The 42,250-nt window shown below is 60.1% G+C and carries 31 protein-coding genes (1 of these 31 running past the window's edge); 6 read left to right on the top strand and 25 right to left on the bottom strand.

The annotated features are described in order from the left end of the window. The 7 genes from AACQ43_RS10135 to AACQ43_RS10105 all read right to left on the bottom strand — a co-directional run. Positions 1–2,370 (bottom strand): retention module-containing protein (locus AACQ43_RS10135; protein WP_248280981.1); only part of this gene is annotated, 2,370 nt, incomplete at its 3' end. 264 nt (positions 2,371–2,634) lie between these two features. Beyond that, positions 2,635–4,560 carry an EAL domain-containing protein gene (locus AACQ43_RS10130; RefSeq protein ID WP_168967149.1) on the bottom strand — a complete coding sequence of 642 codons (1,926 nt, stop codon included), beginning with the start codon at positions 4,558–4,560 and terminating at the stop codon, positions 2,635–2,637. A gap of 3 nt (positions 4,561–4,563) precedes the next feature. Next, the gene (locus tag AACQ43_RS10125; RefSeq protein ID WP_139329108.1) at positions 4,564–5,286 is read right to left on the bottom strand and encodes a transglutaminase-like cysteine peptidase; all 723 of its coding nucleotides are present in this window, start codon (positions 5,284–5,286) and stop codon (positions 4,564–4,566) included. A 158-nt stretch (positions 5,287–5,444) separates the two neighbouring features. After that, positions 5,445–6,773, bottom strand: coding sequence for a TolC family outer membrane protein (locus AACQ43_RS10120; RefSeq protein WP_146061230.1), 1,329 nt, complete (start codon positions 6,771–6,773; stop codon positions 5,445–5,447). A 35-nt stretch (positions 6,774–6,808) separates the two neighbouring features. Then, positions 6,809–8,227 carry an HlyD family type I secretion periplasmic adaptor subunit gene (locus AACQ43_RS10115; RefSeq protein ID WP_168967148.1) on the bottom strand — a complete coding sequence of 473 codons (1,419 nt, stop codon included), beginning with the start codon at positions 8,225–8,227 and terminating at the stop codon, positions 6,809–6,811. After that, a complete protein-coding gene (locus AACQ43_RS10110) occupies positions 8,220–10,364 on the bottom strand; it encodes a type I secretion system permease/ATPase (protein WP_049045522.1) in 2,145 nt (714 codons plus the stop codon). Before AACQ43_RS10110 ends, AACQ43_RS10115 begins: the two co-directional genes overlap by 8 nt. A gap of 403 nt (positions 10,365–10,767) precedes the next feature. Then, entirely contained in the window at positions 10,768–11,703 is a 936-nt protein-coding gene (locus tag AACQ43_RS10105) for a TIGR01212 family radical SAM protein (RefSeq protein WP_168967147.1), read from the bottom strand. Positions 11,704–12,316: 613 nt separating this feature from the next. Here AACQ43_RS10105 and gltB point away from each other — a divergent pair. Together gltB and AACQ43_RS10095 are read left to right on the top strand one after the other, a co-directional pair. Beyond that, positions 12,317–16,774, top strand: coding sequence for a glutamate synthase large subunit (gene gltB, locus AACQ43_RS10100; RefSeq protein ID WP_168967146.1), 4,458 nt, complete (start codon positions 12,317–12,319; stop codon positions 16,772–16,774). Between the two features lie 12 nt (positions 16,775–16,786). After that, positions 16,787–18,202 (top strand): FAD-dependent oxidoreductase, encoded by a 1,416-nt coding sequence (locus AACQ43_RS10095; protein WP_168967145.1) that lies wholly within the window; start codon positions 16,787–16,789, stop codon positions 18,200–18,202. Between the two features lie 85 nt (positions 18,203–18,287). On the opposite strand, the gene AACQ43_RS10090 is transcribed toward AACQ43_RS10095, so the two are convergent. From AACQ43_RS10090 to soxR, 6 genes are all read right to left on the bottom strand, one after another. After that, on the bottom strand, positions 18,288–19,049 hold the full coding sequence (locus tag AACQ43_RS10090) for an amino acid ABC transporter ATP-binding protein (protein WP_168967144.1): 762 nt from the start codon (positions 19,047–19,049) through the stop codon (positions 18,288–18,290). Next, a complete protein-coding gene (locus tag AACQ43_RS10085) occupies positions 19,046–19,702 on the bottom strand; it encodes an amino acid ABC transporter permease (protein WP_194758739.1) in 657 nt (218 codons plus the stop codon). The genes AACQ43_RS10090 and AACQ43_RS10085 overlap by 4 nt, the downstream gene beginning before the upstream one ends. Before the next feature lie 57 nt (positions 19,703–19,759). Beyond that, positions 19,760–20,533, bottom strand: coding sequence for an amino acid ABC transporter substrate-binding protein (locus tag AACQ43_RS10080; RefSeq protein WP_016351172.1), 774 nt, complete (start codon positions 20,531–20,533; stop codon positions 19,760–19,762). A 267-nt stretch (positions 20,534–20,800) separates the two neighbouring features. Beyond that, a complete protein-coding gene (locus AACQ43_RS10075) occupies positions 20,801–21,211 on the bottom strand; it encodes a nuclear transport factor 2 family protein (RefSeq protein ID WP_029300073.1) in 411 nt (136 codons plus the stop codon). Positions 21,212–21,220: 9 nt separating this feature from the next. Then, positions 21,221–21,799 carry an O-methyltransferase gene (locus AACQ43_RS10070; protein ID WP_168967143.1) on the bottom strand — a complete coding sequence of 193 codons (579 nt, stop codon included), beginning with the start codon at positions 21,797–21,799 and terminating at the stop codon, positions 21,221–21,223. 68 nt (positions 21,800–21,867) lie between these two features. Continuing rightward, positions 21,868–22,335: a redox-sensitive transcriptional activator SoxR gene (gene soxR / locus AACQ43_RS10065; RefSeq protein WP_168967142.1), complete on the bottom strand. Its 468-nt coding sequence runs from the start codon at positions 22,333–22,335 to the stop codon at positions 21,868–21,870. A gap of 66 nt (positions 22,336–22,401) precedes the next feature. Between soxR and AACQ43_RS10060 the strand changes: the two genes are divergently transcribed. Next, positions 22,402–23,397 carry a questin oxidase family protein gene (locus tag AACQ43_RS10060; RefSeq protein ID WP_168967141.1) on the top strand — a complete coding sequence of 332 codons (996 nt, stop codon included), beginning with the start codon at positions 22,402–22,404 and terminating at the stop codon, positions 23,395–23,397. Positions 23,398–23,416: 19 nt separating this feature from the next. On the opposite strand, the gene AACQ43_RS10055 is transcribed toward AACQ43_RS10060, so the two are convergent. The 7 genes from AACQ43_RS10055 to AACQ43_RS10025 all read right to left on the bottom strand — a co-directional run bounded on the left by AACQ43_RS10055 (position 23,417) and on the right by AACQ43_RS10025 (position 29,577). Beyond that, the gene (locus AACQ43_RS10055) at positions 23,417–23,851 is read right to left on the bottom strand and encodes a protease (RefSeq protein ID WP_168967140.1); all 435 of its coding nucleotides are present in this window, start codon (positions 23,849–23,851) and stop codon (positions 23,417–23,419) included. Positions 23,852–23,915: 64 nt separating this feature from the next. Next, entirely contained in the window at positions 23,916–24,959 is a 1,044-nt protein-coding gene (locus tag AACQ43_RS10050; RefSeq protein ID WP_168967139.1) for a M35 family metallo-endopeptidase, read from the bottom strand. 269 nt (positions 24,960–25,228) lie between these two features. Further along, positions 25,229–25,867, bottom strand: coding sequence for a DUF2913 family protein (locus AACQ43_RS10045; RefSeq protein WP_168967138.1), 639 nt, complete (start codon positions 25,865–25,867; stop codon positions 25,229–25,231). A gap of 99 nt (positions 25,868–25,966) precedes the next feature. Next, positions 25,967–27,262: a DEAD/DEAH box helicase gene (locus AACQ43_RS10040; RefSeq protein ID WP_016351179.1), complete on the bottom strand. Its 1,296-nt coding sequence runs from the start codon at positions 27,260–27,262 to the stop codon at positions 25,967–25,969. Positions 27,263–27,513: 251 nt separating this feature from the next. Beyond that, entirely contained in the window at positions 27,514–28,047 is a 534-nt protein-coding gene (gene speG, locus AACQ43_RS10035) for a spermidine N1-acetyltransferase (RefSeq protein ID WP_168967137.1), read from the bottom strand. Between the two features lie 98 nt (positions 28,048–28,145). Next, positions 28,146–28,796 (bottom strand): DedA family protein, encoded by a 651-nt coding sequence (locus tag AACQ43_RS10030; protein WP_168967136.1) that lies wholly within the window; start codon positions 28,794–28,796, stop codon positions 28,146–28,148. 400 nt (positions 28,797–29,196) lie between these two features. After that, entirely contained in the window at positions 29,197–29,577 is a 381-nt protein-coding gene (locus AACQ43_RS10025; protein ID WP_339354052.1) for a CHASE4 domain-containing protein, read from the bottom strand. 208 nt (positions 29,578–29,785) lie between these two features. Between AACQ43_RS10025 and AACQ43_RS10020 the strand changes: the two genes are divergently transcribed. Continuing rightward, positions 29,786–30,742 (top strand): hypothetical protein, encoded by a 957-nt coding sequence (locus AACQ43_RS10020; protein WP_168967135.1) that lies wholly within the window; start codon positions 29,786–29,788, stop codon positions 30,740–30,742. Between the two features lie 111 nt (positions 30,743–30,853). Next, positions 30,854–31,852 carry a DUF1176 domain-containing protein gene (locus tag AACQ43_RS10015; RefSeq protein WP_168967134.1) on the top strand — a complete coding sequence of 333 codons (999 nt, stop codon included), beginning with the start codon at positions 30,854–30,856 and terminating at the stop codon, positions 31,850–31,852. A gap of 36 nt (positions 31,853–31,888) precedes the next feature. On the opposite strand, the gene AACQ43_RS10010 is transcribed toward AACQ43_RS10015, so the two are convergent. The 5 genes from AACQ43_RS10010 to dapB all read right to left on the bottom strand — a co-directional run bounded on the left by AACQ43_RS10010 (position 31,889) and on the right by dapB (position 41,267). Next, entirely contained in the window at positions 31,889–33,073 is a 1,185-nt protein-coding gene (locus AACQ43_RS10010; RefSeq protein WP_168967133.1) for a DUF1615 domain-containing protein, read from the bottom strand. A gap of 160 nt (positions 33,074–33,233) precedes the next feature. Further along, positions 33,234–34,892 (bottom strand): 2-isopropylmalate synthase, encoded by a 1,659-nt coding sequence (leuA, locus tag AACQ43_RS10005; protein WP_168967132.1) that lies wholly within the window; start codon positions 34,890–34,892, stop codon positions 33,234–33,236. A 485-nt stretch (positions 34,893–35,377) separates the two neighbouring features. Then, positions 35,378–38,614, bottom strand: coding sequence for a carbamoyl-phosphate synthase large subunit (gene carB / locus AACQ43_RS10000; RefSeq protein WP_076361403.1), 3,237 nt, complete (start codon positions 38,612–38,614; stop codon positions 35,378–35,380). A 16-nt stretch (positions 38,615–38,630) separates the two neighbouring features. Beyond that, positions 38,631–39,767, bottom strand: coding sequence for a glutamine-hydrolyzing carbamoyl-phosphate synthase small subunit (gene carA, locus AACQ43_RS09995; protein WP_043165479.1), 1,137 nt, complete (start codon positions 39,765–39,767; stop codon positions 38,631–38,633). 687 nt (positions 39,768–40,454) lie between these two features. Continuing rightward, a complete protein-coding gene (gene dapB, locus AACQ43_RS09990) occupies positions 40,455–41,267 on the bottom strand; it encodes a 4-hydroxy-tetrahydrodipicolinate reductase (protein WP_168967131.1) in 813 nt (270 codons plus the stop codon). Between the two features lie 310 nt (positions 41,268–41,577). On the opposite strand from dapB, the gene AACQ43_RS09985 reads away from it, so the two are divergent. Next, positions 41,578–42,250 carry the 5' portion of a Na+/H+ antiporter NhaC family protein gene (locus tag AACQ43_RS09985; RefSeq protein ID WP_168967130.1) on the top strand. It continues 662 nt past the right edge of the window, so the window shows 673 of its 1,335 coding nt (coding positions 1–673); it begins with the start codon at positions 41,578–41,580; the stop codon falls past the right edge of the window.

The raw sequence follows: 42,250 nt of genomic DNA, 5'->3' as shown, positions 1-42,250 counted from the left end.
CGCAGCCGGATCGACCGCATACAGGCCGCTCGCCACATTGGTACCGGTCAGCGCCAGGCTGTAGCCTATGCTGCCCGCCCCATCGGCCCCGAAGGCCGGCGCGAACTGGGCCTGTACATTGGCCGCGCTCAGGCTGGCACTGGCCACCCCGTCACCGCCAACACCGCCCAGGCTGACCAGGCTTTCATCCACGGTCGCACCCAGACGCGGGGCTTCTTCTGCCAGCCCGGCCCGCGGGCCGTCATCCTCGAAGCGGAACACGCCGTTGGCGCCCAAGTCCACAGACGCGCTGGCGCTATCGCCGTCGGCATCGGTCACGGTCTGCACCAGGGTCAGCACACCCTGACCCAGCGTCAGTGCCACGCTGTCATCCGCATTGGTGGTGTCGCCGTGCCAGACGTTGTCCAGCAGGGCCAGGGTCACTTCGCCGGTGCTCGGGTTGATGGTCAGGGTGAAGTAGTCCACCCCACCGGCGCTGCCGGTGATAACGTTGCCCACCTGATTGAGCACGATGGCGGCACCCTGCCCGTTGGCCGCAGCCGGATCGACCGCATACAGGCCGCTCGCCACATTGGTACCGGTCAGCGCCAGGCTGTAGCCTATGCTGCCCGCCCCATCGGCCCCGAAGGCCGGGTTGAACTGGGCCTGCACATTGGCCGCACTCAGGGTGGCACTGGCCACCCCGTCACCGCCAACACCGCCCAGGCTGACCAGGCTTTCATCCACGGACACAGAGCCCAATCCTTCAGAATTGGTAGTAAGGGTAACGCTGGGAACATCATCCAGAATGACCACATCCAGGCTGCCGCTGGTATTGTCACCATCGGTATCAACCAGTACGACGCTGAAACTCTCGCTAAGCGAATTGTCATTGGCAGGCTGGGTGTGGGTTTCACTCCCCCCCAAGGTGTAGCTGTAGTTCACGCTACCCGTGCCGGTAACGGGATTGTAATTAATGCCGGTAACGATCAATTGGTTACCAAATGGACTGATAATGGTTTGCGGGAAGGCTGTAACAGCTTGCCCATTGGTGACCAAGGCGACGCCTCCCAGCGTCAGACTCTGCACACCATCGGCTGCACTGAAGGTAAAAATACCGCTCTGAGTCACAGCAGCTGCATTTGGATTACTTCCTCCTGCCAATGAGGCTTCATTTAATGTCAGTTCTCCGCCCTCCAGCTGCAGACCGGCAAGCTCAACCGGCTCATCAACAGGAGTGATCGTGATAGTCAGTATGGACTGTACTGAATCTGTACCATCTGTGACGGTATAACTGACCGCTGGGACAGGGCCGTCATAATTGGTAGCTGGCGTAAACTGATAGCTGCCATCTGCATTGACCAGCAGGGTACCAACCCCGGCCAGAGTGACGGGGGTGCCCAAAGTCGTGTTGGCAAGCCCACCCCAGCTAAACCCGGTGACAGTAGCAGCCTGAGGCCCATCATTATCGACTGTGTTGTCAAGCAAATTGCCCGATACCGCAGCATCCTCCGTCACCACGACGTTCTCGCCCTGATCAGCAAGATCATTGACTGGCGTGATAGTGAGTTCCAAGGTGGATTGGACCGTATCGGTGCCATCGGTAACCGTGTATACGACTGGGGGAACAGCACCGTCGTAGTTGGGAGCCGGGGTGAATGTGAAGCTACCATCGCCATTCACGACAAGCGTACCGATCCCGTCGATTGTCACACTGGTTCCGACAGCCACATTGGCGTTGCCTCCCCAGCTGAAGAGCAGAACCGACGCAGCTGACGGCCCATCGGTATTGACCGTGTTATCCAGCAAATTGCCATTCAATACACCGTCTTCCGCAACAACCAGCTGCTCGCCCTGATCCGTCAGTTCATTGACCAGCAAGGGCTCTACTACTTGTTGTGTATCTACAACCGGCTCTGTCTGATATGTGGTGTCAAAGCCTGCGGCAGCAATGGTTGCATCACCAATACGGTCAATGGTGACAAAGCCACCATTGCCACTGGCACCGGCTACACCACCGATCCCACCACCACCACCGGCAGCAGGTGCCCCACCGGCAGCAGAAGCTTCAAAGTTTTGTGTCGGGTCTACCCCTTGCAGAATTGATTTTTGCAATGCAGCGATATCAGGAGAAGCTGCGGTACCCGCATCAGGGGCTTGAGGTTGACCAGGGGCTGGTGCGTCATGAGCGGGAGCATCTGGAGTAGCGGCTGGAGATTCGTCATAGGGAGCCAAAATCAGTTTGGCGTCATCTGCAATATTAAGCTTGGCCCCCGGCTGGAGGATCTCGCCTTTTTGCAATGGGCGACTGCTTCCATCAGCCAGCACAATTTGAACACTGCCTTCAATGGAAGAAACCACAACCGTTTTGTCGATGATTTGAGTGCGCATATCCTTTGCTCCAACGTGACAGATCTCGATGTCTACACCATAGATGTCTGTACGCTTCGCATCCGTTGCAAAAATGTATTGAATTTGTTCCATCCTGGGGGGATGCAATGTATTAAATCGAAGGGTCTTTTTTATAATGTCAAATCAATCACTTGGTGGCGTCTCAAACGAATCTAAAACAGAGCGGTGCCCTAAAAATACCTATTCATATTCATCTTTAGAATAAAAAAGGGCCCTTATGGGCCCCTTTTGATTTGATAACGTTCAAGCCAGTGGGAATGCGGGATGAACAAAACCCTGATAACCATCGATATGCAATTTGGCAAGCAGCTCAACCTGATGTTGATCTTCAACCCGGGTCGCAATGGTTGTGACTCCGGCATTGTGAGCGGCGCGGCACACAGCTGCCAGGAAGGAGGTATCCGCCCCCGGCTCCATCACCTGACTGGTATAGCCATGATCAACCTTGACATAGGCTGGAGCCAGCTCTTCCAGATATCCCAGTGACTGGAAGTGACGTCCATAATGATCCACCCCCCACTGGAATCCATGTTCTTGCAAGGCCTTCACCAAGGCGGTGACATGATCTTTATGTTTCATGATGGCAGCTTCCGGGATTTCAAACAGCAGCCGCTCTTGCAGCTCGACATGATCCGTCAGATAGCCCGTCAACCACGCTCTGAACTCATCGGAACACAGCGAGCCAGCTGTAATATTGACCGCCAAGACCAGATCCGCCTGTTGTTGGAGCAATGGAATAGAAGCTTCAAGTATCGCCTGATCGAATTCGCCGCCCAATTTGAACTGTTCGATGGCCGGCAAGAATTGACCGGCAAAATAATCTGTGCCATCACGAGAAATAGAGGCAAACAATTCGGCATGCAAACGCTCACCGTTATCAAATCTGCAGGCAGGTTGCGCCTTGAAGCGCCACAAATGCCGAACGATGGCATCTTGTACCAGATCGCGCCAAGCCAGACGTCCCATCAGTCCTTGATCAACACCACCCTCCATGACTACTGCGCCACGACGTTCATTACGCGCTTTGCCCAAGGCGTTGTCGGCCTTGGTCAGCAACGCTGACAAATCGTCATTACCATCGCGCCCTGCAATACCGATAACGGAGAGTGCACCACCCTCACCCATGGGGTTCACAACCAGGTCGGCAATGCGACTATTGATCACTTCCGCCAAATCTTTCAGCTGGGCCAGATCATCGGTAGGACACAGTAAGGCATATTCCGTGGCCGAAATCCGCGCCAGTGCCGACCCATCCCAGCCTTTCAGCTGCTCCTTCAGAGCCTGTGCTATCGACTTGACCATGTTGTCGCGAGCGGCAAACCCCTCCTCACGGTACAGGTCATCCAGCATATCGACAGCGACCAGCATGACGCCGCCTTGTCCTGCCTCGGCAATCCATGCGTTTACCTGACCCACGAAATAAGCCCGGTTGCCCAAGCCTGATACGGCGTCCACATAAACCCGCTCCCGCAATTTTTCAGCCTCATCAGCCTGTTCCTTGAACTGCAGGGCCAGCTTGCTGGAAAGCGTATTGATGGCTTGTACCACCTGTTTCAATTCATGGGTTTTGGGTTCAGGAATGGCGTGGCCAAAGTGGTGGAGCTCGATCTCCACCGCCTGTTCGCAGATCTGCTTGAGCGGCTTGAGCAAATAGTTGAGCGCACGCATCAACAAAATGGTGGTGATGAGAAAGCCTATCAGAAACCAGCTCGCCAGTTCGCTCATACCACGCCACAGCTCGTAGTAGGCTTGCCCGGGGTGACCAACAACCTTCAATTTGCCCAGTTGCAGCCAGCCAGAGGTCAGTATCGATTCGTTGGAGACTTCCGGAAACAGGCCCAAATTAATGAACCACTGCGGCACTCCCTGAATATTGTTGGTATTTTCCTGCTCAATGACATCTTTGGAAGCCAACAAGTCCAGACGGACCAAGCGATAATATCCCCCATCAAATATCGCCTGAATGACGGATTCAGCCCCCACCTTATCGCCATTTTCCAAATAAGGCGTCAACGCCAATCCAAGGGATGTGGCGGTGTTGATAACAGTGGTTTCCTGTTGCTGCGCCAGATAGGTACGAGTCGAGTTGAATTGCACCCAATAGGTGGCTGCAAACAACAAGCCGAACAGGATCAACATGGTTGCCAGTAATTGTCTGTAGAGCGTCATAGGTTAATCATCCAAATTCAACACAGGCTGAGCCAATCGCCCCGAAGTCATGCGATTGCGTAAATCATTCCATAATCCCAGGCGTGAGGACTGTCCAGCCAGTTCCCCTTGACCACGCGCCTTCATCAACCACAAGTGACTACCGTTAAAGCTGTATATCGGCATCAGATCCCGGCGCTGGCTGGCTGGCCGGATTGACCCAATCAAGTTATCCAAAATCACGGGAACTGAGGATGGTGTTTCATAGTAAGCAACTACCATATGAAACTGGTTGTAATCCAATGCCTTGACATAGACCATCCGCATTTTTTCATCCGGCACCCCCAATTCCAACAGAGTAAAGTACTTTGAAATGCTGAAATCTTCACAATCACCACCAGCCGCGCCCAAAAATTCCAACGGGGTCGCCCAATAGTCTTTTTTACGCCACAACTTGATGTCGTCGATAAAACGCATCTGGTTGAAAAACTGGTTTACCTTCTCCAGTTTCTGGCGGTCAGTCAGACCGGCGGCACGATTTTGCATAACCAGCGTACGCCAAGTCGTGACCCGTTTACCGGCCCTGACACCGTACGTATCTTGTGCACGCTGTACCAGCTTGAGATCTTCGGGGGTAAGAGGCTGGCTGGCAGAAAGCAACAAAGGCAGAGAAACCAGCAGCAGCCAGAGTGACCAGCGCAACCAGCGTGCGCGCAAAAACGGAGCCAAGACGAAACTTGACGCCATGCCGACACTGCCTGCTCGATACTGCTCAGTCACATGCATCTTCAAAAGATCCACTGGCTGTTACAACGCTGGCCAGAAGTGGCCGTCAGAGACAAGGGATGGCAGCAGCCCGGCTGCAGCCATCCCTTTTACTCGCATCAAACCTGATGCGCACTTCATTACTGTTTAGCTTGCCAATCTGCTGGCTGCTTCACATTAAATGCATTGAGCAAACTGCCAGTGGCATTGAGGATCCGATAATCCGCCAGCAAGGAGTCATACTCGGCCGTGATGTAGCTGCGACGGGCCTCAAACAGTTCGTTCTCGGTGTTCAGTACGTCAAGCAAGGTTCGCTGGCCCAACCCGAACTGCTTCTTGTACGCCTGTACGGTGTCATAGCTGGCATCCACGTGCTCTTTCAGGAAGGTCTTCTGCTTGGTCAAAGACTCTTTGGCGTTCCAAGCCAGGCGAGTTCCCTCTTCAACCTGACGGAAAGCATTCATATGAATATCTTTCGCCTGGGAATAGAGAGCGGACGTCGCCTTGCTCTGCGCCAGATCGGAACCACCACGGAACAGGTTGTAACGCATGCGCACCATGGCGGTCAGATCGTCATTGCGTCCCTTGACTGCATCAATGTCCTCGTTCCAGTTCTGATCCACTTCAAACGTGACATTGGGATAAAAACCGGACTTGGAGCCTTCATGCTGATATTTGGCGGCTTCGATATCCTGCAAGGATGACAGCAAGGTCGGATGCACCTCGGTCGCCGTCTTCAATGCGGCATCCAGGCTGCTCGGAATGAGCTGAGCATCCGGCACCGGCTGTACCAAATCTTTTGGCATCTCGTTGACTACCCGGATGAACTCGCTCTCGGCATCCCGGTAGTTATTTTCGGCAGCCGCCTGATTGGCGTAGGCTCTGGCAACACGACCATCAATTTGAGTCTGGTCTGCCGTGGATCCCAAACCAGAATCGGTCCGCTTGCTGATGTCGCTGCGGATCTGCTCGTGCGTTTCCAGGTTCTGTTTGGACAGCTCCAGGATTTCCTGCTGACGCAGCATGTTGAGGTAAACCTCAGCCACGCGCAGGGCGGTATTTTCCGCCTCAGAGATCATGGCCAGACGCTGAGCATTGGCTTCGGCATCGGTACGAGCCACGTTGCTGCTGACGTTGAAACCATCAAATAGCATCTGGCGCAGGCTGATACCGGCCTCTTTACGGGTCATGGAGTCATCGATGGTGGTCGAATTAGCGCCGGCCGCACGAGTTGACGGGCTGTCAGTCTTCTCATAGCCGACACCACCACGCAGATCGATGGTGGGATAGTAACCACCTTTGGCTCCATCATGCTGATACAGTCGCGCCTGATAGAGATCAAAAGCTTCCTTGATTTTGGGATGGGTAGCCAGTGACTGTGCCACTGACTGTTCCAGTGTTTGGGCCTGGGTAAAGCCCGGGAACAGCACGGCGCCACTTACTAACATGGCAACAATCGTCTTCTTCATGGTATCTCCAGTCATGTTGTTTTTAGATTGTTGGCTTATCGTTCTCTCAGTGCCGACTGCTTTGCCCGTAAAATCGGCTTAAGCAAATAGTCTAGGACACTTTTTTTACCAGTAATAATATCTGCACTGGCTAACATACCGGGGATGATGGGAAGTGCGTTAAGCTCATCGCCCAAGTAACTTTTCTCGGTGCGTACTCGTACCAGGTAAAAGGAGTTGCCATCTTCATCCTGGATCGAGTCAGCACTTATCTGTTCAACCTTGCCATGTAATCCTCCATAAATTGTGAAGTCATAGGCAGTAATCTTGACCACGGCTTCCAGCCCTGGCCGCAAGAACGCGATATCTTTGGGAGACACTTTGGCCTCGACCAGCAGAGTGTCTTCCAGTGGCACGATTTCCATCAGATCCATGCCGGGTTGTACCACACCACCCAGCGTATTGATCTTGAGCTTCTTGATGGTGCCCTTGAGCGGCGCGATCACGCTGGTGCGATCCACCCGATCCCGCAGCCCAACCTGACCTTCGGACAGCTGGCTCAATTTTCCTTGCCGTTCATTGAGCTCGGTCTGCGAATCGGCCCGGAATTTCAAGGCAATGTCGTTGCGCTTGGAGATGGTCTCCCGCAACACGGAGTTCAGTTTAGGAATAAGCAGCCGGTTGCTCTCCAATTCGCCCTGCATTTCGTTGACCTGTCGCTCCAGCTTGATCAACTCGACCTGTGGCACGATCCCCTCCTTGGCCAAGGGGCGACTGATATTGAGTTCCTGCCGCGCCAGATCCACGCTGCGCGCCACCGTCCTGATCTTGGCGTTGAGCTCTATGGTCTCCTGCTCTTTCTGTTCAATCTGTTGCCCCAGAATATAGAGCTGGTTGTTCAAATTGTTGAGACGCTCATCCTGAACTGATTTTTCTCGAGCCGCATACTCGGCAAAGACGTTTTCGAAACCGTCCGGAAAATCGATGGGTTGCTTGTCGACCACGACCTGCTCGCGCCACCCCAGATTGGGGCCGGTCTTGACCACCACGCTCTGGATTTCGGAGCGCAGCCTGGCAATATCCCCCTTGAGGGTCACCAGCTCCTGCTCCCGTTCACGAAAATCGGAACGGAAACGGGTGTCATCGATGCGCAGGAGCGGCTGCCCTTTTTCAACGATGTCACCCTCTCTGACGAAGATCTCCTTGACGATCCCCCCCTCCAGATTCTGGATCACCTGCAATTGACGGGAAGGGATGACCTTGCCCTGTCCAACGGTGACCTCATCGAGCTCGGCCCAGGCGGCCCAGACGATGGCGCTCATGAAAAACAGGAAGCAGGCCCACAGCAATGCCCTGGCTCGAGTCGGGGTACTCAACAGTACCGCAGCCGCACCGTCATCGACGAATTCAAGGTGCTCCGGTGCCGGCAGTACGGCATCGGATGGCGCCTTCTTGAACAGGCCAAATTTAGCCATTGGACGCCTCCTGCACACGCACCTTGCCCTCTTTCAACTGTTGCAGCACAACCTCTTTGGGCCCATCGGCCACCACCTGTCCCTGTTCAACCACGATGACCCGTGAAGCGACATCGAGCATGGAGGTCTTGTGCGTGATCAGGATCAGGGTCGTTTCCGGCCCCAACCGTGCCAACTCATGCTTGACCTGCATCTCGGACTGGTTATCCATGTTGGAGGTGGGCTCGTCCATCACCAGAATGGGGGGGTCGTTGAGCAAGGCTCGCGCCAGCAGGATGGCCTGACGCTGACCACCCGAGAGCTGGCGGCCCCCTTCACCGATCTGCCGATCCAGCCCGTTGGGATCCCGATTGGTAAAATTGGTAACGCCAGCCCGTTTGGCAGCCCGCATGACCCGCACATCGTCCACCAGCGGATTGCCCAGCATGATATTGTCGCGTACCGAGCCAAAAAACAGGGTCACATCCTGCGGGACACAACCTATGTTGCGCCGGATAACCGAGGCCGGCAGCTGATCCAGCTCGAACCCATCGAGTCGCACCGAGCCATCGGTGGGCCGATACAAGCCCATCAAGATCTTCTCGAGCGTGGTTTTGCCCGCCCCGATCCGGCCTATGATGGCCACCTTCTCGCCCGGCTCGATACGCAGATTGATGTTGTGCAGGGTACTGGTTTCCATCCCCGGGTACTTGAACGATACATTGTCAAACTCGATCCGACCGGAGATCACGGGATGGTGGATATACTGTTTACCCTCTTCCTGCTCACCCGGTGTCACCATGATTTTTTCCAGGATTTCCAGTGCGGACTTGGCCTGGTTGTAGCGGGTGGAGAGCACCGACAACTGCACCATGGGCGCAATGGCACGGCTTGACAGCATGACGGCGGCAATCATGCCCCCCATGGTGACCAGCCCTTCCGAAATCTGATAAACACCGACAATCACCAGCGCCACCGTCACCACCTGCTGGATGTAACTGGCCAGCGAAGACATGGAGTTGGTGATGCGGCGAGTCTGTACACCCCATGTCGAGATATGGGAGACAGCCTGCTCCCAGCGATGCTGAAACATGCTCTCAGCCCCGAAAATCTTGACGGTCTCAAGACCTGAAATACTCTCGATCAGGTTGGCGTTCTTCTGGGAAGCAAGCCGCGATCCCTCTTCGATGGACTGCTTGAGCGGCGCCTGAATATAGAAGCTGTAAATGATGAGGATCAGCATGGCGACGATCGGCACCACCACCATGACACCGGCAAAAATCCAGATGATGAACAGGAAGAAGACCGCGAACGGCAGGTCGATGAGGGTAGAGACAGTGGCGGAGGTAAAAAACTCCCGTACCGATTCAAACTCCTGCAGATGTTTGGCAAACGCACCGGTCGAGGCCGGCCGCGACTCCATCCGCATGCCCATCACCTTGGCGAAGATCTTGGCCGACAACAGCACATCCGATTTTTTACCGGCGATGTCGATGAAGTAGCTGCGCAGCTGGCGCATCACGAAATCGAAGGTGAACACCACCATGGCCCCGACGGCAAGCACCCAAAGAGAATCAAATGCCAGATTGGGCACAATCTTGTCGTAAACGTTCATGGTGAACAGCGGGCTGGCGATGGCAAACAGGTTGATGAGGATGGACGCGATCAGTACGTCCCGATAGATGCCACGGGATTCAAACAGAGTGCTCCAGAACCAGTGCCCGTCACGGGTCTCCAGCACCTTGGGAGAGCGCTCATCAAACTTGAACTGTTTTTTGACAAAAAACAGTCGACCCAGATACTCATCCCCAAGCTGGGCCGCACTGAGCCACTGGGCCGCATCTCCCGCCTGAGGAAAGATGACCTTGCCCTGACTCCTGTCTTCATTCCACTCCAGCAGAATGCAGGCACCACCATTGCGCATCTGCAGCACGCAAGGCAGCAACAAGGGGGAGATTTCGGCAAGCGGCTGGATCACTTCCCGGGCCGACAATCCGCCCCGCTCGGCGGCACGGCCAAACAGGTTGGGCGTCAGCAGGCCGGACACCAGTGGCAAACCGGTCGTCAGGGCATCCTTGCTGTTGGGTACCCCATAAAAGCGGGTCAGAAAGACCAGGCACTCCAACAACTCGTCAATACGGTTAGTTTCTGCTTGCATAGCATCCTGTCACTGCATGATTGGGCCGGCTCTATCGCCACACCGATATTCAAGCTTCACGGGCGCAGTTTGGCGCAGACGATCCCGTGACATAAAGAACAGAGCTCCCCGGGAAGGGATCAACAGCCTGATACACATTAAGCACAGGTACATGACATTGGATGTCATTGGCAGACCTGATAGGCATTACACCCAAAGACGAGACGGGCAGTTTGGCTGCGGATCGCGACACAAGATGGCGCAATATCCGATATATCCCGTCCAAATTGGAAATAATACAAGCTTATTGATAATGATATCTTTTTCAAGCCAAGTACTATATCAAGACAATTTTACCGAAACTATACCGCAAAGACTGAATTTCATCTAATAACTCACTGTTTTTTTGATGAAATTTGATTACCTAGTCGATATTGCCAGAAAGCAAAAAAGGGCGCCCCAGCGCATGGCCCTGGGCGCCGGAGCGGGCCAGTTCACTAGCAATGTCAGCCATGGCTGTCCAGCGATTCTCGCACCAAGCCGGCGCCAACAGCGTCGGACGGCGTGCCGACGCCGAGATGCGGTGGTACACCACCTCGGGCGGCGTGTGCTGGATCATGGCGACCGCCGCTTCCACATACTGATCCAGGCTCGGCACCTCCAGCCGACCCGCCTGCCACGCCTTGCCAAGGGTGCTGCCCTCAACCACATGAAGCGGATGTAGCTTGATCCCTTCAACACCCGTCTCCACTATGCGCTGCAGCGTATTCAGGCTGTCCATGGCGACTTCACCGGGCAGACCGACGATCAGGTGGGCGCACACCTTGATGCCGCGCTGATGGGCCCTGGCCACAGCGTCAACATAGGCGGCATAACCATGGCCCCGGTTGATGCGCTGCAGCGTCTTGTCATTGGCGCTCTGCAGCCCCAGCTCCAGCCAGACCTCGTAACCCCGGGCCTGATAACCGGCCAGCAGATCCAGTACCGCATCCGGCACGCAATCTGGGCGCGTCCCCACGCACAAGCCCACCATGTCGCTCACCGACAGCGCCTCTTCATACATGCGCTGCAGGTACTCCACCTCCGCATAGGTGCTGGTATAGGCCTGAAAGTAGGCGAGATAACGTTTGGCCCGGGTCACTTCGTCCCGGCGAGCCAGCAGTTGCTGCACCACCGAAAGCTGCTGGGCCGACTCGTCGGCAAAGGAGGAAACATTGCAGAAGGTGCAGCCGCCACGGCCCAGCGTACCGTCCCGGTTCGGGCAGGTGAAGGCACCGTGAATGGAGAGCTTGTGGATCTTCTGGCCATGACGCTGCTTGAGATCCTGGCCGAATGTATTGACGAGTTCGTGTAACTGCATGACACCTCCAGTAAAGGGGCGTCATTGTACGAGCTTGGCCGCGCGCAGCGCTGCGCTGGATCAAGGGAGGAGAGAGTCGGGAAAACATATAAATATTCACCAATAACTGGATAAATATCAGCAAATGGGTAGTTATCGACGCTTTCGAGACTCATCCCCAATTTGACGAAGGCTCAACACCACCACAAAACTACCTCCTAACAGTTTGTTGAATAATGAAAAATTTCTCATAGACGGTGGTTTTTCAAATGCAAGTCACCAGCTTTGTTATTGTGATCTCGGCCATTCACTTGTCGAATGGATTGGTAAAATTACTACAAATCCTTGCCCCTATTGAGTCAACCAGCAAAGCCCAATATGACAATACAAAATTCTACAAAAACAAAAATAACCAGAGCAATTGCCAGTTAATACCTCATATAGACCCGTACTCCGACATTTTGTTATGAGGTTGTGATAATGAAAACAGCCGGGATGTCCAATTGACCTTGCCGAAAAATCCCATTAGTTTGGAGATTCGCCACCTCAGGCGGACGGAACCACAAGAGCCAATCGCAATTTATGCAGTCTGTTGATGACAGTGCGATGCAAGGCCGAGCAAGGGAGAAATGCAATGTCACTATATGATCCAAAGCTGGAGAGGGATAACTGTGGCTTCGGCCTGTTGGCCCACATGGAAGGTGAAGCCAGCCACAAGCTTGTCCGTCTCGCGATGTCAGCATTGGCTCGCATGCAGCACCGTGGCGGCATCTCCGCCGACGGCAAGACCGGCGACGGCTGCGGTCTGTTGCTGCAAAAACCCGACAGCTTCTTCAGAGCTGTCGCCGAAGAGAAGGGATGGCATCTGGGCCGCAACTACGCGGTCGGCATGCTGTTTCTCAACCCCGATCCCGTCTTGGCGCAAGCCACTCGCGACATCATCGACGAAGAGCTGGAAAAGGAGACCCTGAGTCTGGTCGGTTGGCGCAAGGTGCCTATCGATACCAATGTACTCGGCTCCATCGCCAAGGCCTCCCTGCCCAGCATCGAACAGGTCTTTGTCAACGCCCCGCCCGGCTGGGTCGACAAGGATCTCGAGCGCCGTCTCTATATCGTGCGCCGCCGCATCGAGAAGCGCATCAGCGACGATTACTTCTACGTGGTCAGCCTCTCCAACCTGGTCACCGTCTACAAAGGGCTGTGCATGCCGGTGGACTTGCCGCGCTTCTATCTGGATTTGGCCGACATCCGCATGCAGGCGGCCATCTGCGTGTTCCACCAGCGTTTCTCCACCAACACCAGCCCGCGCTGGCCGCTGGCGCAGCCGTTCCGCTACCTCGCCCACAACGGCGAGATCAACACCATCGCCGGCAACCGCCAGTGGGCCAAGGCGCGCAGCTACAAGTTCGCCACCCCGCTGATCCCCGATCTGCAAGAGGCCGCTCCCTTCGTCAACACCACGGGGTCGGACTCCTCCAGCCTCGACAACATGCTGGATCTGTTCCTGGCCGGCGGCATGGATCTGTTCCGTGCCATGCGCCTGTTGATCCCGCCTGCGTGGCAGAAGCACCCGAACATGGATGACGACCTGCGCGCCTTCTACGACTTCAACTCCATGCACATGGAGCCCTGGGATGGCCCGGCCGGCATCGTCATGACCGACGGTCGCTACGCCACCTGCGCGCTCGACAGAAACGGCCTGCGTCCGGCCCGCTACGTCATCACCAAGGACAAGTTCATCACCCTCGCGTCCGAGGTCGGCACCTGGGACTACACCCCGGACGAGGTGCTGGAGAAGGGCCGGGTCGGCCCGGGCGAGCTGTTCGTGGTGGATACCAGCAACGGCAAGATCTGGACCAGCTTCGAGATCGATGACGATCTCAAGAGCCGTCACACCTACAAGCAGTGGATGGACAAGCACTGCAAGCGACTGGTGCCGTTCGAGCAGATGGATGACGCCAGCACCGGCGCCCGCGAGTTCTCCAACGATCAGCTGAAAACCTATCAGAAGCTGTTCGGCTACTCCTATGAGGAGCTGGATCAGATCATCCGGGTACTGGGTGAAAACGGCCAGGAAGCGGTGGGTTCCATGGGGGATGACACCCCGATGGCGGTGCTCTCCTCCAGCCAGCGCACCCTGTACGACTACTTCCGCCAGATGTTCGCCCAGGTCACCAACCCGCCCATCGATCCGCTGCGGGAAAACCACGTGATGTCGCTGGCCACCTGTATCGGCCGCGAGCAGAACGTGTTCAACGAGACCTTCGGCCACGCCCACCGGGTGCTGTTCCAGTCGCCGATCCTGCTCTACTCCGACTTCCACCAGCTGCTGGCACTGGAAGGGGAGCACTATCGCCATCAGGTGATCAGCCTCAACTTCAAACCCGAAGAGGGCCTGGAAGCGGCCATCCTGCGCATCTGTGAAGAGGCCAAGGCTGCCGCCAAGGCCGGTACCGTGCTGTTGATCCTCTCGGATCGGGATGTCAGTGCCGACACCCTGCCCATCCCGGCCGCCATGGCGGTGGGGGCGGTGCAGCGTACCCTGGTGGACAACAACCTGCGCTGCGACGCCAATATACTGGTGGAGACCGCCAGCGTGCGCGACCCGCACCACTTCTCGGTGTTGCTGGGCTTTGGCGCCACCGCCATCTACCCTTACCTCGCTTACGAGACGCTCGCCAAGCAGGTAGAAGAGGGCGTGCTCAAGATGAGCCTGCGCCAGGCCATGCTCAACTACCGCAACGGCATCAACAAGGGCCTCTACAAGGTGATGTCCAAGATGGGCATCAGCACGGTGGCCAGCTACCGCTGCTCCCAGCTGTTTGAGGCGGTGGGCCTCTCCAAAGCCGTGGTCGAGATGTGTTTTCGCGGTGTATCGAGCCGCATCCAGGGCGCCGATTTTGCCGACATCCAGCAGGATCAATTCAATCTGGCCCGTCAGGCCTGGCTGGCCCGCAAGGCCCTCACTCAGGGCGGCCTGCTCAAATTCGTCCACGGCGGCGAGTACCACACTTACAACCCGGACGTGGTGCAGACCCTGCAGACCGCGGTGCGCTCCGGCAACTATGCCGATTACAAGGAGTACGCCCGTCTGGTGAACGAGCGGCCGGTCGCCACTCTGCGCGATCTGCTTACCCTCAAAAAGGTCGACAATCCGGTGGCGCTGGAGCAGGTGGAGCCGGCGGCCAAGCTGTTTCCCCGCTTCGACTCCGCCGCCATGTCCATCGGCGCGCTGGGCCCGGAAGCCCACGAGGCGCTGGCGGTGGCCATGAACCGGCTCGGCGGCCAGAGCAACTCCGGCGAAGGCGGCGAGGATCCCAAGCGCTTCGGTACCGAGAAGAATTCGCGCATCAAACAGGTGGCCTCGGGGCGCTTTGGCGTCACCCCCCACTACCTGATGAACGCCGACGTGGTGCAGATCAAGGTGGCCCAGGGCGCCAAGCCCGGCGAAGGGGGCCAGCTGCCCGGTGACAAGGTGACGGCCCAGATCGCCAAGCTACGTTACTCCGTGCCCGGCGTGACCCTGATCTCGCCGCCGCCCCACCACGACATCTACTCAATCGAGGATCTGGCCCAGCTCATCTTCGACATCAAGCAGATCAACCCAAACTGTCTGGTGTCGGTGAAACTGGTGTCCGAACCCGGCGTTGGCACCATCGCCTGCGGCGTGGCCAAGGCCTATGCGGACTTCATCACCGTCTCCGGTTACGACGGCGGCACCGGCGCGAGCCCGCTCACCTCGGTCAAATACGCCGGCTCCCCCTGGGAGCTGGGGCTGGCCGAGACCCAGCAGGCGCTGGTCGCCAACGGCCTGCGCCACAAGGTGCGGCTGCAGGTGGATGGCGGTCTCAAAACGGGTCTGGACATCATCAAGGCGGCCATTCTCGGCGCCGAGAGCTTCGGTTTTGGTACCGGCCCCATGGTGGCGCTTGGCTGCAAATACCTGCGGATCTGCCACCTGAACAACTGCGCCACCGGCGTCGCCACCCAGGATGAGAAGCTGCGTCGCGAGCACTTCACCGGCCTGCCGGAGATGGTGATGAACTACTTCAAGTTCATCGCCGAGGAGACGCGCGAGCTGATGGCCCAACTTGGCGTCACCCAGCTCACCGACCTCATCGGTCGTACCGACCTGCTGGAAGCGCTGCCCGGCCTCACCGCCCGTCAGGCCAAGCTGGACTTGTCCGGCATCCTGGCGGCCCCAGTTGCACCGGCAGGCTCCAGTCTGTTCAGCCAGCAGCACAACCCCACCTTCGACAAGGGGCCCTTGAACCTCAAGATGGTGGAAGACCTGCTGGACGCGGTGGAAAACATGAGTGGCGGCGAGTTCCGCTACGACATCCGCAACACCGACCGCTCGGTGGGTGCGCGTCTGTCCGGCGAAATCGTCAAGCGCCACGGCAACCAGGGCATGGCGGCCGATCCGGTGCGGGTTCACTTCAACGGTACCGCCGGTCAGAGCTTCGGTGTCTGGAACGCCGGCGGCCTCGAGATGATCCTCACGGGGGACGCCAACGACTACGTGGGCAAGGGGATGACCGGCGGCAAGCTGGTGATCAAACCTCACGTCGGCGTGGCATTCAAATCCCACGAGGCGGCCATCATCGGAAACACCTGCCTCTATGGCGCCACCGGCGGCAAACTTTACGCTGCGGGTACCGCTGGCGAGCGCTTCGCGGTGCGCAACTCCGGGGCGCTGGCAGTAGTCGAGGGAATTGGCGACAACGGCTGTGAATACATGACCGGCGGCATCGTCACCGTGCTCGGCATCACCGGCGTCAACTTCGCCGCGGGCATGACCGGCGGCTTCGCCTACGTGCTCGACGAGTGCGGCAACTTCGCCAAGCGCACCAACCCCGAGCTGGTAGAACTGCTGGACGTGGCGGATCTCGCCATCCATCAGGAGCACCTGCGCGGCATCATCACGGCGCACCTCAATGAAACCGGCAGCTCGCGCGCCGAGGAGATCCTGGCCAACTTCGACTCCTATGTGCCCAAGTTCAGGCTGATCAAACCCAAGTCCAGCGACGTCAAATCGCTGCTTGGCCACACCAGCCGTTCCAGTGCAGAACTCAGAATCCAGGCGCAATAAGGAGGGAACCCTATGAGCCAGAACGTATTTCAGTTTATCGACGTGCAGCGGGTCGACCCGCCCAAGAAGCCGCTCAAGATCCGCAAGATCCAGTTCGTGGAGATCTACGAGTCCTTCAACCAGGCCCAGGTCGGCATGCAGGCGGATCGCTGCCTCGACTGCGGCAACCCTTACTGCGAGTGGAAGTGCCCGGTGCACAACTACATCCCCAACTGGCTGAAGCTGGCCAACGAGGGACGCATTCTGGAGGCGGTGGAGCTCTCCCACCAGACCAACAGCCTGCCGGAGGTGTGTGGCCGAGTCTGTCCGCAAGACAGACTGTGTGAGGGTGCCTGCACCCTCAACGATCGCTTCGGCGCCGTCACCATCGGCAACATCGAAAAATACATCACCGACAAGGCGTTCGAGATGGGCTGGAAGCCCGATCTCTCCAAGGTGGTCAAGACCGGCAAGCGGGTCGCCGTCATCGGCGCCGGCCCGGCCGGCCTTGCCTGTGCCGACGTGCTGGCACGGGGCGGCGTCACCCCGGTAGTGTTCGACAAGTATCCGGAGATCGGCGGCCTGCTCACCTTTGGCATCCCCTCCTTCAAGCTGGAAAAAGAGGTGATGCAGCGTCGCCGCGAGATCTTTGAGGGCATGGGTGTGGAGTTTCGCCTCGAGACCGAGGTGGGCCGCGATGTCACCTTCGCCGATCTGCTCGGCGAGTTCGATGCGGTCTTCCTCGGGGTCGGCACCTACAAGTACATGAAGGGTGGCTTTGCCAACGAGGAGGCACCGGGAGTATATGACGCCCTGCCCTACCTCATCGCCAACGCCAACCGGCTGCTGGGCTTCGAGAAGGCGCAAGCTGACTACATCGACTTTGCCGGCAAGCAGGTGGTGGTGCTCGGCGGTGGTGATACCGCCATGGACTGCGTGCGTACCGCCATCCGTCAGGGGGCCGACAAGGTGATCTGCGCCTATCGCCGCGACGAGGAGAACATGCCGGGCTCCAAGCGGGAGGTCAAAAATGCCCGCGAAGAGGGGGTTGAATTCATGTTCAACCTGCAGCCGGTCGGCGTGGAGCTGGACGCCCAGGGCCGCACCTGCGGCATCAAGGTGGTGAGCACCGAGCTCGGCGCCCCCGATGCCAATGGCCGCCGCAATCCGGTGGTGCTCGCTGGCTCCGAGCAGGTGCTGGCTGCCGATGCAGTGGTGATGGCGTTCGGCTTCCAGCCCAACCCCCAGCCCTGGATGGCGGAACACGGCATCGAGCTTGACGGCCGGGATCGCATCAGGGCCTCGGAGCAGGCCGAACATGCCTTCCAGACCAGCAACCCCAAGGTGTTCGCCGGTGGCGACGCGGTGCGCGGCTCCGATCTGGTGGTGACCGCCATCTATGAGGGGCGCAAGGCGGCCGAAGGGATCATGGACTACCTGGCCGTGTGATCTGCCGTCGCAACCAAGCAGCCATGCAAACAGCCCCGCTCGTGCGGGGCTGTTTTTTATCTCGCTCTCAATCCGCCAGAACCAGCTAGATGCTCCAGCTCTCCGGCAGCCGCTCGGTGAGGGTGGAGATGTATTCGAAGGTACGCGCTCGCTTGGGGGTGGTGAACATCTGGCGCGCACTGCCCGCCTCCACCACCTCACCCGCCTCCAGGAAGATCACCTGCTGCGCAATCTGGGCCGCCAGACGCAAGTCATGGGTGGCGATCAGCATGGTGGTGCCCTCACTGGCCAGCTGGCGCAGCACGGCCACCACCTCCTGAGCAAGCTCGGGATCCAGCGCCGAGGTGGGCTCGTCACAGAGCAGCACCTTGGGGGCTGGCGCCAGTGCCCGGGCAATGGCCACCCGTTGCTGCTGACCGCCGGAGAGAGTGGCAGGCACCGCCTGGGCCTTGTGCCTGAGCCCCACCTTGTCGAGCAGTTGCAGGCCGCGCTCCGCCGCCCTCTCCCTGGGCCACTTCAACACGGTCACCAACCCTTCCATCACGTTCTCCAGCACCGTCATGTGCGGGAACAGCTGGAAATTCTGGAACACCATGCCGGTCTGCTGGCGCAGGGCCAGCACGCTTTGCCGTGACAGATGCCGGGTAAAGTCGAGCTCGCTGCCCCCCAGCACCAGCTGGCCTGCATCGGGTCGCTCCAGCAGGTTCACGCAGCGCAGCAAGGTACTCTTGCCGCTGCCGGAGGGACCGATCAGGGCGGTGACACTGCCCGCGGCCATCGCCAGCCCAACCCCTTTCAACACCCGCTGTCCCGCAAACTGTTTCTCGATACCACTCAAGCGGATCATAGGGCGACCTCCCGGGTCTCTTTGTAAGCCAGTCGCAGCTCCAGCTTGTCTTGCAGGGTGGAGAGCACCGAGCTGAACATCAGGTAAATGAGGGCCGTCTCGACATAAAGGATGAGCGGCTCATAGGTGACGGAGGCGAGCCGCTGAGCCGCCTGAAACAGCTCGGGCACGGTCACCGCCGCCGCCAGCGAAGTATCCTTGACCAGGGAGATGAAGGTGTTGGAGAGCGGCGGCACAGCGATGCGCGCCGCCTGCGGCAGGATCACCCGCCACATCACCTGGGGCCAGTTCATGCCGATGGAATAGGCCGCCTCCCACTGCCCCTTGGGGATGGCCGTCAAGGTGGCACGGATGATCTCCGAGCTGTAGGCACCGATGTTGAGGGTAAAACCGATGACGGCGGCGGTGAAGGCATCCAGCACGATGCCGGCGCTCGGCAGACCGTAAAAAATCAGAAACAGCTGCACCAGCAGCGGGGTACCCCGAATAAGCCAGACATAGAAACGGACCAGCATCACCAGCGGGGCCGGACCATATAATCTGGCCAGCGCCACCGACAAGCCGAGCACAATTCCCAGCACGAAGGTGATCAGGGTGAGTGGCACGGTAAAAATAAGCCCCGCACTGAGCAGGGGCCAAAAAGAGTCGATCATTAACTGCAACCAGGCCGGCACGTTAATATCCTCAGTTGTTATTATGTTGCCGCGATATTATTGCGAGACGTCGGTGCCGAAATATTTCTGCGATATTTTCTGATATTCGCCATCCTGCTTGGCATTGCGCAGCGCCTGATTGATGGCAGCCAGCAACTCGGGTTGTCCCTTGGCGAGCAGGGCAGCAGATTGATCCCCCTTGGCCTCGGTGGCCGCCACCTTCAACTTGGCGTCAGGCTTCTGTTTCTTGAAGTCGAGGAACGAGAGACTGTCGTTGATGGTGGCATCCACCCGCCCGGTCAGCACCAGTTCAAGGGACTGGTTGAATCCCTCGGTGGCCACCACCTCGGCGCCCGATGACTTCGCCAGCTGGGCAAAGTTGCTGGTCAGCGACTGGGAGGATTTCTTGCCCTTCAGATCGGCAAAACTCTTGATGCTGTGGTTGTCGCTGTGCACCACGATCACCGCCTTGGAGGTGATGTAGGGATCTGAAAAGTCATATTTTTTCAGCCGCTCAGGGGTGATGGCCACTTCGTTGAGCACCAGGTCGTAGCGCTTGGCGTCCACCCCGGCGATGAGCCCGTCCCATTTGCCCTCGACGAACTGCGGCTTCACGCCGAGACCGCTTGCAATCAGCTCGCCTATCTCCACGTCAAAGCCCACCAGCTTGCCGCTCTTGTCATGATAGGTGAAGGGAGGATAGGCCCCTTCGGTACCGATCTTGATCACCCCGGCCCGCTGGATCTCGGCAAGGCTGGACTGTGCCTGTACCGATGTCATCAGTGCCAGCGGAAGTGCCGCCATTAAAAACAGGGAGTGCCGTTTTTTCATTATTCACCTCGTTATATTTATGAACATCCAGAATGCTTGCCAACCACCACAAAATAAAACCAACCGGTTATCATGTTTAATTTAATTATCGGCAGGGATAACCTTCATAGTGCTTGCTGGCGGTATGGATGAAACATAACGTGGCTCATGGCATGACCCAACCATGAAATACGAGGATATTTAGCGAAATAATGGATAACGAAAATATAATGGCCAGGCTGGCCGAGAAATAGCCCCGCTGGCGGTACTCCGCCAGCGGAAACCATGTCAGGCGGGTTGCGGCTCCCGCGGGATGCTGGTGACCCAGTGACGACGCCAGTGCGGCGCCTCGTAGAGATCGGGCCAGAATTCGGTCTGATGGCAGATGGTATTGCCACGCACCGTGTGGAAGGTGATGGCGCGCGCCTCGACTTCACCGTCGGTGATCACCACTTCGGTCACCACCTCCCGCCCCTGCTCCAGCAGGCGGACGATGTCAAAATTCCAGGGCCCGGCCGCCGGGTAGCGCCGATTGATCTCGACGAAGTTGGCCCGCCCCTCGATCCGCTCCCCCGACTGGGGCCAGTCACAGAGGAAGTCCTCGCTCAGCCACCTGGAGGCCTTGACGAAATCGTTGCTTTGCATGGCCTGCCAGTAGGCCTCCACCACTGCTTTTGGTTCCATGGTCTTGTTTTCCATGCCTTTCCCCTACAACCGCACCACCAGCCACTCCCCCTTGCCCACCGGCACCAGCGAGGTCGCGAAGGCCGGATCCTGCTCCACCAGTGCCATCCACTCGGCCAGCTCCTCGCGATGGGAGATGGCATTGTCCACCACCAGCAGACCGCGGGGGGCCAGCAGGCGCTGGATCTCTGGCCACCAGGCCTGGTAGTGCTGGCGATCGGAGTCGAGGAAGATGAGCGGGTAAGCGGCCGTCGGCAGGGTGGGCAGCAGCGTGCCTGCTTCGCCCGCCAACTGCTCAATCCAGGGAGCGAGCCCGGCCCGCTCAAAGTTGGCGGCCGCCATGGTCCGTTTGCCCTCGTCCAGCTCGATGGTGGTGACCCGGCCCCCCAGCCGTTTTACTGCCTCGGCCAGCCAGAGGGTGGAGTAACCATTGGAGGTGCCGATCTCCAGCACAGCATCGGCCCCCCTCGTCTGCACCAGCACCGCCAGCAGCTCGCCGGTATCGCGGGTAATGTTGAGCATCTTGCTGCCACGGGACTGTTGCACGTCGTCATTCTGCTCGCCAAACAGCTCCAACTCCCGTTTCAGTTGTTCCAGTGCCATGTCTCCTCCTTGACGGTGTAAACGAGTCGGCCCGGTGCATGGCATGGCTGGACCGCCCCTCATGTTCATCATTTTGCTGTCGGCCCGCTCGGTGGCGTATCCCCCAGCAGGTAGCGGGGACCCTCGCCCTGCCCGGCGGCCTGATCATCCGGATTGTAAAGTGCGCAGTGCTCCAGCGAGAGGCAACCGCAACCAATGCAGGCGCCAAGCTTCTCCTTGAGCTGCTGCAGAGCAGTGATGCGCCGATCGAGCAGGCTCTGCCACTGGCCGGCAATGCCGTCCCAGTCGCGGCGATCCGGGGTGCGCCCCTGGGGCAGGCCGGCCAGGACCTCCCCTATCTCGCCCAGGCTCAGCCCCATGCCCTGCGCCACCCGGATGAAGGCGATGCGGCGCAGCACATCCTGCGGATAGAGCCGCTGGCCCCCCTCGCTTCGCACGCTGCCAATCAGCCCCTTCTGCTCGTAGAAGCGCAGGGCGCTGGCCTTGACGCCCGAGCGTTTGGCTATCTGGCCGATGGCCAGCCATTTGCGTTCCATCGCCACGCTTGACCTCAAGTTAGCTTTAACTTGCACAATCCTGTCTCCCCTTATGAAAGGAGTCAAATGATTATGCATCATCTTCATCATCTGCTCGATGCCAATCGAGCCTTTGCCCTCAACGGACGCGGCACCACCAACCACTGCCCGATGGCATTGCACGCCCTGCACGAGATGGGCGCCAATCCCCGCCAGCTGCAGCAGTTCTTCGCACACTGGCAGACCAACCATGCCCTGCCGGGGGGTGAACAACAGCAGGGGGATGAGGAGGAGTTGCAGTTTGTCCGGCTGCGTCAGCAGTTGGCAACACGGCTGGCCGACGAGGGGTGGCTGCCCACCTTTGCCAGCCTGCTGGAGCAGGGTCTCTCGCCAGCCGGCGGCGCCTTCCATCCACTGATCCGCTTCGCCTGCGCGCTGGAAAATGGCCATCAGGAAGAGCAGGCCGCCGCACTGGCCGCCTGGCAGTGCAGCCCCCTGCGGGTGCCGGCCGGGCAGCGGGCGCCGGTGCCGGATATCGACGCTCTGCTGAGCGCGATGGCCCGGCAATGGAAAGGCGCACGCTGGCAAGGCGAGTGGATCACCGAGCGATTGCGGCAGGTGACGGATGCGCCGACCTGGGCGAGCGGGTTGCCGAGCGGGGTATCATCGTCGGATCTGCTGGTGCAGCTGGCCGACGCGGCCCTCGCCCTCTACTGGCAGACCGGCAATTTTACCGTGCTGCACATGGTGACCGGCAGTCGCGCCGCCGCCATCGTCGCCAGCCACCTGCCCGCGCCATGGCAAGCGCGCTGGCAGACTTTGATGTGGCAGGCGGTGGCGGCCGCCTATGTCACGGTCGGCGCGCCATCACTGCAGACGCCGGTCTGGCCCGATACCGGCAAGCTGTCGTGGCAAAACGTGCTGGCCCGGGCAGTGGTGAGCCTCGACGATCATGTGATCAAGCTGGTGCATTGCTGCTGGCGAGAGGGGCTCGCCAGGCCTTTGCTGGCAGACCGTTATCTGGCGGTGGCCGCCCGCGCGGCAGGGCTGCTGGCGCCGCTCACCGGGCCGGATGCCATCTAGGTAGTACGGAGGGGCCGCCCTAGGAGGCGGGCAGCCGGGTGAAGTGAATGACGGGGCAGCGGGGGGCCACGCCCCGGGTCAGGGTCAGCGGCTGGGCGCGGTAGCTCAGTTGGTAGCGGCCAGGGCGGGAGAGATCATAGACCAGGGTCAGATCCGCGTCGGCCTGACTCTGCTGACCGGCCCCCAGCAAAAAGAAATCCTCGGCGCCCGGGTTGCCCCGCTTGGCCAACGGGCCCTTGTAGGGTATCGGCCGATCATCGAGGGTGAGATCGATGGCATCGGCAAACCAGCCTTCAAACGGCGTGAACCAGCTCAGCACCTCGAGCGGCCCCTCCCCCCGGTTGGTCAGGGTCATCACCAGCGGCAGCGGCTCGTTGACCCGGCTTTGTGCCTTGACCGACAGATCGCACTGCAGGGGGGCCAGCGCCAGGGTGGTGAGCAAGAGTGTCATCATGGTCGCTCCTTCCTGTGACAAACGACATGGACAAGAAGGGGCCTTGCGGCCCCCGGTCGGCAAATCAGTTTTCGCTCGGCGTATTCTCAGCGAAGTACTCGTGGTTGTCGGCGTTGTTGAGCGCCTTGACCGGATCCGTCTTCGCCAGGTTGCGGGCATTGGCCTGACCGTAACCCAGATCGTCGGTGCCCGCCACCACGTTGAAGTGGCTCAGCTCGTGGACGATGGTGCCGGCACGGGAGTCGGTCCCGCTGACCGGTGCAGTCCAGAAGCTCTTGCAGAGGTAGACCTTGTAGGGCTGATCCGGATAGACATAGGCAAAGTAGCTCTGCTTGCAACCGCAGTCGAAGGTGAGCGGCTTGTTGTCGATGGCATCCTTGATCTTGCTGAAGTGGGTCTCGGCCTGATCCCAGCGCGACGCATCATAGGCACCAAACCAGCTGCGATAACGCTGGCCTTCCGGCTTGTCCACCGCCAGGTAGCTGCTGGAGTTGTTGGTGATGCCGCTGGCCGCATCGAGCGCCGCCAGGATGTCGCTCTTCTGGGTGTTGGTGCAGCGGCCGCTGAAGCTGACCGAGGCGGTCACCGCCTGCGGCTCGGCCAGGGGGGCCGCCTTGGCCAGCACCCGCTCGTCACTCACCCCGTCCACCCACAGGGTCACCGCATTGGATTCGCTCGCCTGGGCCTGCTTGGCCTTGGCGGCTTTCGCCTCTTGCGGCAACGTCGGCAGCAGGTAGCGGATGCTGTACTGGCCCTGGGCACTCATGTCGTAGAGACCGGAGACCTCGGCCTGCACCGTCAGGCTCTGGCCGGCCTTGAGCAGCTGGAAGTCCTTGTCGGTCGGGGCTGCCCGCTTGATCAGGGCCCCCTCGTAATTGACCGGCTGGCCGTCCCGCTCCACCAGAAACAGGGGGGCATCTTCGCTGCCCGGCAGTTGCCATTTGAGCAGGCGAACCGGCTTGTCCCCGCTGTTGGTCAGGGTCAGGTTGACGCGCACGTCGTCACTGTTGCCATCCACCAGGGTGAGCTGGGCGTCGAGCCCTGCGGCGCAGAGCGGGGAGGCCAGCACGCCGGCCAGCAACAGGGCAATGGGAGTCGCTTTCATCATGTTTCCTCATTCATTGAGTGTCGCCTTGTCAGGCGGTTTGCTTCCTTCAAGGCCCTCTTTGGGGCCCACTCACCCTAGAGCAGTTTTTTTCCACGACCATCCCACCATATGGGGGACGCCCCCCAGGATAGGGGGAATGCCCAATGTCCCCGCTTGCTGCGACAAGAGTCGCGCCGCCCTCCCCCTTTCCCCTGCCTGCCACCCCGCTCCGCGTTCATAAAAAACCCCGGCACCGGGCCGGGGTATCAGACAGATGGAGCACTCCCTGTTCAGGGGCCCATCAGCAGCGCCAGCGCTGGCTGCGCGTTGCCCGGCACCAGCCGGTAAGCCTTGTGGTGCTTGACCAGAGTGGTTTTCTTGTTGCCCTGGCTCAGCAGCAGGCGGTGGGCAAAGGCCGCCCGTGCCAGCCGGGCCTCGTCGCCGCGCACATAGAGGGTGAGCGGCTTGATAAGCTCGCCCGCCTCGATGTGGCCCTGATACTCGCTGGCGCTGATGATGAGGCTCGGCTGACCGCCCGATTGCAGGCGCAGCTTGGCGCTCACCTCGCTGTCGGTAATCACTAACCAACCTGCGGCCGCGAGCTCGGCCAGCAAGGCGGCCAGCCGGCTGCCGAGCCCGGTCGGCTCGGCCATGGCCCGCTCATACTGGCCCATGATCCGCTCAAGCAGCCCCTTGAGATCGGCGCCGGCCCCCAGGGTTCGGCCAAGCTGCACCCAATCCTTCAAATCCTCCATCACCAGCCGGGAGAAGCGCTTCTCCTTGAGGGAGTCGGCCATCCAGGTGCAGAGAAAATGGCTCTCTTGCGCCGGGGTACGCTTGCCAGCCTTCTGCTCGGCGGTGCGGGCCAGTTCGGCCAGACTCTGGCTGGCCATTTCGAACAGGGCCTGATTGTAGGTAGGAGCGGTCATAAGCAATCCTTGAGTTGACCACCAGGGGTCAACACCGATGACAGAGATGGCAAAGGCGCCAGTGGCGCCTTTGCGGTTCAATAGAGCGGCCTGCGCGCCTTATTTCGGCTGGCGCGGCTTCTTGGCGGCAGCCAGGCGCTTGAGGCGCTGGCCCTGCAGCTTGGCCTCGGCCATGGCCTGGGCGGCGGCGTTGTCTTCCCGCTGCGGGCGCTTGCCGAAGCGGCGGCGCTCCTGCAGCTGCTTGATCAGCTCGTCGCGGCTGCTCACCTCGTAGCCCGGCACCATGATGCGGCGGATCTTCTGGCCGATCAGCGCCTCGATCTCCAGCAGGGTGCGCTCTTCCTCGCGGCTGACGAAGGAGATGGCCATGCCGCTCTTGCCGGCGCGGCCGGTACGGCCGATGCGGTGCACGTAGTCTTCCGCCAGGAACGGCAGATCATAGTTGACCACGTACTCGAGATCCGGGATATCCAGGCCACGGGCGGCCACTTCGGTGGCCACCAGCACCCGCAGCTTGCCCTCGGTGAACTCGCGCAGGGCGCGGCGACGGCTGCCCTGAGCCTTGTCGCCGTGCACCACGGCCGACTTGATGCCGTCGAGGTTCAGCTCGGCCACCAGCTCGTCGCAGCTCTCGCGGGTACTGGCAAACACCAGCACCTGCGGCCAGTTCTGCTTGCCGATGAGCTCGGAGAGCAGCTCGCGCTTGCGCTTCTGCTCCACCGGATAGACGGTGTGGCTGACGGTATCGGCGGTGGAGTTCTGCTTGTTGACGCTCACTATCTGAGGCTTGTCCAGCATCAGGTTGGCCAGCTTCTTCACCGCCTCGGAGAAGGTGGCGGAGAACAGCAGGTTCTGACGGGTCTTGTTGACCGCCTGCAGGATCTGCTGCACATCAGCACTGAAGCCCATGTCGAGGATGCGGTCCGCTTCGTCCAGCACCAGGCACTCAACACCGGAGAGACTCAGGTTGCAGGCGGTGAGGTGCTCCAGCAGCCGGCCCGGGGTCGCCACTATGATGTGAGCGCCCGCTTTCAGTTTTCTGGCCTGCACATCCTGCTTGCCACCGCCGTAGATGGTGAGGGTGGTGATGTCCAGATGCTTGGCGAAGTCATTGATGTTGCTCGCCACCTGGGCCGCCAGCTCGCGGGTCGGGGTCAGGATCAGCACCCGGGCGTTGGAAGGCTGCACCGGTGCAGGGTTGTCCACCAGCCGCTGCAGGATGGGCAGGGCAAAGGCGGCGGTCTTGCCGGTACCGGTCTGGGCGCTGGCCAGCACGTCGCGACCACGGCGAATGGCCGGGATCGCCTGCTGCTGCACAGGGGTCATCTCCTGATAACCGCACTCTGAGATGGCGCGCAAAATCTCGGGGGCAAAATCGAACGATTCAAATCTCATAATGGGTTCCTGTGTTCCAGCTGGACTGTGGCTGGCTTGGTTAGCTCGGCATGAGCGAAAAGTCGGTGCAGACCACCGACGGCTGTGCCTGACATCAAGTCAGAAAGTGGCCGGAAAATGGCGGGCGCGAAGTGTAACAGATAGATGGCGCAAATTCTGCCTCAAATACGCGCCCATTTCATGGAGCCAGGGCTGCCTGGCTGGCAAGGCGAACACGCCCCGCCAGCAGCCCTTCACGTCCGTACGGGAGTTCAGCCACCTCGACCATTCTGGGCCAGGAAGTCTCTTTGGAACAGGCACATGCGAATGGCGGTGCGATATTGACCATCGATGAAGAACTCCTCTTTGAGCTCCCCCTCCGGCTCAAATCCCAGCTCCTGATAGATGTGGATTGCCCGGGCGTTGTCCCGATCGACGATGAGATAGAGCTTGTGCAGGTTGAGTACGTTGAAGCCGTACTTCATCGCCTTCAAGGTGGCGGTCTTGGCATAGCCCTTCCCCTGATGGGCGGGAGCGATGATGATCTGGAATTCGGCGCGGCGATGGATGCTGCGGATGTCCACCAGCTCCACCAGCCCCACGTTCTCGCCCGCCACCTCGAGGATGAAGCGGCGCTCGTGCTGATCGTGGATGTGCTTGTCATAGAGCTGGGCCAGTTCCATGTACGCCTCGTAAGGCTCCTCGAACCAGTAGCGCATGATGCTGGCGTTGTTGTTGAGTTGATGGACGAACTTGAGATCCTCGCGCTCGAGGGGGCGAAGGGTCAAGGTGTCGTGGGATGACATAAGGTACCTGCTTGCAGAGTGAAGGGGCGCCGGCCAGCCAGGGGCGCCAGCGCCATGAAGAGTGAGAGCAACAGATGGCGGGGCCCTGCCCCGGCCGATCAGCGAATGCGGTTGGTCGGGCGTTTGAGCAGCCGGATGGCGATGGCGGCCATGGCGATGACGAACAGACCGAGGGAAGTCACCAGCAGGCACTTGGTCAGCAGCTCGTGATACTGGGCGAACACCGGGGCTGCCATCACGGCCTTGCCTACCAGGCTCAGCACCAGGGCCCAGAGGAAGGCGCTGGCAAAACTGGCGATCATCACCCGCGGCAGGTGCAGCCGCGAGACCCCCATCAGCATGGGCGTCAGCACCCGCACGAAGGGCACGAAACGGGAGGAGAACATGGCCCAGAAGCCGTAGTTGTGCAGCAGACGGGAGGCCCGCGGCAGGCTGCCGTCCGGGATCATACGCTCCACGTGGCCCATGAAGGCGGTGCCGTGCAGCGCCTGCCCCTGCACATAGGCGATCAGGCTGCCAAGCCCCGCCGCCAGCGGCATGTAGAGCAGCGTCACCTCGGGGCCGAACACCCCCATTCCCACCAGCCCGCCGGCCAGCAGCACCAGGCTGTCGCCGGGCAGAGGCAGAAACACGAAACTCGATTCAAGAAAAAGGATCACCACCAGGCAGGTGACGAGCAGGCCCACCGCCTGCATCTGGATCAATTGGTCAAAGTCCTGTTGCCATATGGCAAGCAGCATGTCCTGCATCTGGTGACTCCCATCAACTTCGTGAGCATCCATCCTGGGTGGCCTGACGGCCTCCGGTGCGGCAGACCCTCCCTGTCGCCAACCCCCTTTTCTCCCTGAGGGTGGCCCGTTATACACCCGGCCAAGTGAACAAGAAATTAATACAGGTCATGGATAGGGGAGATAATCGGCCAAGGCCATCAAAAAAATCGGGCCCGCTCCGGCTGGAGGGGCCCAGACAGCAAAACGGCGTCAACTGCGCTTGAGGCGTTTCAGTTTGGTGAGGGTGAGCAGGGTCTGGGCCGAGAGATCGCACACCGACAGCACGAAGGAGAGTTCGTCGGGATGCCATACCTCGCTCAGTCTGGCACGCCCGGCGATGATGAAGCCGAGCAGCTCATCCCCCTGCTTGAGGGGGCCATCAGGATGACACCGGAGAGCACCTCCAGCCCGAGCTAGTCAGGATCTGGGTGGCGGCCAGCAGGTAGTAACGCTCGCCGTCAAACCAGATGCCGGCGTTGGGCTTGAGGCTGCCGTTGCGCACCAGATAATCGGTCAGAGGCGCCAGCTGGGCTGGGGTCTGCGTCATCAGCTGGCCGCCATGATAGGCAAACGCCGCCTGCGGCTGCTTGTCGGCATTATAAAGTGCCACCAGATCCACTCCCAGGGTCTCGAAGGTGCGCACGTTGAGATTGGCCGCCAGATAGACGGGATCGCGGCTCACCGTGTAGGCGTAGGTCTCGTCCCATTCGGACCAGTCCTGCCCCAGCATGGTGAGCGGGCCAAGCTCGGCCTGCACCACGGCCCGAGGTGACCCATTGAGTTTAATGGATTTTGCCTCTGCGTCTGTCCCTTGCGCGAACAAGCTCGCCAGAGCGTTCAGCCTGCTGCGCCAGGAAGTGAGTGGGCACAAATGGCGTCATCCGGCTCATGGTTGAGGCGGCCAAGCGAACAAAAAATCGCTACAGTGTAACCGTGCCTCATCGGAAGAGGCTTCACGGGATCCCGGTATGTTCACACCTCTCACCCTTCCGCTTCGCCCCGCCCTGCTGTTCGGTCTGCTGTGCAGCTGTCAGGCCATGGCTGACGACGACTCACTGGTGCAACAGCGCGCCAACGCCGTGGTGTCGCTGATGACCTTTACCGTGGTGCCCGACATCACCGCCAGCAACATCAACATCGGTAGCGGCACCAACCAGTCGGCGGCGCTCAACATGACCCAGGTCGGCGGCGGCGCCACCATGAGCGAGAGCGTCCCGATTTATCTGGAAGGAACCTTGGGATTCAGCCGCTACGATCCCCAGTTCGTAGTCAGCAACGGCAGCGAGAGCCGCACCGTTCCCACCAAGTGGAACAGCCTGACGGCCACCGGCGGTATTGGCTGGGACATAGGGCTGCACCGGGACAAACACGGCGGCAACTGGGTGCTGCGCCCCATCGGCAACGTCACCCTCGGCACGGTGGCGAGCGATCTGCGCATCGGCAACTGGCTACTGGGCCAGTACACCGGCAAGAACCTCGATTTTCTCGATGGCGGCAGGCTCGACGTCTACGGCCTCGGCGGCGCCATGATGCTCGATTACGAGCTGTTTTCCCCCGCCCAGGACATCGATGCCGAGCTGCGTTACTCCTATCAGCACCTGCAGAGCTTTGGCGGCACCGCCGCCAGCGTGGCCGGCCAGGCCAACGCCGAAAACCTCGGCCTCTATCTGCGCCGGCGCGCCCCCATCGGCGATTTGACGCTGCTGGGCAAACCCGTGCGCTACGTGATGGAGGGGGCCCGCACCGAATACCTGGGCGAGCAGCGCGGCCTGCTTGGCTTCAACTCCCTCAACTCCCTTGGCCTTGGGGTGGAGCTCGACAGCAGCAAGTACGATATCTTCGTCACCCGAACCCGGCTGGTGGCCCGCTATATGTTCAGCCACAACACCAGCGGCTACGGCGTCGGGCTGGCGATGAGCTTCTAATCGGCTCGAAGGGCTATATCCCTTTGCACTGTTCCACCAGCCCACAACAAGATTCAATTTGAACCGTCCAGAATGTTATCCTGACCGGCCCAATGCTTCTGGAACCATCCCATGCTCATTACAACACTGTTGGTATCAGCTCTCGGCTCGTCTATTGAAGGACTCTCTTTTCAACACAAGGACTGGGAACTGGCCTGTGACAACACACGCACATGCCGAGCCGCAGGTTATAGCGCAGAATCAGGGGGACTCTCGGTTTTGCTCACCCGAGAGGCTGGCGCCAAAGGTACATTGCATGCAGAGCTTGCCATCGCAGAAGTTGATGAACAGGCACCGGGAGCCCCCGCTGATGGTTTGATCACACTGCGCGTCAATGGTGAAGTACTTGGCACCGTAAAAGAGCGGACTCCGTTCAGCCAGCCCCAAATCGCGGCACTCGTCCGCGCGCTCAAGGGGACTGGCAAGGTGGTATTTGAATGGAGCAAGCATCAGGAACCGCTATCCGGCGCTGGAGCCTATGCCATTTTTCTCAAAATGGATGAGTTCCAAGGCCGCCTCAATACCAATACTGCCCTGACCAAACAGGGCCCATTACCCACCACATCCATTCCTCCTGCCTTGGCGGCTCCCGTGATCCACGCTGGCGCCGTAGCCGCAGACAACCTCTCCCGCCCACTCACCAAGCCGGAGCAACAGAGCATAGGCAAGTGGCTGAAGCGGCAAGTCGATAAAGACACCTGTCCCATGGTCGATGAAAATTCAGAGGGTGGCATGCTCTATCCCCTGAACCAAGAACGAGCCTTGGTCCAGCTACCCTGCTGGCTCGCTGCTTACAACGACGGTTCGGCCTTCATTGTGATTGACACAAACCTTGATACCGCCAGTGCGACCCTCATCAGCACTGATGCAAACGGTTATGGAATGGGTGAACTGAGTGCCTCACACAAAGGAAGAGGGATAGGAGATTGTTTTTCTTTCGAAAGCTGGGTGTGGGATGGCAAAACCTTCGTGCTGAGTGAGCAAAGCACTACCGGAAGCTGCCGCATGATTGCACTGGGGGGAACCTGGCATCTGCCGACCCTGACCAGCAAGGTAGTCAAAACACAGTAAACAAAGGCGGCCTATTGGCCGCCTTTGTTATTGCAGTTACAGCGACCCCAGCCGCTTGAGGCAGGTTTGCTGGCGCCACTGCACTCGCTTGGCAAACCAGGCGGTGGTGAGATTGCGGGTGATCTTGGGGCTTTTCAGGGAGATGCCCGGCAGCACGGCGCGGGGCAGCCGGCTGCCCGCCTTGCGATCGGCCAGCACGAAGACCCTGTGGTAGAGATCGCTTTGGGCAAACTCGCTGGTGTCGCCGAGCTTCAGGCTCTGGTGGATGGCCTGCGTGCTCATGTTGAGCTGACTGGCGATGGTATGAACCGCCAGCTCAGTCTTGCCCGGCAGCTCGGAGTCGTAGCGAATGAGATCCCCATCCAGCGCCAGCGGCTTGCCGCTCAACCGGCTCACCGCCGCCTGGAAGGCGGCGTTGCGACTGGCGTACCAGCCGGCATTGAAGTCGGCATAGCGGTAGAGGTGATCCGGGTACTGGGCAGGGTAGTTGAGCAGGTGGCGAGTACCGAACCAGATGCCACCTCGGCGACTGAACACCTCGTGGCGAATGGACTCCTTGATCGGATAGGGATAGCCATCGCTGTTGGCCTCGGCAAAGGCGATGCTCACCTGCATGGGGCCGCCGGTACGGACCGGGTTCATGTTGCCGAACAGGGTCTTGCCCATGGGCACCTCCCCTATCATGTCCTCGAAGATCTCGCTCATCTCCCGCTCGGTGCGCAACTTGTCGATACGCTCGGCGTAAGTTTTGCCGGTAGGCGAGTTGATGGAGAGCGCGGTGCGCACCACGAACTCGGGGATCAGCAGCTTGCCGGCGCGGGCGTTGATCTCCTTCCAGGCGATCTTGCCAAGGCCCGGCACCACGGGGTCGGCCTGAAAGGTGGACTCCTGCTCCGCCACTGCCAGCACGGAGCAGACGTTCTCGTCGGTCACCGCCAGATCCTGTTTAGCGAGGGCGGTGACGATATCCTGGGCCCAGCCGTTGCGATCCACAGTGCGGGCCGGCAGCAGCCGCACAATGCGTGACTGCATGCTGGCGGGCGCCCGGGGGACCTGGGCCTTGGGCAGCGGGGCGGGCTTGGCGATGGCCGGCCCGGTGACGGCGGAGCTGCCAGGCTTGCTGGCATCGCCCTGACTGACGGGTTCGCTGGCACAGGCGGCCAGCAGCAAGGTGGCCAGCAGCGGGGCCAGATAATGACGACAGACGATGAGATGAGACATGAATGCTTCCCGGTGGATGAGGCGTCCCGGCACCCGCGAGGGTATCCGGACGCAGACAGGCAGGGCATTGTAGAGGATTGGGACGGGGAGCAGAAGCCATCAATGACAAGGGCCCCCGCCGGCATGGCGAGGGCCCCCAAGGGTCGATACGGCGCCGGGATCAGGCGCTCTGGCGCAGCGCCTCTATCTGGGCGGCGCCATTGATCACCGCCTGCAGGGAGGCGCTGACCACATCGCGGCCGATGGCCACCCCGCAGGTGCGAGTCCCGTCCACGCTCAGCAGCACGTAGGCGGCGGCGCGGGACTCGGTGCCGGCGCTCAAGGCATGCTCGGAGTAATCCAGCACGTCGATGTGCATCCCTGTCTGGCGCTGCCAGCCGTTGACCAGCGCCGTGATGGCCCCCTCCCCTTCACCACTCAATTGCAGCGAGCCGGTCGGAGTCTGCAGCTCGAGGCGCAAACTCTCCTGGCTGTCGCGACCAAGCTGGAAGCGACCGATGCGATAGCCGTGGGCGGGCTCAAGATAGTGGCGCTCGAACAGGGTGCGGATCTGCTCCGGACTTATCTCGCTGCTGCTTGCCTCAGCCTCGGCCTGGACCCGGCGGCTGAAGTCAATTTGCAGCCAGCGCGGCAGTTGCAGGCCAAGGTCGCGCTCCAGCAGGTAGGTGACCCCACCCTTGCCGGACTGGCTGTTGATGCGGATCACCGCCTCGTAGCTGCGACCGAGATCGGCAGGGTCGATGGGCAGGTAAGCCACGTCCCAGTAGTGATCCGGCTTTTCCGCCGCCAGAGACTTGCGGATGGCGTCCTGGTGGCTGCCGGAAAACGCCGTGTAGACCAGCTCGCCGGCATAGGGGTGGCGCGGGTGCAGGGCAATCTGGGTACAGGCCCCCACGGTCGCAACGATGGCATCCATGTCCGCCAGGTTGAGCTCGGGATCGATCCCCTGGCTGTAGAGGTTCATGGCCATGGTGACGATGTCCATGTTGCCGGTGCGCTCGCCGTTGCCGAGCAGGGTGCCCTCGATGCGATCCGCCCCCGCCAGCACCGCCAGCTCGGCGGCGGCCACCCCGCAGCCCCGATCGTTGTGGGTATGGATGGAGATGCTCACCTCGGGGCGCGCCTTGAGGTGGCGGCAGAACCACTCCACCTGATCCGCAAACACGTTGGGGGTGCTCACCTCCACGGTGGCGGGGAGGTTCAGGATCATCGGGCGGGCAGCGGCGCGCCACTCGTCGATGACGGCGTCACACACCTCGACGGCGAACTCCACCTCGGTGCTGCTGAAGCTCTCCGGCGAGTACTGAAAACTCCACTCGGTGCCCGGATTGCGGGCCGCATACTCCCGTACCCAGCGCGCCCCCTGCACGGCGATGGCCTTGACCCCTTCACGCCCTGAGTTGAACACATAGTTGCGCTGGGTCGGGTTGACCGAGTTGTAGACGTGGACGATGGCCCGCTTCGCCCCCTTGAGGGCCTCGAAGGTGCGGGCTATCAGATCTTCGCGCGCCTGCACCAGCACCTGGATGGTGACGTCGTCCGGAATGAGATTGCGGTCGATAAGCTCGCGCACGAAGTCGAAATCGGGCTGAGAGGCGGCCGGAAAGCCTACCTCGATGTGCTTGAAGCCGATGTGCACCATCAGCGCCCACATCTGCAGCTTCTGGGCCACCGTCATCGGCTCGACCAGCGCCTGGTTGCCGTCGCGCAGATCCACCGCGCACCAGAGCGGGGCCCGCTCCAGCACCCGGTTGGGCCACTGGCGATCCGCCAGATTGATGACGGGGGCACGGCGGTATTTGCGATGATCGAAGCTCATATTCTGATTCCCTTGGCAGATGTCCTGGCGGTACGGCTGGGCTGATTGACGGGGACAAGGAGGAGAAGCGGGTTGGCGTGGTAACGCTGGCCCTGGCCGGTCGTGTGGCAGTAGCCCCACGCCCGGTTTCCTGTGGCCCCTTCCGGTAAGAGGGGGCCGGCCGCACAACCCGATAAGGCTGCGGGCCCGATCTGCTCGCCCCTGCGTTGGCAGGCGCAGACGACCTGGGTCGATAAATCCTGTGACGAGAAACCAGTATAGAGAGGCGACGCGGGCGAGAGATTGCAAAGAACGCTGTCAAATACATCTATTGCGCAATCATTGTCACTTTTTCCTGCTCATAGAGAGTGAATATCACCCATAGCATGTTGCTCGGTGACGCCGGTTGCCATGGCACCCAATCTCTTTGCCAATAAAAAACCCCGCCATCGCTGGCGGGGTTTTATCGGGTCACGAAGGAGGCGTCCCTCCTTCATCACGCGGTCTTAGCGGCTTTTCAGCTGGTTCTCGACCTTCTGGTGCAGCTCCTGCACCGAGTTGACGTTGGCGGTGGCATCCACGCTGATGGCCATGCAGGTGGCAAACGCCTCATTCATGGTGGTGGTATACGCCACCTTGTTCTGCAAGGCGGCGCGACGCAGCTGCTTGGAGTCCTGGATCGCCACCCGCCCTTCGGCGGTGTTGACGATGTAGGTGTACTCGCCATTCTTGATGCGATCCAGAATATGCGGGCGACCTTCGTGCACCTTGTTGACCAGGCGCGGGTTGATGCTCGCTTCACCCAGTGCGACTGCGGTACCGTGGGTGGCATCCAGCTCGTAGCCCAGCTCCAGCAGCTTGGCAGCCAAATCGACCACCTGCGCCTTGTCGCTGTGACGCACCGACAAGAGGGCGCGCCCCTCTTTCGGTACAGCGTGGTTGGCCCCCAGCTGCGCCTTGGCATAGGCCTCGGCGAAGCTGCTGCCTACCCCCATCACCTCACCGGTAGAGCGCATCTCCGGCCCCAGCAGCGGGTCAACCCCCGGGAACTTGGCGAACGGCAGCACCACCTCTTTCACCGAGTAGTAGGGCGGGATGATCTCTTTGGTAAAGCCCTGTTCTTGCAGCGACTGGCCGGCCATTACACGAGCGGCAATCTTGGCCAGCGGGGCACCGGTCGCCTTGGAGACGAACGGCACGGTACGGGCGGCACGCGGGTTCACCTCGATGAGGTAGATGTCATCGCCCTTGACCGCGAACTGCACGTTCATCAGGCCGATAACGCCGAGCTCCAGCGCCAGCTTGCGCACCTGCTCGCGGATCTCGTCCTGAATCTTCTTGGACAAGGTGTAAGGAGGCAGGGAGCAACCGGAGTCACCGGAGTGGATACCGGCCTGCTCGATGTGCTCCATGATGCCGCCGATGACTACATCGGTGCCGTCGCAGATGGCATCCACGTCCAGCTCGGTCGCATCGTCCAGGAAGCGGTCCAGCAGTACCGGCGATTCGTTGGAGACGCTCACCGCCTCGGCGAAGTAGCGACGCAGATCCTGCTCGTCATAGACGATCTCCATGGCGCGGCCACCCAGCACGTAGGAGGGGCGCACCACCAGCGGATAGGTGATCCGCTCGGCCAGCAACACGGCCTGCTCCAGCGCGGTGACGGTGCCGTTTTCCGGCTGCTTGAGGCCAAGGCGCTCGACGGCAGACTGGAAGCGCTCGCGGTCTTCGGCGCGGTCGATGGCATCCGGGCTGGTACCGATAATCGGTACGCCGTTGGCTTCCAACGCCCGTGCAAGCTTCAGCGGGGTCTGGCCGCCGTACTGGACGATAACGCCCTTGGGTTTTTCGATGCGCACGATTTCCAGCACATCTTCCAGGGTGACCGGTTCGAAGTAGAGACGGTCGGAAGTGTCATAATCGGTGGAGACGGTCTCCGGGTTGCAGTTGACCATGATGGTCTCGTAACCGTCTTCGCGCAGGGCCAGCGCCGCGTGCACGCAGCAGTAGTCAAACTCGATACCCTGACCGATACGGTTCGGGCCGCCGCCGATGATCATGATCTTGTCGCGGTTGCTCGGGGCCGCTTCGCACTCCTCGTCATAGCTGGAGTACATGTAGGCGGTGTTGGTGGCGAACTCGGCGGCGCAGGTATCGACCCGCTTGTAGACCGGGAAGATGTTGTGGCGGGCACGCAGTTTGCGCACTTCCCCTTCGGCCACACCGAGGATCTTGGCCAGACGGGCATCGGCAAAGCCTTTGCGCTTCAAGGCTCGCAGGAAGTCAGCATCGAGACCGGCCATGCCGCGCTCTTTCACCTCTTCTTCCAGCTTCACCAGGTCTTCAATCTGTACCAGGAACCAGGGGTCAATCTTGGTCAGCTTGAAGATGCCATCCATGGAGAGGCCGGCGCGGAACGCATCGGCGATGTAGAAGATACGGTCGCTACCGGCATCCTGCAGCTCGTGACGGATGCGGGTCAGGGAGTCCGGGGCATTGAGGTCAACCATGGGGTCGAAGCCGGTCTTGCCGGTCTCGAGGCTTCGCAACGCCTTGTGCAGGGACTCCTGGAAGTTGCGACCGATAGCCATCACTTCGCCGACCGATTTCATCTGGGTCGTCAGACGGTCGTTGGCACCGGCGAACTTCTCGAAGTTGAAACGCGGCACCTTGGTGACCACGTAGTCGATGGCCGGCTCGAAGGAGGCCGGGGTGCGACCACCGGTGATGTCGTTCATCAGCTCGTCGAGGGTGTAACCGATGGCGAGCTTGGCAGCAATCTTGGCGATGGGGAAACCGGTCGCCTTGGAGGCCAGCGCGGAGGAGCGCGACACCCGCGGGTTCATCTCGATGATGACCATCCGGCCATCTTTCGGGTTGATACCGAACTGGACGTTGGAGCCGCCGGTCTCGACGCCGATCTCGCGCAGCACCGCCATGGAGGCGTTGCGCATCAGCTGATACTCCTTGTCGGTCAGCGTCTGGGCTGGCGCGACCGTGATGGAGTCACCGGTGTGGATACCCATGGGGTCGAAGTTTTCGATGGCGCAGACGATGATGCAGTTGTCGTTGCGATCCCGCACGACCTCCATCTCATACTCTTTCCAGCCGATCAGCGACTCGTCGATGAGCAGCTCTTTGGTCGGTGAGAGATCCAGACCGCGCTCGCAGATCTCGACGAACTCTTCGGTGTTGTAGGCGATGCCGCCACCTGAGCCACCCATGGTGAAGGAGGGACGGATGATGCAGGGGAAACCGACCATCTGCTGCACGCCCCACGCCTCTTCCATGTTGTGGGCGATGCCGGCACGCGGGCACTCCAGGCCAATGCTGCGCATCGCCTTGTCAAAGCGGGAGCGATCTTCGGCCTTGTCGATGGCGTCGGCAGTGGCGCCGATCATCTCGACACCGAACTCGGCCAGCACGCCGTGCTTCTCCAGCGCCAATGCGCAGTTGAGCGCAGTCTGGCCACCCATGGTGGGCAGGATGGCGTCCGGGCGCTCTTTCTTGATGATTTCGCGCACTACTTCCCAGGTGATGGGCTCGATGTAGGTGGCATCCGCCATCTCCGGGTCGGTCATGATGGTGGCCGGGTTGGAGTTCACCAGAATGACGCGGTAACCCTCCTCGCGCAGGGCCTTGCAGGCCTGGGCGCCGGAGTAGTCGAATTCGCAGGCCTGGCCGATGACGATGGGGCCGGCGCCGAGGATCAGGATGCTCTGTAGGTCGTTACGTTTTGGCATGGCTTCTCTTTTCCTCTTAAGCGCGATACTGCTTGATCAATTCAATAAAGTGGTCGAACAGACCGGCACAGTCGTGCGGGCCCGGGCTCGCTTCGGGGTGACCCTGGAAGCTGAAGGCCGGCCGGTCGGTGCGATGGATGCCCTGCAGTGACCCGTCGAACAGGGAGACATGGGTGGCGCGCAGGCAAGCCGGCAGGGTCTGCTCGTCCACCGCAAAGCCGTGGTTCTGGGCGGTGATCATCACTGTGTTGTCGTCCAGGCTCTTGACCGGGTGGTTGGCACCGTGGTGGCCGAACTTCATCTTGATGGTCTTGGCGCCGGAGGCCAGACCCAGCAGCTGATGGCCGAGGCAGATACCGAACACCGGGATATTGGTCTTGAGGAAGGCCTCGATGGCCTCGATGGCGTAGTCGCACGGCTCGGGGTCACCAGGGCCGTTGGAGAGGAAGATGCCATCGGGGTTCAGCGCCAGTACTTCGGCAGCCGGGGTCTTGGCTGGCACCACGGTCAGGCGGCAGCCACGGTCCACCAGCATGCGCAGGATGTTGCGCTTGACGCCAAAATCGTAGGCCACCACGTGGTATTTGAGCTGGTCGGCAGCCGGGGTGACGTGCCCCTTGCCAAGCTGCCAGCTGCCTTCGGTCCAGTTGTACGCCTCGCCAACCGTCACCTCTTTGGCCAGATCCATCCCCTTCAGGCCGGGGAAGGCGCGGGCCTGTTCGAGGGCATAGGCTTCATCAACCTGTTTCCCGGCCAGAATGCAACCAGCCTGGGCGCCTTTCTCGCGCAGGATGCGGGTCAGTTTGCGGGTGTCGATGTCGGCGATGCCAACGATGTTGTGAGACTTGAGGTATTCGGAGAGGGATTGCTGATTGCGGAAATTGGAGGCAAGTATCGGAAGGTCCCGGATGATCAATCCCTGTGCGTGGATTTGACTGGACTCTTCATCTTCGCTGTTGGTGCCGGTGTTGCCTATATGGGGGTAAGTGAGGGTGACTATCTGACGGGAATAAGAGGGATCGGTGAGGATTTCCTGATAGCCCGTCATCGACGTATTGAAAACCACTTCACCAACGGAACATCCCTCGGCGCCTATCGACACGCCTTTGAACACAGTTCCATCTTCCAGCACTAGCAATGCAGTGTGATTCAAGACAACCTCCAGTTATTTAGCTTTAAATTCAGCAATTTACCTGGGTGTTGCGGGCTCGGTTCCGGCCTTGGACAGGACTCGAACCCGGCAGATTTCTGGCAAATTGGGCGCATTCTACTTAAAAACGATCGCATTTCAACGTCTTTTCTCATCTGAAATGCATCTAAATTCAATAAACAAGCAACATTACCCATTATCTATGCACTCAATCGCTTTGCAACCCCCACCCTGAAAAGAAAAGGCAAAAGTTGCTATCAATCCAGACCAAGAGGCCTGCATTGATACAAAAAACAACTTTTAATCCTTAAAAAACAATGAAATGAAGTTTCACATAAAAAATATCAACGCCTTCAAACAGCTTTTTTATGGAGGATAAGTGGCCTTGGAAAATGGAAAACGTTTTTCTGTGTTTGAATTTTTAGTCTGTTTGGATGGATGTAAAAAAATGCCCTGATAGGGGCTATTGAGGCCCAATTTCGTTACCAGCCGATGACATTTGTGCAATGGCAGATCCGGCGCAGCAGCAGAGAGGAAGGGTTTATGCCACTTCACATGAAAATCGCTGCGTAAGCGCCATTTATACAAAATCACCAATAAAAAACCCCGCATGAGCGGGGTTTTAGCAGACGAACGGGCCGGGCAGCCCCTTCGTGCGCACCACGGGGCCCCTGGTGTCAGCTGATGTGATTACTTGAGGCCGAGCACGTCCTGCATGTCATAGAGGCCGGCACCCTGCCCCTTGAGCCACTTGCCGGCGCGCACCGCACCGTTGGCGAAGGTGAGGCGGCTGGAGGCCTTGTGGCTGATCTCCACCCGCTCGCCGATGTCGGCGAACATGACGGTGTGCTCCCCCACCAGATCGCCGGCGCGAATGGTGGCAAAGCCGATGGTGTTGCGATCCCGCTCGCCGGTGATCCCCTCGCGGCCGTAGACGGCGCACTCTTTCAAGTCACGTCCGAGCGTCTTGGCCACCACCTCGCCCATGGAGAGCGCAGTGCCGGACGGTGCATCCACCTTGTGTCTGTGGTGCCCCTCGATGATCTCGATGTCGGTGTAATCCCCCATCACCTTGGCGGCCTGCTCCAGCAGCTTGAACACCAGGTTGACGCCGACCGAGTAGTTGGAGGCGAAGACAATGCCGATCTCGCCGGCGGCGGCCTTGAGCGCCGCCTTGCCCACGTCGTCAAAGCCGGTGGTGCCGATCACCATCTGCTTGTGGTGGGCCCGGGCGAAGGCCAGGTTGGCCAGGGTCACCTCGGGGCGGGTGAAATCGATGATGAGATCAAACTCGTCCCGCACCTTGTCCAGGCTGTCGCTGATGATGACGCCGAGCCGACCCAGCCCGTTGAGTTCGCCGGCATCCAGCCCGATCACGGCGGAGCCCGGTCGCTCCAGCGCCGCCCCGACCACCACGCCCTCGGCATGGCTGATCGCCTCCAGCAGCACCTTGCCCATACGACCATTACAGCCCATCACGGCCACACGGATCGGATTGTCCATCTCCACCCTCTCATCTCTATTAAGGAAAGAGACCGTTTTACCAGCCTGCGCCCGCTTTGAAAAGCCCGCCGTGGCCGCCGTCAGCCACCCGAAAATTCAACGACATATCTAATTAAATCCGAATATTTGACGGATTTAATCAATTAAGCAAAATCACCAGACAAAAAGCAGCATCCATCTGGACGGCTATCTTGACCCGGCGGGCGCGACTCACTACTGTAGACGCCCCATAGCGGCAGGATGCCCGCCACGCTCACCCCACTGCGGGCTGGCTGAGACAGGGAGGTCATGTTCAACCATCGAGGAACACATGATCCAGACTCAACCCAGCGCCAGAGCCCTGCTGCCTCTGCTGGTCTTTCTTGCTCTCTTTATCGGTACCGGCACCTGGCTGACCCTGCAGGGGGTCGAGTTCGCCTTCTATCAACTGCCCGCCCCCGTCGCTGCCCTCCCCGCCGTCATGCTGGCGCTGGTGCTGGGCAAGGAGGGGTTCAACAAGAACCTCGAGACCTTCTTCAAGGGGGTCGGTGACAGCAACATCATGGCGATGTGCCTCATCTATCTGCTGGCGGGTGCCTTCGCCACCGTGGCCAAGGCCACCGGCGGGGTGGATGCCACTGTCTCGCTCGGCCTCTCCCTCATCCCCGGCTGGTTCCTGCTGCCGGGGCTGTTCCTCATCTCCGCCTTCATCGCCACCGCCATGGGTACCTCCATGGGCACCATCGGCGCCGTGGCACCGGTGGCGCTGGGCGTGGCCCAGGCCGCCGGCATCGATCCGGTGCTGATGGCGGGCACCATCCTCTCCGGCGCCATGTTTGGCGACAACCTCTCCATCATCTCCGACACCACCATTGCGGCCACCCGCAGCCAGGGCTGCGAGATGAAGGACAAGTTTCGCGAGAACTTCAAGATTGCCGCCCCGGCCGCCATCGGGGTGATCCTGCTCTATCTGACCCTGGGGTCGGTCGGGGATGCCCCCGCCA

This window comes from Aeromonas sp. DNRA1, from assembly GCF_963888745.1.
Lineage (GTDB): Bacteria > Pseudomonadota > Gammaproteobacteria > Enterobacterales > Aeromonadaceae > Aeromonas > Aeromonas hydrophila.
This window is presented reverse-complemented; position numbering and strand designations above follow the sequence as displayed.

Excerpts from the sequence above, each read along its gene's own strand:
- AACQ43_RS10130 (WP_168967149.1), bottom strand. The coding sequence starts at position 4,560 with ATGACGCTCTACAGACAATTACTGGCAACCATGTTGATCCTGTTCGGC.
- AACQ43_RS10125 (WP_139329108.1), bottom strand. The coding sequence starts at position 5,286 with ATGGCGTCAAGTTTCGTCTTGGCTCCGTTTTTGCGCGCACGCTGGTTG.
- AACQ43_RS10120 (WP_146061230.1), bottom strand. The coding sequence starts at position 6,773 with ATGAAGAAGACGATTGTTGCCATGTTAGTAAGTGGCGCCGTGCTGTTC.
- AACQ43_RS10115 (WP_168967148.1), bottom strand. The coding sequence starts at position 8,227 with ATGGCTAAATTTGGCCTGTTCAAGAAGGCGCCATCCGATGCCGTACTG.
- AACQ43_RS10110 (WP_049045522.1), bottom strand. The coding sequence starts at position 10,364 with ATGCAAGCAGAAACTAACCGTATTGACGAGTTGTTGGAGTGCCTGGTC.
- AACQ43_RS10105 (WP_168967147.1), bottom strand. The coding sequence starts at position 11,703 with ATGCAGTTACACGAACTCGTCAATACATTCGGCCAGGATCTCAAGCAG.
- gltB (WP_168967146.1), top strand. The coding sequence starts at position 12,317 with ATGTCACTATATGATCCAAAGCTGGAGAGGGATAACTGTGGCTTCGGC.
- AACQ43_RS10095 (WP_168967145.1), top strand. The coding sequence starts at position 16,787 with ATGAGCCAGAACGTATTTCAGTTTATCGACGTGCAGCGGGTCGACCCG.
- AACQ43_RS10090 (WP_168967144.1), bottom strand. The coding sequence starts at position 19,049 with ATGATCCGCTTGAGTGGTATCGAGAAACAGTTTGCGGGACAGCGGGTG.
- AACQ43_RS10085 (WP_194758739.1), bottom strand. The coding sequence starts at position 19,702 with ATGATCGACTCTTTTTGGCCCCTGCTCAGTGCGGGGCTTATTTTTACC.
- AACQ43_RS10080 (WP_016351172.1), bottom strand. The coding sequence starts at position 20,533 with ATGAAAAAACGGCACTCCCTGTTTTTAATGGCGGCACTTCCGCTGGCA.
- AACQ43_RS10075 (WP_029300073.1), bottom strand. The coding sequence starts at position 21,211 with ATGGAAAACAAGACCATGGAACCAAAAGCAGTGGTGGAGGCCTACTGG.
- AACQ43_RS10070 (WP_168967143.1), bottom strand. The coding sequence starts at position 21,799 with ATGGCACTGGAACAACTGAAACGGGAGTTGGAGCTGTTTGGCGAGCAG.
- soxR (WP_168967142.1), bottom strand. The coding sequence starts at position 22,335 with ATGGAACGCAAATGGCTGGCCATCGGCCAGATAGCCAAACGCTCGGGC.
- AACQ43_RS10060 (WP_168967141.1), top strand. The coding sequence starts at position 22,402 with ATGATTATGCATCATCTTCATCATCTGCTCGATGCCAATCGAGCCTTT.
- AACQ43_RS10055 (WP_168967140.1), bottom strand. The coding sequence starts at position 23,851 with ATGATGACACTCTTGCTCACCACCCTGGCGCTGGCCCCCCTGCAGTGC.
- AACQ43_RS10050 (WP_168967139.1), bottom strand. The coding sequence starts at position 24,959 with ATGATGAAAGCGACTCCCATTGCCCTGTTGCTGGCCGGCGTGCTGGCC.
- AACQ43_RS10045 (WP_168967138.1), bottom strand. The coding sequence starts at position 25,867 with ATGACCGCTCCTACCTACAATCAGGCCCTGTTCGAAATGGCCAGCCAG.
- AACQ43_RS10040 (WP_016351179.1), bottom strand. The coding sequence starts at position 27,262 with ATGAGATTTGAATCGTTCGATTTTGCCCCCGAGATTTTGCGCGCCATC.
- speG (WP_168967137.1), bottom strand. The coding sequence starts at position 28,047 with ATGTCATCCCACGACACCTTGACCCTTCGCCCCCTCGAGCGCGAGGAT.
- AACQ43_RS10030 (WP_168967136.1), bottom strand. The coding sequence starts at position 28,796 with ATGCAGGACATGCTGCTTGCCATATGGCAACAGGACTTTGACCAATTG.
- AACQ43_RS10020 (WP_168967135.1), top strand. The coding sequence starts at position 29,786 with ATGTTCACACCTCTCACCCTTCCGCTTCGCCCCGCCCTGCTGTTCGGT.
- AACQ43_RS10015 (WP_168967134.1), top strand. The coding sequence starts at position 30,854 with ATGCTCATTACAACACTGTTGGTATCAGCTCTCGGCTCGTCTATTGAA.
- AACQ43_RS10010 (WP_168967133.1), bottom strand. The coding sequence starts at position 33,073 with ATGTCTCATCTCATCGTCTGTCGTCATTATCTGGCCCCGCTGCTGGCC.
- leuA (WP_168967132.1), bottom strand. The coding sequence starts at position 34,892 with ATGAGCTTCGATCATCGCAAATACCGCCGTGCCCCCGTCATCAATCTG.
- carB (WP_076361403.1), bottom strand. The coding sequence starts at position 38,614 with ATGCCAAAACGTAACGACCTACAGAGCATCCTGATCCTCGGCGCCGGC.
- dapB (WP_168967131.1), bottom strand. The coding sequence starts at position 41,267 with ATGGACAATCCGATCCGTGTGGCCGTGATGGGCTGTAATGGTCGTATG.